This window comes from Halalkalibacter hemicellulosilyticusJCM 9152 (assembly GCF_000513115.1).
GTDB classification, from domain to species: domain Bacteria; phylum Bacillota; class Bacilli; order Bacillales; family Bacillaceae_D; genus Halalkalibacter; species Halalkalibacter hemicellulosilyticus.
Genome location: NZ_BAUU01000012.1, coordinates 1 through 57,671 on the forward strand (window position 1 = coordinate 1; position 57,671 = coordinate 57,671).

The 57,671-nt window shown below is 37.9% G+C and carries 49 protein-coding genes, 1 other RNA gene, 5 pseudogenes and 1 riboswitch (1 of these 56 running past the window's edge); of the genes and pseudogenes, 30 read left to right on the forward strand and 25 right to left on the reverse strand.

Annotated elements, in window-relative coordinates; translation table 11 throughout:
- The 8 genes from pyrF to JCM9152_RS08700 all read left to right on the forward strand — a co-directional run.
- The coding region (gene pyrF, locus JCM9152_RS08665) for an orotidine-5'-phosphate decarboxylase (protein WP_035343269.1) at positions 1-818 on the forward strand (818 nt) is incomplete at its 5' end.
- 286 nt (positions 819-1,104) lie between these two features.
- Entirely contained in the window at positions 1,105-1,680 is a 576-nt protein-coding gene (locus tag JCM9152_RS08670; protein WP_035343477.1) for a recombinase family protein, read from the forward strand.
- A gap of 186 nt (positions 1,681-1,866) precedes the next feature.
- Positions 1,867-2,238 (forward strand): hypothetical protein, encoded by a 372-nt coding sequence (locus JCM9152_RS08675; RefSeq protein ID WP_035343272.1) that lies wholly within the window; start codon positions 1,867-1,869, stop codon positions 2,236-2,238.
- A gap of 432 nt (positions 2,239-2,670) precedes the next feature.
- Positions 2,671-2,755, forward strand: a riboswitch (cyclic di-GMP riboswitch).
- A 75-nt stretch (positions 2,756-2,830) separates the two neighbouring features.
- Positions 2,831-3,550 (forward strand): EAL domain-containing protein, encoded by a 720-nt coding sequence (locus JCM9152_RS08680; RefSeq protein ID WP_052015787.1) that lies wholly within the window; start codon positions 2,831-2,833, stop codon positions 3,548-3,550.
- Positions 3,551-3,586: 36 nt separating this feature from the next.
- The gene (locus JCM9152_RS08685) at positions 3,587-3,937 is read left to right on the forward strand and encodes a response regulator (RefSeq protein WP_235715665.1); all 351 of its coding nucleotides are present in this window, start codon (positions 3,587-3,589) and stop codon (positions 3,935-3,937) included.
- Between the two features lie 306 nt (positions 3,938-4,243).
- Positions 4,244-4,717, forward strand: a complete 474-nt coding sequence (locus JCM9152_RS08690; protein WP_035343275.1) for a chemotaxis protein CheW — start codon at positions 4,244-4,246, stop codon at positions 4,715-4,717.
- A gap of 40 nt (positions 4,718-4,757) precedes the next feature.
- Positions 4,758-6,449 (forward strand): methyl-accepting chemotaxis protein, encoded by a 1,692-nt coding sequence (locus JCM9152_RS08695; protein WP_035343277.1) that lies wholly within the window; start codon positions 4,758-4,760, stop codon positions 6,447-6,449.
- A 54-nt stretch (positions 6,450-6,503) separates the two neighbouring features.
- Positions 6,504-7,070 carry a hypothetical protein gene (locus JCM9152_RS08700; RefSeq protein ID WP_035343280.1) on the forward strand — a complete coding sequence of 189 codons (567 nt, stop codon included), beginning with the start codon at positions 6,504-6,506 and terminating at the stop codon, positions 7,068-7,070.
- 568 nt (positions 7,071-7,638) lie between these two features.
- Here the strand turns inward: JCM9152_RS08700 and JCM9152_RS08705 are convergent.
- The 3 genes from JCM9152_RS08705 to JCM9152_RS08715 form a co-directional block, all read right to left on the reverse strand.
- Entirely contained in the window at positions 7,639-8,709 is a 1,071-nt protein-coding gene (locus JCM9152_RS08705) for a serine hydrolase domain-containing protein (protein ID WP_148296460.1), read from the reverse strand.
- Positions 8,710-8,756: 47 nt separating this feature from the next.
- On the reverse strand, positions 8,757-9,824 hold the full coding sequence (locus JCM9152_RS08710; protein WP_052015789.1) for an acyltransferase family protein: 1,068 nt from the start codon (positions 9,822-9,824) through the stop codon (positions 8,757-8,759).
- A gap of 104 nt (positions 9,825-9,928) precedes the next feature.
- Positions 9,929-10,492 carry a helix-turn-helix domain-containing protein gene (locus JCM9152_RS08715; RefSeq protein WP_035343283.1) on the reverse strand — a complete coding sequence of 188 codons (564 nt, stop codon included), beginning with the start codon at positions 10,490-10,492 and terminating at the stop codon, positions 9,929-9,931.
- A gap of 110 nt (positions 10,493-10,602) precedes the next feature.
- Here JCM9152_RS08715 and JCM9152_RS08720 point away from each other — a divergent pair, with 110 nt between their 5' ends.
- The gene (locus tag JCM9152_RS08720) at positions 10,603-11,337 is read left to right on the forward strand and encodes an AzlC family ABC transporter permease (protein WP_235715666.1); all 735 of its coding nucleotides are present in this window, start codon (positions 10,603-10,605) and stop codon (positions 11,335-11,337) included.
- Positions 11,334-11,639, forward strand: coding sequence for an AzlD domain-containing protein (locus JCM9152_RS08725; protein ID WP_035343285.1), 306 nt, complete (start codon positions 11,334-11,336; stop codon positions 11,637-11,639). The genes JCM9152_RS08720 and JCM9152_RS08725 overlap by 4 nt, the downstream gene beginning before the upstream one ends.
- A 145-nt stretch (positions 11,640-11,784) precedes the next feature.
- On the opposite strand, the gene JCM9152_RS08730 is transcribed toward JCM9152_RS08725, so the two are convergent.
- On the reverse strand, positions 11,785-12,366 hold the full coding sequence (locus JCM9152_RS08730) for a TetR/AcrR family transcriptional regulator (protein WP_035343287.1): 582 nt from the start codon (positions 12,364-12,366) through the stop codon (positions 11,785-11,787).
- A 146-nt stretch (positions 12,367-12,512) separates the two neighbouring features.
- Here JCM9152_RS08730 and JCM9152_RS08735 point away from each other — a divergent pair.
- The 12 genes and pseudogenes from JCM9152_RS08735 (at position 12,513) to JCM9152_RS08780 (ending at position 23,049) form a co-directional block, all read left to right on the forward strand.
- A pseudogene (locus JCM9152_RS08735) lies at positions 12,513-13,411 on the forward strand (ABC transporter ATP-binding protein).
- Entirely contained in the window at positions 13,408-13,629 is a 222-nt protein-coding gene (locus JCM9152_RS24010) for a hypothetical protein (RefSeq protein WP_369384545.1), read from the forward strand. Before JCM9152_RS08735 ends, JCM9152_RS24010 begins: the two are co-directional and overlap by 4 nt.
- Before the next feature lie 20 nt (positions 13,630-13,649).
- Positions 13,650-15,008 carry an ABC transporter permease gene (locus tag JCM9152_RS08740; protein WP_369384546.1) on the forward strand — a complete coding sequence of 453 codons (1,359 nt, stop codon included), beginning with the start codon at positions 13,650-13,652 and terminating at the stop codon, positions 15,006-15,008.
- A gap of 188 nt (positions 15,009-15,196) precedes the next feature.
- Complete coding sequence (locus JCM9152_RS08745; protein WP_035343289.1) at positions 15,197-17,470, forward strand: DEAD/DEAH box helicase; 2,274 nt, start codon at positions 15,197-15,199, stop codon at positions 17,468-17,470.
- Positions 17,470-18,699, forward strand: a complete 1,230-nt coding sequence (locus tag JCM9152_RS08750; protein ID WP_035343291.1) for a ribonuclease H-like domain-containing protein — start codon at positions 17,470-17,472, stop codon at positions 18,697-18,699. The genes JCM9152_RS08745 and JCM9152_RS08750 overlap by 1 nt, the downstream gene beginning before the upstream one ends.
- 387 nt (positions 18,700-19,086) lie before the next feature.
- The gene (locus tag JCM9152_RS08755; RefSeq protein ID WP_035343292.1) at positions 19,087-19,437 is read left to right on the forward strand and encodes a spore coat protein; all 351 of its coding nucleotides are present in this window, start codon (positions 19,087-19,089) and stop codon (positions 19,435-19,437) included.
- A 63-nt stretch (positions 19,438-19,500) separates the two neighbouring features.
- Positions 19,501-20,079, forward strand: coding sequence for an SLOG family protein (locus JCM9152_RS08760; protein ID WP_035343293.1), 579 nt, complete (start codon positions 19,501-19,503; stop codon positions 20,077-20,079).
- A gap of 146 nt (positions 20,080-20,225) precedes the next feature.
- Positions 20,226-20,525 carry a cell division regulator GpsB gene (gpsB, locus tag JCM9152_RS08765; protein ID WP_035343489.1) on the forward strand — a complete coding sequence of 100 codons (300 nt, stop codon included), beginning with the start codon at positions 20,226-20,228 and terminating at the stop codon, positions 20,523-20,525.
- A gap of 18 nt (positions 20,526-20,543) precedes the next feature.
- Complete coding sequence (locus JCM9152_RS08770) at positions 20,544-20,942, forward strand: reverse transcriptase-like protein (protein WP_035343294.1); 399 nt, start codon at positions 20,544-20,546, stop codon at positions 20,940-20,942.
- Positions 20,943-21,006: 64 nt separating this feature from the next.
- Positions 21,007-21,386, forward strand: an RNA gene (gene rnpB / locus JCM9152_RS21810) — RNase P RNA component class B.
- A 102-nt stretch (positions 21,387-21,488) separates the two neighbouring features.
- On the forward strand, positions 21,489-22,625 hold the full coding sequence (locus tag JCM9152_RS08775) for a THUMP domain-containing class I SAM-dependent RNA methyltransferase (RefSeq protein WP_035343295.1): 1,137 nt from the start codon (positions 21,489-21,491) through the stop codon (positions 22,623-22,625).
- Between the two features lie 154 nt (positions 22,626-22,779).
- Positions 22,780-23,049 (forward strand): DUF2564 family protein, encoded by a 270-nt coding sequence (locus JCM9152_RS08780; protein ID WP_035343296.1) that lies wholly within the window; start codon positions 22,780-22,782, stop codon positions 23,047-23,049.
- A 252-nt stretch (positions 23,050-23,301) separates the two neighbouring features.
- Here JCM9152_RS08780 and JCM9152_RS08785 read toward each other — a convergent pair whose 3' ends face one another.
- A complete protein-coding gene (locus JCM9152_RS08785; protein WP_035343299.1) occupies positions 23,302-24,219 on the reverse strand; it encodes an alpha/beta hydrolase in 918 nt (305 codons plus the stop codon).
- 169 nt (positions 24,220-24,388) lie between these two features.
- Between JCM9152_RS08785 and JCM9152_RS24015 the strand changes: the two are divergent.
- Positions 24,389-24,933, forward strand: a pseudogene (locus tag JCM9152_RS24015) (TetR/AcrR family transcriptional regulator).
- Positions 24,934-25,282: 349 nt separating this feature from the next.
- Here JCM9152_RS24015 and JCM9152_RS21820 read toward each other — a convergent pair.
- A complete protein-coding gene (locus JCM9152_RS21820) occupies positions 25,283-25,423 on the reverse strand; it encodes a MerR family DNA-binding transcriptional regulator (protein WP_081727958.1) in 141 nt (46 codons plus the stop codon).
- Between the two features lie 560 nt (positions 25,424-25,983).
- On the opposite strand from JCM9152_RS21820, the gene JCM9152_RS21365 reads away from it, so the two are divergent.
- Together JCM9152_RS21365 and JCM9152_RS08805 are read left to right on the forward strand one after the other, a co-directional pair.
- A complete protein-coding gene (locus tag JCM9152_RS21365) occupies positions 25,984-29,544 on the forward strand; it encodes an isopeptide-forming domain-containing fimbrial protein (RefSeq protein ID WP_052015790.1) in 3,561 nt (1,186 codons plus the stop codon).
- Positions 29,478-33,953, forward strand: a complete 4,476-nt coding sequence (locus JCM9152_RS08805) for an isopeptide-forming domain-containing fimbrial protein (protein ID WP_052015791.1) — start codon at positions 29,478-29,480, stop codon at positions 33,951-33,953. Before JCM9152_RS21365 ends, JCM9152_RS08805 begins: the two co-directional genes overlap by 67 nt.
- A 249-nt stretch (positions 33,954-34,202) precedes the next feature.
- Here JCM9152_RS08805 and JCM9152_RS08810 read toward each other — a convergent pair whose 3' ends face one another.
- Complete coding sequence (locus tag JCM9152_RS08810; protein WP_035343305.1) at positions 34,203-34,523, reverse strand: iron-sulfur cluster biosynthesis family protein; 321 nt, start codon at positions 34,521-34,523, stop codon at positions 34,203-34,205.
- A gap of 123 nt (positions 34,524-34,646) precedes the next feature.
- Here JCM9152_RS08810 and JCM9152_RS08815 point away from each other — a divergent pair, with 123 nt between their 5' ends.
- Positions 34,647-36,161, forward strand: a complete 1,515-nt coding sequence (locus tag JCM9152_RS08815; RefSeq protein ID WP_035343307.1) for a carboxypeptidase M32 — start codon at positions 34,647-34,649, stop codon at positions 36,159-36,161.
- 88 nt (positions 36,162-36,249) lie between these two features.
- Positions 36,250-36,720, forward strand: coding sequence for a small multi-drug export protein (locus JCM9152_RS08820; protein WP_235715668.1), 471 nt, complete (start codon positions 36,250-36,252; stop codon positions 36,718-36,720).
- A gap of 54 nt (positions 36,721-36,774) precedes the next feature.
- Here JCM9152_RS08820 and JCM9152_RS08825 read toward each other — a convergent pair whose 3' ends face one another.
- Positions 36,775-38,070, reverse strand: a complete 1,296-nt coding sequence (locus JCM9152_RS08825) for a DUF2254 domain-containing protein (RefSeq protein ID WP_052015792.1) — start codon at positions 38,068-38,070, stop codon at positions 36,775-36,777.
- Positions 38,071-38,164: 94 nt separating this feature from the next.
- Between JCM9152_RS08825 and JCM9152_RS08830 the strand changes: the two genes are divergently transcribed.
- The 3 genes and pseudogenes from JCM9152_RS08830 to parC all read left to right on the forward strand — a co-directional run bounded on the left by JCM9152_RS08830 (position 38,165) and on the right by parC (position 43,151).
- Entirely contained in the window at positions 38,165-38,575 is a 411-nt protein-coding gene (locus tag JCM9152_RS08830) for a CoA-binding protein (protein WP_035343312.1), read from the forward strand.
- Between the two features lie 194 nt (positions 38,576-38,769).
- Positions 38,770-40,723, forward strand: a pseudogene (gene parE / locus JCM9152_RS08835) (DNA topoisomerase IV subunit B).
- 2 nt (positions 40,724-40,725) lie between these two features.
- Positions 40,726-43,151, forward strand: a pseudogene (parC, locus tag JCM9152_RS08840) (DNA topoisomerase IV subunit A).
- 422 nt (positions 43,152-43,573) lie between these two features.
- Here the strand turns inward: parC and JCM9152_RS08845 are convergent.
- The 17 genes and pseudogenes from JCM9152_RS08845 to JCM9152_RS08915 all read right to left on the reverse strand — a co-directional run.
- Positions 43,574-43,981: a hypothetical protein gene (locus tag JCM9152_RS08845; protein WP_035343314.1), complete on the reverse strand. Its 408-nt coding sequence runs from the start codon at positions 43,979-43,981 to the stop codon at positions 43,574-43,576.
- Positions 43,982-44,426: 445 nt separating this feature from the next.
- Complete coding sequence (locus tag JCM9152_RS08850; protein WP_148296461.1) at positions 44,427-44,924, reverse strand: NAD-dependent epimerase/dehydratase family protein; 498 nt, start codon at positions 44,922-44,924, stop codon at positions 44,427-44,429.
- Positions 44,925-44,946: 22 nt separating this feature from the next.
- Positions 44,947-46,079 (reverse strand): annotated as a pseudogene (locus JCM9152_RS08855) (zinc-dependent alcohol dehydrogenase).
- A gap of 187 nt (positions 46,080-46,266) precedes the next feature.
- Entirely contained in the window at positions 46,267-46,416 is a 150-nt protein-coding gene (locus tag JCM9152_RS22315) for a lmo0937 family membrane protein (RefSeq protein ID WP_148296462.1), read from the reverse strand.
- 246 nt (positions 46,417-46,662) lie between these two features.
- Complete coding sequence (locus JCM9152_RS08860; protein WP_035343499.1) at positions 46,663-48,066, reverse strand: ABC transporter substrate-binding protein; 1,404 nt, start codon at positions 48,064-48,066, stop codon at positions 46,663-46,665.
- Between the two features lie 79 nt (positions 48,067-48,145).
- Complete coding sequence (locus tag JCM9152_RS08865) at positions 48,146-48,958, reverse strand: carbohydrate ABC transporter permease (protein WP_148296465.1); 813 nt, start codon at positions 48,956-48,958, stop codon at positions 48,146-48,148.
- A 2-nt stretch (positions 48,959-48,960) separates the two neighbouring features.
- Positions 48,961-49,824: a carbohydrate ABC transporter permease gene (locus JCM9152_RS08870; RefSeq protein ID WP_235715676.1), complete on the reverse strand. Its 864-nt coding sequence runs from the start codon at positions 49,822-49,824 to the stop codon at positions 48,961-48,963.
- Positions 49,825-49,898: 74 nt separating this feature from the next.
- Complete coding sequence (locus JCM9152_RS08875) at positions 49,899-51,017, reverse strand: ABC transporter ATP-binding protein (RefSeq protein WP_035343319.1); 1,119 nt, start codon at positions 51,015-51,017, stop codon at positions 49,899-49,901.
- A 203-nt stretch (positions 51,018-51,220) separates the two neighbouring features.
- Positions 51,221-51,787 (reverse strand): FAD-dependent oxidoreductase, encoded by a 567-nt coding sequence (locus tag JCM9152_RS08880; protein WP_035343321.1) that lies wholly within the window; start codon positions 51,785-51,787, stop codon positions 51,221-51,223.
- 94 nt (positions 51,788-51,881) lie between these two features.
- Positions 51,882-52,670, reverse strand: a complete 789-nt coding sequence (locus JCM9152_RS08885; protein WP_035343323.1) for an ABC transporter permease — start codon at positions 52,668-52,670, stop codon at positions 51,882-51,884.
- Entirely contained in the window at positions 52,667-53,557 is an 891-nt protein-coding gene (locus tag JCM9152_RS08890) for an ABC transporter ATP-binding protein (RefSeq protein WP_035343325.1), read from the reverse strand. The genes JCM9152_RS08885 and JCM9152_RS08890 overlap by 4 nt, the downstream gene beginning before the upstream one ends.
- An 11-nt stretch (positions 53,558-53,568) precedes the next feature.
- On the reverse strand, positions 53,569-53,769 hold the full coding sequence (locus JCM9152_RS08895) for a PLD nuclease N-terminal domain-containing protein (protein ID WP_035343327.1): 201 nt from the start codon (positions 53,767-53,769) through the stop codon (positions 53,569-53,571).
- Between the two features lie 41 nt (positions 53,770-53,810).
- A complete protein-coding gene (locus JCM9152_RS22320; protein WP_235715669.1) occupies positions 53,811-53,987 on the reverse strand; it encodes a hypothetical protein in 177 nt (58 codons plus the stop codon).
- A complete protein-coding gene (locus JCM9152_RS08900; protein ID WP_035343329.1) occupies positions 53,984-54,307 on the reverse strand; it encodes a YxlC family protein in 324 nt (107 codons plus the stop codon). Before JCM9152_RS08900 ends, JCM9152_RS22320 begins: the two co-directional genes overlap by 4 nt.
- The gene (gene sigY, locus JCM9152_RS08905; protein ID WP_035343331.1) at positions 54,300-54,836 is read right to left on the reverse strand and encodes an RNA polymerase sigma factor SigY; all 537 of its coding nucleotides are present in this window, start codon (positions 54,834-54,836) and stop codon (positions 54,300-54,302) included. Before sigY ends, JCM9152_RS08900 begins: the two co-directional genes overlap by 8 nt.
- A 185-nt stretch (positions 54,837-55,021) precedes the next feature.
- Positions 55,022-56,740, reverse strand: a complete 1,719-nt coding sequence (cysI, locus tag JCM9152_RS08910) for an assimilatory sulfite reductase (NADPH) hemoprotein subunit (RefSeq protein WP_035343333.1) — start codon at positions 56,738-56,740, stop codon at positions 55,022-55,024.
- Positions 56,741-56,766: 26 nt separating this feature from the next.
- On the reverse strand, positions 56,767-57,671 hold the final stretch of the coding sequence (locus JCM9152_RS08915; protein ID WP_035343335.1) for an assimilatory sulfite reductase (NADPH) flavoprotein subunit. Its footprint extends 937 nt past the window's final position; 905 of the gene's 1,842 nt are visible here — the last part of the coding sequence; its start codon lies beyond the right edge, outside the window; it ends in the stop codon at positions 56,767-56,769.

The window sequence follows — 57,671 nt, forward strand, 5'->3', positions numbered from 1 at the left end:
CACAAACAACAGAAAGAATATGTAATGCCATAATAAACTTTAACAAATTAGTAATTGATGAAGTCTGTGATCACGTAGTAGCAGTAAAGCCCCAGCTTGCTTATTACGAAGTATATGGTAGCGCAGGAATTAAAGCTTTAGAAGAAACAATACAATATGCTCGGTCAAAAAACGTAATAGTAATTAACGATGCAAAAAGAGGAGATATCGGTTCAACTTCAAAAGCATATGCACAAGCATTTTTAACCAATGGATCTTTATCAGGTGATATGGTCACTGTAAATCCTTTCTTAGGAAGTGATGGCTACAATCCTTTTATTGAAGTTGCACAAAAAAACAATAAAGGTCTATTTTTGTTACTAAAAACATCAAATCCTTCTTCATTCGAAATTCAGGATTTAAAGCTACAAAATGGTGAAATCTTGTACATGCAAATGGCTCAAGATATAAATGCTTTAGCTGCAGCAACTAAAGGTGAAAATAACTACTCATTTATTGGAACTGTCGTAGGGGCAACCTACCCATCGGACGCAAAAAAAATAAGAGAATTGTTACCACACTCAATCTTTTTAGTACCTGGGTTAGGTGTACAAGGTGGAAGAGCAGAAGATTTAGCTGTCTTCTTCGATGAAAAGGGTCTAGGAGCTGTTATCTCTTCATCCAGAGGAATTACGTATAGCTATTGTTTTAATAAAAAAGATGAAAATTGGAGAAACATTTCAAAAGAACAAATGTCTAAATCTATTGCTGATGCAACCATTACAGCAAAAAAACAGATCAATGAAGTTCGATTCAACACAAACTCCTTAAAATGTTAATCTAAACAATTACTGATAACGAAGATTATGTGAAATAGGCCTACAAATAACTGTGCTTTCTTATTCCTCAATATCAGTTAATAGAAGATTTGTTGATCTTCAACAAACGGGCGCTATTCCGAAGTAACGATAAAAGTCCAATTTCTTAATTTTAATTGAGAAATTGGGCTTTTTATATTTATTTATAGTGCAAAATAGCGCTTAAAATAGGTGCAAAATAACTCCTAAAGTGACAATCATAGTTAAGAGTGTCTCATAAGACGTGTCTCAAAAACGAGGTGAAATTTTGCAGAAAATCGGTTATATACGCGTCAGTTCGACTAGCCAAAATCCTTCAAGGCAATTTCAGCAATTGAACGAAATTGGAATGGATATTATTTATGAAGAAAAAATTTCAGGAGCCACAAAGGATCGTGAACAACTTCAAAAAATGTTAGAGTATTTACAGGAAGGTGACATTATTTATGTTACAGATTTAACTCGGATCACTCGAAGTACGCAAGATTTATTTGAATTGATTGATTTAATACGAAATAAAAAGGCAAGTTTAAAATCACTTAAGGATACATGGCTAGATTTATCAGAAGATAATCCATACAGCCAATTCTTAATTACGGTAATGGCTGGTGTTAACCAATTAGAGCGAGACCTTATTCGTATGCGTCAGCGTGAAGGAATTGAACTCGCAAAGAAAGAAGGGAAGTTTAAAGGACGGTTAAAGAAATATCATAAAAATCACGCAGGAATGAATTATGCAGTAAAGCTATATAAAGAAGGAAATATGACTGTAAATCAAATTTGTGAAATTACAAATGTATCTAGGGCTTCATTATATAGAAAGCTGTCAGAAGTGAACAATTAGTCACTCCTTATTCCATATAAGGCCCCGATTGTGGAGTATCTCTAATTACGTAGTAGACTACATACTGCGCAACAAAGAAGTTGGCGTTTTACAACTGTCAATGAAACATCCCTTTCTTCGGCCATAATATTTTTAGAGGCTGGTGCAACAACCAGAATAGGATTAATCTACCATGAGTGCTTCCCATTGGAAGCAACAGTCTGTGATGCACTGAGGTGTCAGACTATCGGTTGGGCTCTAAGGCAACATAGTGTATCGACCTTCCTTTCCCCAGCCGTAGTAGCAGTATTGACGGTTTTTAAAAAATTTCATCCTCTGTGGTGCAGTGCTGATTTTTGCACTGCATGGGTGGCTAAGGGGGGCTTTAACTCAATAAGGAATACAATTAAAGAGGCTAGATATTCAGGTTTTTATGCCTTTCCTGTATATTTGGGCTCCTTTTCCATTCTTGAACCAAACTGTAATAATTTCATCATTATTTTATTACCAATTACAACACAGATCATCACTATATTTTTTCCGGTTAATTATGAATATTCTTTTATTGATTTAAAGTAACAATCTTACTATTCCGGGGGATTATGAAAAATTACAGGTAAAGAAAAAGAACTGTCGAGTTGAATTCGATGGTTCTTTTTTTATATATTTTCAATATGTCTAGCTCCACCCTTGTTTTCTCGGTGAAATATTCCTCTGCAATGATTATTTTCAAACTCGAATTGGTACTTGAACTTTTTATCTTGAATTCTTTCTTCTTTAAGAGAGTAACCACTCTCCCGAGATTCTGACTTGTGGACTTTCTTTCAAATCAGGACCCATGGGGATTTTCCCGGGTGTTAGAATATAAAATTGTTGATTTTTAAAGGTCTAATTTTATGAGAATCTAGTTACTCAATTAAATATAGGTAAAAAGCCCTGTTTTTTTGCGAAGATTGTCGAATGTATATTCATAATTGTCGAATTATAGTATATTGGTACTAAATTAATAGTTACCGATAATGGCAAACTTATCGAAAGGTAGGGACGCAAAGCCACGGGCCTAAAGCATTAATGCTATGGTAGCCGAGCCACCGAAGAAAAACTAGTCAAAAGGCGACCTAGATTCTTCAGGTCGTCTTTTCTATTTTAATCAATAAGGTGGAGGAGATCATTGTCTATTAAAAATTCAATAAATGAAGGTAAGTTTTTTCACCACTACCAACCTATCCTATCTTTAAAATGTGGTGAGAGGTTAGGTTATGAGGTACTTCTAAGATCTGAACACTATACTAATCCTGAAATTATTTTCAAAGAAGCAATAGAAGAAAAGGTCCTTTATGAATTAGATTCTCATTCTTTATATAAAGGCATATCTACCTTTGTTGCTGAGGGATTTGTAAGAGGAGAAGGGAAATTGTTTTTGAATGTGTTGCCATCAACCATTCTAAATCCAGAGTTTCTTTCCTTTATAAGTCAGAGTGTTGAAGAAAAATTATTAGACCGTCAGGATATTGTACTAGAAATTTCAGAAACAGAAATAATTGAACAACTGGAAGAGTTTATGGAGAAAATCGTTGAATTGAAAAAGGCTGGGTTTACGATCGCGATAGATGATATAGGAAATGGATATTCCAATCTAAAAACAATCATTGAGCTTAATCCCAATTTTTTAAAGCTTGATAGATATTTCTCGAAAAATCTTTCATTATCTACACAAAAGCAAACTATTATAACATTCCTGTTAGCTTATTGTAATCAGCAAGAAAGTCAGTTGATTCTGGAAGGAATAGAAAATAAAGAAGACATGGAAATAGCAAAATCTTTAGATGTTCCAATAGCCCAAGGATACTATCTTGGAAAACCAAGTCTATTAAAGAGAGGTTCAAAATGATTAATTTGGAGTGCCATAATGAGGGGAGCTTAAGGTGTGAAAACGGTAATGATCGCAGATGATTCTTCATTTATGCGAACTAGAATAAGGCAAATTATTGAACAGGATCTTTATTGTGTAATTGCAGAGGCTAGTGACGGAGAAGAGGTAATAAGTAGTTTTAAGGTCTATGCACCAGAAATCGTTTTACTTGATTTAACCATGCCTAAAGTTGATGGGTTAACCGCTCTGAAAGAAATCATGACAATCAATAAGGATACAAAAGTTGTCATATTTTCAGCACTAGCAACAAGTTATACCATTATAGAAGCACTCAGGTTAGGAGCAAAGGATTTTATAGTAAAACCTTACTTTGACGAGCTAGTATCAGCAATAAATAAGCTCTAACTGTTGCCTTAAATTCCTTATAACACATTACTCCAGCTAAGAATCTTACTAACAGTTAAGACATTTCTGACATAGGGTATGTTTCTCACTTTTTGAATTAGTATACAAACAGACTATTTTATTTTAACTTTACGATTGTTGCAAAGGATAGTGACCCTGTTACTGAGCAATGATCCCCGAAATGAAAAAATGTGTAATTGGTGTAAAGTAGAGTCCCTGCTTCTTGCTAATAACGCGTTTAATTCAAGTATGTCTTGAATTAAAGGTATTTTTATTTTTGCAAAATTTAAAGAAAGGGGAATCATAATGGAAAAATATGTTGTAATCAATATTGCTAATCAAGAGTTTGGAATAAATATTCAGAATGTGACATCGATAGAAAAGGTAAGCAATCCCACTTCTGTACCCAATATGGAGAAATATGTTAAGGGGATTGTGAATATTCGAGGTACCATTTACCCTGTTATTGATTCGAGTCAATTATTTTTTAATACATCGACGATCCTTACAGATCAGACCCGATTTATCATGATTAACACCGAAGATGTCGTCGCATGCTTCTTAGTCGATTACGCAAAGGAAATACTAAGCTTTGATAACGATAAAATTAAACCATTTAGTCAAATATCATCTTCATCCTCGGCTTTATTTGAGGGGATTGTTACTATTCAGGAGAGGTTGGTATCAATCATTAATGTGAAAGAAATGATTCATTCACTAGATAATTTTGCGATGATTCAAACTCAGGTTGAACAATCTGCATTGAATCAGTTGAATTAACAATTTACAAATAATTTAACTATTAAAGAGGTGTATTGACATGAAAGTGAAATTAAAATTAGGTACAAAAATTAACTTAATTGTTTTAGCTATCATTCTATCTTTATCAACTATTGTTGGGGTTGTTGTATTTAACGAAATTACAAAAGGTGTTAAGGCGTTTGCTATTGAAAAAGCAAAAGGAGATTTGAGTTTGGCCTATCGATATATCGATAATAAATACCCTGGGGACTGGAAAATTGAGGATAACCTACTCTATAAGGGAACGACTGTCATGAATGAAAATTTCGAAGTGGTAGATAAAATTGGTGACGATACCGGTGATACTGTTACGATTTTTCAGGGTGATACTCGTATAGCAACAAATGTCATGAAAGATGGTAATAGGGCAATTGGTACTCAAGTTTCTCCTGAGGTAGTAGAAAAAGTTTTAAAAAGTGGAGAGGATTTTTATGGAGAAGCTTATGTGGCAGGAAATATGTACCAGACAGCTTATATGCCCATTAAAAATGCAAGTGATGAAATTATCGGGATTTTTTATGTAGGTGCTTCTGAAAAGATTATTGACTCGATCCTGTCTTCTTTCTTAATTAAATTTATTTCAGTGCTAGTCATTATGGTTGTATTATCATCTGTTATCGTATATTGGTTTACTAGGAGAATAAAAAAGAGACTATCAACCATTACTAATGCACTCCAATGTGCAGGGAGCGGAGACTTTACTACCAGAGTGAGCGATAATGCGGGTGATGAACTAAGTGACCTTTCTACAAGCTATAACCAAATGACCGAAAATATAAAAGTAATGATAAACGAAGTAATTGAGACCTCTGAACAAGTTGCGGCTTCCTCTGAGGAATTAACGGCTAGTGCGGAACAAACGAGTCAAGCAACCGAAACGATTACAGAATCCATTCAACAAGTTGCAAATGGAGCAGAGCATGCAACTGCTAGTGTGCAAGAAAGTGCAACAGCATTGGAAGAAGTATCAAAGGGTGTCCAGTCGATCGCAGAAAATGCCTCTACGATATCAGGAGTAAGTTCCCAGGCAACTCAAAAAGCTAAAGAGGGCGAAGAACTTGTCGGCCAAACAGTTCAACAAATTAATGCTATTAGCCTATCAGTTAATGAAAGTGGAGAAGTTATAAAAGTGTTAGATAATCGTTCAAAGGAAATTGGAAATATAACCAAAGCGATATCTGCCATTGCGGAGCAGACTAATTTACTGGCATTAAATGCCGCAATAGAGGCAGCTCGAGCTGGTGAACATGGGAAAGGTTTTGCAGTCGTTGCAGATGAAGTCCGTAAGCTAGCAGAACAATCCCAACAATCTTCTTCACAAATTTCAAGTTTAATTCTTGAAATTCAACAAGATATGGATCGATCTAATAGTTCAATTGAACAAGTAACGATTGATGTGAATATAGGTCTAGATATCGTGCAGCAAACGGAAGGTAGCTTTAAAGAAATTCTAGAGTTTATGGAAAGGCTGGTTGTCCAGATTAATGATATGGCAGCTACAGCAGAAGAAGTTTCCGCAAGTACTGAGGAGGTTGCAGCAACCGTAATGGGTATCACACAGATTGCTACTAATACTTCATCTCACTCTCAAAACGTTGCTGCATCTGCAGAAGAACAGCTCGCTTCAATGGAAGAGATATCTGCATCAGCAAGCTCATTATCAAATATGTCAGAAAGTCTTCAGGAGTTGATTAGAAAGTTTAAAGTTTAAGATGATTTAATTTGACACTTTTACTATTTATAATTATGTAGGAGGTTTAGATACATGAGAAGAAACTGGACAATTGAAGAAGTCACTTACTTAGAAGAGAATGTCGGAAAATTCCAAGTTTCGACAATTGCCCGGAATCTTAATAGAAGTGAACAGTCTGTCCTACTAAAAATGAAAAGATTAGGAATCGCCAATACTAAGGCGCAATTTGGTCTGATCACTGTCGGGGAATTAAGTAAACTATTGAAAATTGAACGGAATATCGTTTGTGGATGGGTCCGTAACCATGGATTAAAATGCATTCAAAAGTCAACTAGAAGTTCGAAAAAGTTTTGGTTTGTAAATCCAATGGACTTCTGGAGCTGGGCCGAACAAAATAAAAGAAAGATAGATTTTTCTAAGATCGAGCCCCACTCCATTCCCCCGGAACCTGAGTGGTTAAAGGTGGAAAGGTCAAAGACAAAAGAAGAATCAATTTATAAAAGTTGGACCACCAAGGAGATAAAGGATTTATTACATCTCATTTCCTTAGGTAAGAGCTACGAGGATGTAGCGAAGAAATTAAGTAGAACAACCACTAGTGTAGAAAGAAAATACACGCGTAGCAGGAAGTATGGCTGATTAGTATTTTTCCTGTGGAAATAGTGAGAAGTTGTAAACCCTTAAAAGGACTTTAAGGTCAGGCTGTCGAGAAACCCTTGACAGCTTATTTTCGTTTATATTCAGGGAGTGGATATCATTTACAAACTTAAAATAGACACTCAGAAAAGAAATAGGTAGTTTAAAAGAAAAGAAATTAGAATTGAGTTGTTTAGCTAACTTGGGATAATATTGAAGAAGAAGTAACAAAACAAAGTGCTGCATAGTACAAGAATACTGTTCAACAAAAAAATTATATTCAACAATCAGGCGCTTTAATTTAGAAATGAAAAAAGCCTAATTTCTTCACAGTTAATTGAGAAATTAGGCTTTTTGATATTGAAATTTCCTTAACGTTGTAAATCCGCATTTTCCTGACGCTACCCCAAATAGAGCAATCTGATCAAACCAGGCATCATTATCATAAGCACCTCCTCGTTATCAAATGAAGGAGGTGCTTATTTATGTCAAAAACCCCATATGACTGGTAGCGTCGTTTTTTCTCTATCCTTTGGCAAAAATGATTAATTTATTTACAGTACAGTTTGCTTTATTTCGTTTGTTTAGCATCTATAATCATTTTTAATAGATGCAAACGTGTATCATCATTCACTTGTCTAAACGTTCGATGGAAAAAACGATCTGAATTTACTTTATGAACAAAAACAAGATCAAGACTCGGTATGATATCAATCGATTGACCATAGCGACCAACAGCCGAGTATAGTCCAAGTGAAGCCCAATCACCTTGATCAGCTACCCACCACATATAACCATAGCCATAATAAGGTGAATTAGGCACATGTGCATGAACAGATGTACTTACATGAACCCAGTCATGAGGAATGATTTGTTGGCCATTCCATACTCCATTTTGTAAATACAACTGCCCAAACCTAGCCATATCTCTTGTTGACATTCGAAAGAGATAGGAGGGGTGTATCGAACGTGAACGCTCATACTTATACATGGCATTATCAAGTGTAAAGTCTTCCATTCCTAGAGGCAGGGCGATCGTTTCATGAAACTGTTCAATTAAATCTAGATTCGTTTGTTGATTATAGATCGTTCCCAGAACATTAAAATCCCAATTATTATAATAAAAATGTGTGCCCGGTTCATAACGTTCTCGACTTGGACGCCTCCATCTCATCCTGAGCGATTCTTCTCCTGCTTGTAAATAAACGCCTGAACGTGACGTTAACAAATCTTCAATCGTTGCTTGTTTTTCGTAATCAGTTAAAGGGATTTGATCACTAATTCCGATATTGCCCAAAGTGTCATCAAGTGAGATCTGTTCTGTTTGTTCAACCTGGATGCCATATAACGCACTAAGGAAACTTTTACGTACAGAGTGGATTTGGCTCACGTCCGTCACATCCCCCCAATGAAATAGAATTTCACCTTTATAAATCGCCATAGCCGACGTTGAGCCAATAGAATAATAGTATTCCTTCGCTCGATTTAAATGTTCGATAGACCAGCCTTTTTCCTCTGGATCTTCTATGATGTTCCACGTTGTTTCAAGAGGCGGAATATATTCAGATGATGGTAAAAAGAAAAGCAAACCGAATGTCACCCCTAATCCTAGTAATACGATCGTTGTTTTCATTGATTTCATAATAACTGAAACGCTCCCTGTCCATTCTAGCTACTATTCATATACAATTATCTTCTAGTCGCTTGATTGATCCTTCCGACAACATACGGACCAAACTTAAATTGATTACAAACATAAATGGTCCAAATGGAGAAAAATAAACTTCCAAAGAATAATAAAATAATCGTAAAAATACCAAAGTCTAGTTGAAATAAATTAATAATCACAATTAAAATCGACATGTACAGTGTATGTAAAAGATAAATGCCGAAAGAATAATCATTAATAAGCAAAAGCCACTTAGGTATTCGTGTCCACGATTGGGTCAAGAGAAGGAGAAATGCAATAATACTTAATGTATGTAGCACCATGTCAACTCGCTTCGAGCTATGAACGGTAAATGTATTACTATGGTATAAATATAGAATAATGGCACCTGTCACAAATGGTGCTATTATAACTACTAATTTGTATTTTTTTAATAGATTAAGGACTTTCTCGTAATGTACCCCGACATAATACGCAACAGCAAAATAGAAAATCCATCCAAAAAAAGGAACCCAATAAAAACGAGTCCAAATATAATCACCGGCTGGTACATCTGCAGGTGGAGTGAAATTGAAAACAGCTAAATATGTAACATTAATAATAAACGTAGTCGTTAAAATCATTCGTGATGAATAACGAGTAAAGTATTTTTTAAATAAAACAAATAACAAATAAAATTGAAAGATAATTAATACAAAATAAGCATGAAAATCACCAATTAATAAATTTAATGACGCCTTTCGAATGAATTCCATTGGAGATATAAGTGCATATGGAGTTGCATACAGAATAGCCATGCAAAAATATGGAATAAGGATAAATGTAAGTCGCTTTCTTAAAAATGATTTTGCATGGACATCACGATTTTCATATTGATACCCTAAAATAAAAGCGGTTATAAAAATAAATGTAGGTGTTCCATAATAAAGAAAGAGATTGACCGAATCTAATATTTGTTGACTTATCCTAGGTAAATTTCGTAAAAACCCGATATATTCCATACCCCACATAATAGAATGAAGCAGGACAATACTTAGACAAGCAATACTACGCAGTACTCCTATTTCTCCAACATAACGTTTTTTCATTTCTATCAACATCTTTCTCAGATAATAAAGTCTACCTAAAAAATTGTATACCCGTTAATAGAAGCGTGCAAACGAAATAACCAAATCACATAACTTTTGAAATCTTATTTTTCTTCATTAGAATAGTACAATATGTTCTGAAAGCTGACAGAACGATCCGTTTCATTACGATAAATGTGAGAGGAATGTGCGATAAAGTGAATCGCATCCTTTTCAGTTACCGTATAAGTCAGATCATTGATCTCTAAAATGAGAGTTCCTTTTGTCACAATAATGTATTCCTCAACGCCACTCTGATGAGCTTCTGACATATGTGTACTGTGTGGCTCCATTTGTATCGTATAAATTTCAAACTGTTTACCTTGTTTAAAAGGAAAGATAGGGTACACATTGTAATGGCCATTTGATTCAGTGATCGGCTCGATTTGCTCAAATGAAACAAGAGCAACATCTTCTTCCTCTTCTTCAAAAAAAGAGGAAAAAGATACTTTCAACCCATTTGCAATTTTCCACAGGACAGACACAGTTGGATTCGAAAGACCACGCTCAATTTGACCTAACATCGCTTTACTAACACCTGTCACATTGGATGCTTGCTCTAAACTAAACCCCTTTGACTTCCGTATCGATTTTAACTTTGCCGCTATTCGTACGTTAATATCATCCATTTACTACACCTTCCTATATTTAATGTTGTGATTATGTAAAAAAGAGAGTATGATGTTTATCATAACATACGAAAATATGTTATATTGTATGTTGTTGAGGAGGAGGAAAAGTGAATAATGCCATATCTATTGACCAAAAGACAGAGTCGCATTTTAAAAAAGGATTAAAAATAGGCATCCCTGTTTCGATCGGATATATACCTATTGCGATAGCGTTTGGTCTTTTAGCTAAATCTGCTCAAGTACCAGATATTGTGACGCTGATGATGTCCTTAATGATATTTGCCGGTGCAAGTCAATTTATCGGAATTAACCTTATGGCAGCTGGAGTCGCATATTGGGAAATTGTTTTTACGACCTTTTTGTTAAATGTACGTCATTTTTTAATGACAGCCTCATTATCACAACGATTACCAAAAAAGACATCAAAGAAAGTACTAGCTATTCTTTCATTTGGAGTTACGGATGAAACATTTAGTGTCGCTTCGACCCAACAAGAAAAAGAGTTGCGCCCAACATTTCTATTAGGCTTAAATAGTATTACGTTCGTTTCATGGAACATCGGGACGTGGATTGGTGTCTTTATAGCTGTTGGTTTACCGACTTCGATTCAATCAAGTATGGGTATTGCTCTTTATTCTATGTTTATCGGATTATTAGTTCCTAGTTTAAAAAAATCAAAAGAAACGATCGTTGTCGTCTCTATTGCCTTGTTCGTCAGTTCATTATTTTATTGGGTTGTACCATATGTTATACAATTGTCCAGTGGGATGCAGATCATCTGCACAACGGTCATTGCTGCATCAATAGGCGCTTTAATGTTTCCTAAGGAGGAAATGAAATGACTGGATATTTCCTATTAGTTTTATGTATGGGTCTCGTAACTTTTATACCTCGAATGTTACCAATGGTTTTTTTACATTCGATCGAATTACCTAACTTTCTACAACGCTTCTTACAGTTCGTCCCATATGCTGTGTTGGCGAGTTTAATCTTCCCAGGAATTCTATACTCCGTTGATCATGTGCCGACTGCTATTATAGGTGGACTTACATCAATCATTCTTGCTATTTTGAGAATGAATTTAATCATTATTGTATTAGGTGGGATCTTTGCTGTATTTATTAGTCATCATTTCTTTTTCTAGAGGCTGGGACAAAAGTATTTTAATAAATGAGTGAAGGACATTCACCGCTCTTAAAAGATACTTCGCTTTTTGCGGGAAACTGATACTTTTGTTATGCTCCAGCCTCTTTCTCGCAATTGGCCATTTATTTTGAATAAAGTCATGATTAATCTTGACCCATAATACCATAAAAGAAAATACGAGTGATATCTTCCGTTAGTGGGAGGATGTGCCGATAAACGTCCTCACGTTGAATGTATTCACTTAACATTTTCAAGTAAAATAATATCGCTTCGTGTGAAAGCTCTGGATTTAAATACCCTTCCTCTTTTCCTTCATTGAAAAGATGAGTAAAATACGGAACTGCTTTTTCTTCATATATTCTCTCAATATAATTACCATCATTTGAATACTCTTTCATTAAATACTCATAAAATTCATGGTGAATTTCATTCGCTACACGTTTTTTACTGAAAATCATTTTTTTTATTTTCTCTGGAAATGGCACATCACTAAAAACCGTCGTTTCAAACTCCTTTAATGCCTCATCAACGTAATAAATAAAAACTTCATTAATTAATGAATGTTTGTTTTCAAAATAATTGTAAATCGTTACTTGAGATACATTCGCTTTTTTGGCAATTTCAGCAATCGAAACTTTTTGAACACCATAAGTCATAAAAAGTTGCTGTGCGGCCTCGAGAATGTTTCGTTTTTTTTGTTCTTTTCGTTTTTGAAAACCGTCCATTTCGTTCACCTCTCATTAAGTTTAATCAATACTATGAAATAAAACAAATCATTCAGTTCAAAACCTCTTGTCAAAAACATATATTTTGTATAATATGAAATATATAAGTTTAAATATTTCATAACTATTTTGAAAGGGGTAAGACAATGTCTGTTCTAAAAGCAAGTCATTTAACGAAACAATTTGGTTCCTTTCAAGCATTAAATGGAGTAAGCTTGAACTTGAGAAAGGGGAAATATACGGATTTATCGGTCCGAATGGTGCTGGTAAATCGACGACCATTCGGATTTTACTTGGGATGATTAAAGCCTCGTCAGGAAAGGCTCAGCTGTTTGGCATGGATGCATGGAAAGACGCAGTCGACATTCATAAAAGGCTTGCTTATGTACCTGGAGATGTGAATTTATGGCCCAATTTAACAGGTGGAGAAGTCATTGATTTCTTTATGAGGTTACACGGAAATGCTCACTCGCAGAGAAGAGAGCAACTGATTGAAAGGTTTCAGCTAGATCCAACTAAAAAATGTCGCGCTTATTCAAAGGGGAATCGTCAAAAAGTGGCTCTCATAGCTGCATTTGCATCAAATGCTGACTTGTTTATCCTTGATGAACCGACTTCTGGGTTAGATCCATTAATGGAAAGAGTATTCCAAGAATGTGTATTGGAAGCCAAGAGTGATGGAAAGAGTGTATTACTTTCAAGCCATATTCTATCTGAGGTTGAAAGGTTATGTGATAAGGTTGGAATTATTCGTCATGGGCAAATGATTGAAACAGGTACTCTTCAAGAACTACGACACTTAACTCGTACCCAGCTGTATATTGAAACAAAGAAACCGCTTGAACAAATGGATCAACTCGAAGGTATATATGAATTAAAACAACAAGAAGCTGGTCTATCTTTTCAAGTAGACGCGGAGAAGCTTGATGAGGTGATGTCTTACCTTAGTCATTATGGGATTAAACGATTGGAGAGCACCGCACCGACACTCGAAGATTTATTTTTGCGTCATTATGAGTCTGACGCGGAAGGAGTCGAATCATGATGAAAGCTGCTTTTCATCACATGAGTGATTTCGTTCGATTTATTGTAAAACGAGATCGAATACGAATACCGATTTGGTTGTTGGCCATTACAGTTTTTACGGTATTAACTGCATCTAGCTTCTCAGGGTTATATCAAACGGAAGAAGAACGACAAGCAATCGCTGAAACGATGCGCAACCCTGCTATGACAGCTATGGTTGGTCCAGGTTACGGATAGATAATTATACGGAAGGTGCCATGCTCGCACATCAAATGCTTTTGTTTTCAGCAGTAATCGTAGCCATTATGAGCATTTTATTGGTTGCGCGTCACACACGCTCAGATGAAGAGGAAGGGCGAATGGAGTTGTTACGTGCATTGCCAATTGGACGCTTATCAATCACTGGCGCTACATTAACCATTTATATATTTGTTCATCTTCTGTTAGCGATCCTTATGAGTATTGGTCTTACATCTTTACAAGTAGATCATATAAATTGGACTGGATCCTTGTTGTATGGGGCTTCATTAGGAGTAATAGGAATCTTTTTTGTTGCCCTTACAAGTTTGTTTGCTCAAGTGACTGAAAGTACGCGTGGGACAATCGGATTATCCTTTTTCACTTTATTTTTCTTTTATATGGTTCGCGCCATTGGGGATGTTAGCATAGAGTGGTTATCTTGGCTTTCACCACTAAATTGGATTTTACGTACGGAAGTATACGTAAATAATTATTGGTGGCCCGTTTTACTTTTATGCATCGTTGCTCTCTTTTTAATGATCATTTCACTTTATCTTAACATCATTCGTGATCTTGGTTCTGGATTTTTACCTACTAGGAAAGGTAACGCTCATGCAAGTTCGTACATGAGAAGTCCGTTAGCCCTTTCATTTCGTTTACAAAGAACGAGTATCATCGTATGGGCAATCGGAATGTTCGTTATCGGTCTATCATATGGCTCTATTTTCGGAGACTTAGAGTCGTTTATAGCTAGCAATGAACTGTTCGCGGAAATGTTAACGGCGTCTGATATAAGTTTAACAGAACAATTTATTACGATGCTTATGACCGTTATGTCGATGATTGCAACCGTTCCTGCTTTAATGATCATATTAAAGCTACGTGGAGAAGAAAAGAGAAATATGACAGAGGGGCTATTTGCTTATCCTATTTCGAGAATAAACATGGTCGCATCGTATACGATTCTATCGATCATTTGTAGTATCGCAATGTTGTTATTAGCTTGCAGTGGGTTATGGTTAGCACAATACTTTGTCATGGAAGAACCACTTAGATTAGGAGCGCTAATGCAAGCTATTTTCGTGTATATGCCCGCCATTCTAGCCATGCTAGCTATATCCGTTTTCTTCATCGGATTTATACCGAAAATGTCTTCAATGATTTGGCTTTATTTAGGCTATTCTTTTTTCGTCGTCTATTTAGGGGATTTATTACAATTTCCAACTTGGCTTAGCTCACTCTCACCATTTGGAGTGGTGCCAAAATTACCTGTTGAAGAAATGAACTGGGCAGTGACATTATTTCTTTGTCTTATCGCCATTGTGTTAAAAACCATTGGCTTTTTCCAATATCGCTCTCGTGATTTAGAAGGATAGAATATACACAGCGAAGAAAGAACCTTTCTTCGCTGTTTTTTGACTCACTTTCAAAAATGCTACTAGAATCGTATAACGTCTGTGCTCGATACGTAATCAACACATAATACAGCACATTTCTTCCGCTCACTCTTTTCATACAAACAAACATTCGCTATAATGAATAAATGAAACGAGGTGGAGGAGAAATGTTTAAAAAAAGTTTGCAGCAACTACTTGAAGAATTTCGAACAGAAGAAAACTATAAGCAACAAATTGTTCATTGGCATGAAATCGAAGAAGTAGAAGCAAGAACCGTTCCATTTCCTACTGAACTAGATACACGACTTGTCAACGCTTTGCAAAATAGAGGGATGACTACTTTATATACTCATCAATATGAAGCTTATCAAACAACACAAGAAAAGAAGCATTTTGTAGCTGTTACACCAACCGCTTCAGGTAAAACGCTCTGTTACAATTTACCCGTTCTACAAGAAATAACGAAAAATGATGAAAGTCGAGCATTATACCTTTTCCCTACGAAAGCATTAGCTCAAGATCAAATGAGTGAAATAAATGAATTGATTTCAGAAATGCAAATCCCGATAAAAAGCTATACATACGACGGGGATACACCACCAACTATTAGGCAAGCTGTCCGAAAGGCTGGACATGTCGTCATGACAAATCCTGACATGTTACACGCTGCCATTTTGCCTCACCATACGAAGTGGGTTTCTTTTTTTGAAAAGTTAAAGTATATCGTAATTGATGAACTTCATACTTACCGTGGTGTTTTCGGGAGTCATGTTGCAAATGTGATTAGGCGATTAAAGCGGATTGCTCATTACTACGGAAGTCGTCCAATATTCATTTGCACTTCTGCTACAATTGCTAACCCAAAAGAATTAGCAGAAGGTTTGATAGGGGAAACGGTTAAACTTATTAATAATAATGGCGCCCCAAGAGGGAAGAAGCACTTTATTTTCTATAACCCTCCTCTTATAAACGAACCATTAAACATACGCAAAAGTGCAACAGTCGAAGTCAATCAACTCGCTAAGCTCTTTCTAAACGAGGATATTCAAACGATTGTATTTGCTCGTAGCCGAGTTCGAGTTGAAATCATTTTAAGTCACTTACAGGAGCTAACCAAAAAAGAGCTTGGCCATCAATCGATCAGAGGCTACCGTGGTGGTTATTTACCGAAACAAAGACGTGAAATCGAAAAAGGATTACGCGAAGGCTCAATAAAAGGGGTAGTAAGTACAAATGCCCTTGAGTTAGGAGTTGATATTGGTCAACTGCAAGTTTGTATTATGACAGGATACCCTGGTTCAATCGCAAGTTCTTGGCAACAGGCAGGTCGAGCCGGAAGACGTCAAAATGAATCAGTCATCATTATGGTTGCTAGCTCGTCACCACTTGACCAATATATGATTTCAAATCCACAATACTTTTTTGAACGAAGTCCTGAATCAGCTCGCATTAACCCTGATAATTTAATTATCCTAGTCGATCATTTGAAGTGCGCTGCTTATGAGCTACCGTTTCAACGTGGCGAGCTATTTGATGGGAAAGATATAGAAGACATCCTTGATTTTTTAGCAGAGGAGCATGTGCTTCACCACCGTGCCAATAAATGGTATTGGATGTCCGATGCCTTTCCGACACACGGAATTAGCTTACGATCTGCCTCTCAGGAAAATGTCATTATCATTGACCAAACCGAAATGGGTGCTGAGAAGGTCATCGGTGAAATGGATCGATTCAGCGCAATGACTTTATTACATGACGAAGCGATTTATTTGCATGAAGGCGTCCAATTTCAAGTTGAACAGCTCGATTGGGATGAGAAGAAGGCATTTGTTACACAAGTAGCTGTCGACTATTTTACGGACGCTCATTTAGCTGTTCAATTACGCGTACTAGAAGAGGATGAAAAAAAGGTTGGAGTGAATACCTTTACGTATTTTGGTGATGTCATGGTCAATGCAAAGGCAACGATTTTCAAAAAGATTAAACTAACAACATTTGAAACAATTGGTTCTGGAACGATCCATCTTCCTGAGGAAGAATTACACACAAATGCGATGTGGATTCAATTTTCAGAGCAATTGTTCCTGCATTATTCAGAACAACGACTAGATGCCGTTCTAACCGGCTTAGCTCAACTCATTCAACATGTGGCTCCCGTATTTGTTATGTGTGATCAGCATGATTTACACGTCATCCCACAAATTAAGGCTGATCATAATCATTGTCCGACGATTTTTGTTTATGATCGGTACCCAGGTGGAATCGGATTATCTAAAGACGTTTTCACTAACTTACATACGATCTTGAATCATATAGCCCATGCTCTACACCGTTGTACTTGTCGTACTGGCTGCCCTTCTTGTATTGGAACAACAGACGATGAGCAGGTGAAATCGATCGTGATGCATTTTATTGATTTATTGTTAAGGGAGAGTTCGTAATGATGAAGGCAAAATTAAATCGTCTTAAAGGACATATGGGCTTTAAAGATGAACAGACTCCAAAGAAACCTGTTCACGCTGAACAAACGCCAACATTGACCATTCCTTTTGAGTCTGAATGGTCTGAATTCGACGTATACCCTTATTGGTTTGACGGACATTATATCCTCATTCGCGAAAAGGTTTACCCTTTAACAAAAAGACATGGACACTATCTATTCGAGCAGCTACGAGACGTTTTATTATTATGGGAGACACAACAAGTGACACATCCTCTTTCTACAAAAGGGATTAAAGAGAATCAGCTTCTGTTTTTTGATACAGAAACGACTGGTCTTAGTGGCGGTGCAGGGAATACAATCTTTTTACTTGGCTTTTGTCAATTTGACCATGAGTCTATTCGTGTTAAACAATATTTTTTACCTGGGCCTGAGTCTGAAGTCGCTCTATATCATGCATTTTTAACAGATATCGGTGATGACAAATATCTCGTTACATACAATGGTAAAGCTTTTGATTGGCCACAAGTTAAAACGAGGCACACATTTGTTCGCAATCAGGTACCCAAGCTTCCACCATTTGGACATTTCGATCTGTTGCATGCATCTCGCAGACTTTGGAAGAATGTCTTGCCCTCATGCAAACTAAAAATAGTGGAAGAAGAGGAGCTACACTTTTATCGTCAAGCTGATACTCCTAGTTACCTCGTTCCAATGTTATATTTTGATTTTTTACAAGATCCTAATCCTGAGTACGTTCGTTCTGTTTTTTTGCATCATGAGTGGGATGTTCTTTCCTTATTAAGTTTGTATATCCACCTCTCACAAAAAATCATTCAGCCTGAAAAATGGTCTACACATAAAGAAACATTTGAAATAGCACGCTGGTTTGACTCGTTCGGTGAGGTAAATCACGCAATTCAATTGTACGAAATGCTACTAAAAACGGGTGTCAAACTAGACGATGACATTAAACATAAGTGCTACTTTTCATACGGTCTATTATTAAAAAAGCAAAAGCGCCACGAAGAAGCGCTCTCTTATTTTAAAAAATGTGACCCTTCTCAGCCAAACTATAGTGTCGCCGCGATAGAAGCTGCAAAATTATTAGAGCACCAATTCAATGATTTTGAACAAGCTCTTTATTATAGTAAGCAAGTCAACATCCAATCACCTTCAGAAGTTGTGCAAAAGAGAATCAATCGTCTAACGAAGAAAATCATGCATTGATTAAACTATTTCCAGGGTAAGCGCAAAAAATGTGATAAATCAACAAATTCTTTCAAACAACACGTGAATTTTTGGTAAGTGTTTGTAAAAGTAAAAAAGCATTTGTCATTTTTCTTCGAACCTATTAAAATGAAATCGTTATAGACGTTAAGGTAGGAGAAGGTGAGAGCACATTGCATCGCGCATTGTTAATTTTATTTTTCGTTATGATTGGATTAACCTTTTTAATTATGTCAGACATTAGAGAAGCGACGTTATCATTCTTATAAAGAATAGGATGCCCATTTGAATATTTTTAGGCTCTTTAAATAGGTAACTGACTAGGACAATCGTCAGGGTTTTCACATAGGTTAATATTGACTCAACTAATAAAGGAGGAATTAACCTATGTATTGTAAGCCTAGACCACATGTTTGCAAGCTTCCAACCACAACTCAGGTGATGCCAGCACAAGTTGCACCTACGCAGCATAATATCGTGGAAAAGACGTGCGAATATATTGTTCCTGAAGTGTATCCTACTCATACTCATAATCAGGTAAACCATGTGTATAAGCATGTTAAGAGCTTCCCACACACTTACTCGCAAAGTGACGCCATTGCACATCAGCAATTTGTTGCAGGTGCTCAAACAGGACCGGGATTCGGACCAGGAATGGGCCAAGTTGCAGGTGCCCAAACAGGGCCGATGGGCATGGGACCAGGATTTGGACCAAAGGGATGCGGCTGCAAACGTTAAGTTAACAGAAAAGCGAACTGTTTACTGCCAGTTCGCTTTTCCTTATAAAGGTGTGAATGAACAATGAAGGTTGTGGCCATTTCAGGATATAAAGCACATGAGCTAGGTATTTTTGATTCTAACCATGTTGCGATTACATACATCAAAAAAGCAATTGAAAACAGGCTTAGACCATTATGCGAGCAAGGTTTAGAATGGGTGATCATTAGTGGCCAATTAGGTGTTGAGCTTTGGAGTGCTGAAGTCGTCTTTTCATTGAAACAAGAATACAAAGACTTACGGTTAGCCGTACTAACACCTTATTTAGAACAAGAAAGCCGCTGGAAGGAAGAAACGCAACAATATTATCAATCGATCTTGGACCGAGCCGATTTCAATGATAGTATTTCTAAGAGGCCTTATGATAACCCCATACAGCTTAAACAAAAGAATGAATTTATTTTATCTAAAGCTGATGGGATAATATTGTTTTATGACGAAGAAAACCCTGGCTCTCCGAGGTTCATGTTTGAATTGGCAAAGGAAATGACTGACCATGGTGATGTGGAATTAATCCAAATAACAGCGATGGATATGAATGAGCTCATTCAAGAAGAGCAATTTCTACATTCGTATAATCATGATGAACCATTTGAAAATTGACAAGAGATCGAATTTTTGAAAAAATAAAAAGTAGTTTATGTGAGGAACAAACCAATAAGTATTTAAATGATTTTTGTGAATAATGAGACAGATCGACCATACATATATAACGAGATATGAACATTGATAAAGATGGGGTGAAGACGATGAATCAAGAGTTAAAGTTTACAACAAAGGAAATTTTGGAAAAAGATTTTAAGACAAGCATGAGAGGCTACAATGCCGATGAGGTTGATAAATTTTTGGATGCTATTATACAAGATTACGAGGTTTTCAACAGAAAAATTAAAGAGCTTGAAGAAGAAAATGTCCATTTGAAGCGTGATTTGAAAAAAGCATCCGAACGGCAAAAGCAAGCACCAGCGCAACCGGTTGGAAGTACCAACTATGATATTTTACAAAGATTGTCTAATTTAGAAAAAGCCGTCTTTGGCAATAAATTATAGGTTTTTGAATCGAGCCAAATGATTGAAGTCTACATTGACGGTGCGAGTGCCGGTAATCCCGGTCCATCTGGGGCAGGTATATATATCAATTATAAAACGGGAAAAGTTGAACACCATTCTACATTTTTAGGAGAATTAACGAACCACGAAGCTGAATTTGAAGCATTGATCATTGCCCTCCGTTTATGCCGTGAACAAAACATCAAAACGGTTTCTTTTCGGACGGACTCTAAGTTGGTTGATGATGCTATTGAAAAAAAACACGTGAAAAACCCTCTATACGTACCGTATGTGAAAGAGGCTCTTGAACTTATTGATCATCATTTTGATCTATTTTTTCTAAAATGGATACCTAGTCGACAAAACCAACAAGCAGATCGATTAGCTAGACAAGCGATCATAAAAGGAAGGAAATAATTACATATTGCTTCCTTAACACTTTCACGATATAATGAAGATTGTCGCTTAAGACAATGTATAAGCATTCAGGTAATCGCTGCATATTTATATGTAGAGGAAAGTCCATGCTCGCACGAGCTGCGATGCTCGTAGTGTTCGTGCCTAGCGAAGTCATAAGCTAGGGTAGTCTTTATAAGACTAACGGCAAGGGAAGCACCTAAGTCAGCTGATATGGTGTGATACCTTTGAAAGTGCCACAGTGACGTAGTCCAGCTGGAAACAGGTGGAGTGGAACGCGGTAAACCCCTCGAGCGAGAAACCCAAAATTGGTAGGGGCATCTTCTCAATCGGAAATGAACGAAAGAGAAGAACAAGGGAATCCTTTGTAGATAGATGATTGCCACCGGAGTACGAGGTTCATCACCGTTTGTAGTACAATGGAACAGAACATGGCTTATCGAATGCTTATAAGATGAAAGAAAACCCCTTTATGGGGCTTTTTTTATAATAATTAATTTTGGAAATAATAGGAATTGAGTCGAATGATTAATAAAGGAGTTAATTATGAATAAAGTGACACTAATTGCCACTGCAACAATGGGCTTGGAAGCTTTAGTTGCAAGAGAAGTTCGTAATTTAGGATATGAAGATGTACAAGTAGAGAATGGAAAAGTAACATTTACTGCTGATGTATCAGCGATCCCTCGGGCTAATTTATGGCTACGAACAGCTGATCGTATCAAGCTACAAGTTGGTCAATTCAAAGCATACTCGTTTGATGAGCTTTTCGAAAAAACAAAAGCATTACCATGGGCTGACCTCATACCTGTACATGGAGAATTTCCCGTTATAGGGAAGTCTGTTAAGTCAAAGCTCTTTAGTGTTTCAGATTGTCAGGCGATTGTAAAAAAAGCAGTTGTTGAATCCATGAAGACGCGCTATAAGCGAGGTTGGTTTGATGAGAACGGTCCTTTTTATCGAATAGAAGTAGCACTTCACAAAGATGTAGCAACACTATCCATTGATACATCTGGAACTGGATTACATAAACGCGGTTATCGTTATTTACATAATGAAGCTCCGTTAAAAGAAACGTTAGCGGCTGCTATGATTATGCTAACAGCATGGAAGCCAGAACTACCACTCGTCGATCCATTTTGTGGTTCAGGGACGATCCCGATTGAAGCTGCTATGATCGGTCAAAATATTGCTCCAGGATTTAATCGTGAATTTGTATCTGAAGATTGGCATTGGATCGGGAAGAAAACATGGGATGCTGCCAGACAAGAAGTAGAAGATGTCGCGAATTATGATCAACCTCTTGATATTTTAGGTAGCGATATCGATCATCGAAGTGTTGAATTATCGAAAGGCAATGCGATGGAGGCTGGCTTTTCAGATCTTATTTCATTCAAGCAAATGCAAATTAAGGACTTCACACACTCAAAGGAATATGGGGTTATGATCGGAAATCCACCATACGGTGAACGTCTAATGGAACGTCCAGAGGTCGAGCAAATGTACAAAGATATGGGGAATGTATGTAACAGGTTAGAAACGTGGTCCATTTACATGCTAACCTCGCATGAAGGCTTTGAATCATTATTTGGCAAACAAGCATCAAAAAAACGTAAGCTATACAATGGAAATTTGAAAGTTGATTATTATCAATTTTTTGGACCGAGGCCTCCAAAATCCTAAAAATATGAATGATAAAAACAGTAGCTCCTATCGGCTATTGTTTTTATTTCACCTGTAGTTAACATAATATAATTATAATTAACTACGAACGTAAAAATGTGAATGTCCTTTCTAAAAATGGGTATATTAACATTGAATGAAAGGAGGATGCTTTATGGCTTCTGATCAAGACTATAATGACATTAAGCAAGTCGAAATGGCAATATTATCAGCAGAACATATGGTAGGGCAAGCAACTAGATCGATGGATGAGGAACAGCTCCAGTCAGCAACTGAAGCCATCTCAATAGCAAAGACGCAATTGCGTAATGCGGTTGCACACCAGACAGGGGTAGATCACACATTTTTAGAAATGGCCGATGAGTTAATTAATAAGGCCGATCATCAATTAATAGAAGCAATGAAAGATCGCCAATCAGAATAAAATTCAAAAAAAGGACATGACGAAAGTGTTATATGTAAAACTCCCTCGGGATGAAAATGCTTGACTCGTTGTTCGTTTGAACGAGAAACCCACTCGTATCATAAAGCTTTCAGTAAGTGTAATAATCGTATAAAGTGTTGTGTTTTACCTAATTTATCTTTGCACCAAAGTTTCTCTTCTAGGGTAGAACCAAACAACTGGCGACTGAAGGGGCTGTCTCAAAAGTAATTGAGACAGCCCCTGTTTACATTACTAAAGATTATCTTTATAGAAAGCACCTAATTTTTCAACGGCTTTCCTCACCGGCTCTGGTCTGTCGTACAGGTCATAGTGGCTTGCCCCTTCTATCACGAACAAATCTTTTTTCTCAGTAGCTGCTAAGTTATAAAGGTCATGACCGTCCTTGTAGGAACCAAACGCTCCTTGTACGCCACCGACAATGATTTGCAAAGGTTGAGTTAGCAAACTATCTGCCAAATGAAAAGCATCAAAGTCGATTATCGAGGCCACACTGGTGAACTTCAATTTGTTTGGAGCGTTAGGGTTCTGACCTCTTGATGTTCTGTAGTAATCAACCGCTCCTACAAGATCGATGTCAGTCATACCAGCTGCTTCTCTTTCTGAATGACTATTAGGAATCCATTGTGTAACCATAGGTTCGGCTCCACACGCTTCAGCAGTGCGTTGTTTAGCAACCTCCTCTAAAACTTTGATGGGATCGCCTTCACGATATCCACGACCGATATTCGCGCCAACGACTGTACCAACCGCTTTGATGCGACGCTCTGTCATTGCAGCATTTACAGCATATCCGCCTCCTGCACAAATACCTAACACACCAATACGATTTTCGTCGACATAATCTAGTGTAGTTAGGTAATCCACCGCACACCGAATATCCTCAACACGAGCCGCCGGATATTCAGCATAACGAGGCTTACCTTCACTTTCTCCTTGATAGGATGCATCGAATACAATCGTTACGTATCCTAGCTCAGCAAGTTTCTCCGCATAAATGCCCGCCGTTTGATCTTTACAACCGCTGCCCGGATGAACACAAATAATTGCTGGATTTTGTTTTTTTCCTTCAGCATGTTCAGGAGCATTTAAAATCGCTACTACTTGTAGCCCATGTGCATGAAATTTCACTTTCTTTTTAGTAACTGTCACAGTTCAAACCACCTTTATTTTTTCTTTGAAATACACTTCTGTGTATTATTAATCTTGTGTATATTTATGTTAAGGTGAAGGAGTAGTTAATTCAATAACCACATTACGCAATATGTGTGTTAATACACATATTGTTTTCATTGTGTACAAAATAAAGGAGGACTGCTGTTTGGATAAAATAGATCGAAGAATTTTAAAGTCTCGACAAGCTATTCAATCGACTTTTTTGCAACTGTTAGTTAAGGTAGGGTTTGACGAGATTACGGTTAAAAATCTTACAGAAAAAGCCGACATTGGTCGAAAAACATTCTATTTGCATTATATTGATAAATATGATCTGTTAGATAAGATTGTGGACGACCATATAGCACAATTGCGAGAAATATGTGATCAAAAACAAAACACAGGATTATAGAAGGTTCGATATTATGGTTTTCTTATTTTGAGCAGCATAAATCATTTTTTGCCGCGTTGTTTAAAAGTAAAGGTGCTTCATCATTTCGCAAAAAGCTATTGTTTTTTACTATGGAGGAAATAAATAAAAAGCTTAATGAGGATTCGCATCCGATTATTGATAAGCATATTTTTTTGAAGTTTTTAGGTTCGGCAACAATGGGAGTATTGGAATCTTATGTATTAGAAGAAGTAGATAGTGATATTGAAGCTGTAGCAACTCAAGTTGTGCAACTATATACAAAAGTTATTAAGACATAAATTATAAAAATCCATAAAAAATAAAGGAGAAAACCTTTATCCAACGATCGCGACCTTTTATGAAATAGCGATTTGTAACTTATCTAAAAAAGAGAATGACTCAAATAAAAAGGGCTATATGTTTAGCTTGGAACATATAGCCTATTTCAATATTCTATCAGCAAAGCCTTACTGAATGTGTGACATAGCTTCCTTAATAAATTTATAATCGCCCCATCAAATCCATATTGTAAAGGGCTACCTTGGTTTTCAGTATGGGAACGTGCGGCTCCTATTCCAATTTTTAAATACCCTACTGTTTGAGTGACATGATTTGTTGAAGATTAGCAATATCTGCTTCATTGTCAATTCAGTAACCTGAACTCAACCGGCGCGAAGGAGAGAGAAGCCGAATTTGATCATAATGGTGAAGTGTGCTCACTGTAAGCCCTGTTTGTTTTGCCAGTTCTCCTACTTTCTTTTCCAGTCTTTCTTTATTAACTGTGATCATCTTCCCCTCATCAATTACTTGCTAGTAACAAAATAGAACCATTCCAATATGGAAACGATTCATTTTATAGAGAACGAATTACTCGATTGTATTCCTCTTGTGCCTCTGTCTTACCCCGTCAAAATATAGTAATTATTTCCTGCAACTCAAAAAAGTTTAATAGTTATTTTTTAGTAGTTCATTTAAAAAGTGGTTAAATTGAACTGTGAATTTATTCGAATTTTGTCAAAAAAAATCAGACGATAAGAACTATAGAAAGTTAAACATATTTATCCGATAAAGTAGATAATTAGAAAATCAATAAAAAATAGTAGATTCAATTCTTATTAAAAGGATTAACTCAAAATGGATAAAAACTGCTTATCACGAAGGTGACTTAAGTACAGTTAAATGTTCGATGAGGTCAGACTCTGTCTTAAAATTCTATTGAAAGGGGGTGGTATTTTACATGAAAGTACTTACGTTCCAATCAAAGAAAGGAGGGATAGTCATTTCGGAAAATTCACGATTAATCTTAAATTTTGGACTATGCAAAAAATAAACTGTTAGGAGGGGGAAATTTGGGAACTACATCTAAACGATTCATAAATAAGAAAATGAAATCGACTCTACAAAGCTCCTTCATTCTCTTGATGACCGTGCTCATCGTTTGTAGTGATGCTTTAGCGACCATTCCTATGATCGCAGTAGCAGAAGATACAGGTGCAGGCGTAGAAGACCTAGTTGTATCAAAAGATGTCGATGGTGAAGAAAGTAAAGAGGTGCTCATAGGACAAGACTTTTCCTATAACATTTCTGTTGAATTGCCTGAGGATGTATCAAGCTATGAATCTCTGATCATCTCTGACGCAATAGATTCACGATTAGCCATTCAAGAAACATCTACCTACATCAACGGGGAAGTGGCCGATACTTATCAAGTAACGGTAGATGAACAAAATGTTTCCCTTGAATGGACGAAAGAGCAACTTGAAGAGCTTGCGGGTAATCGAGCGACCTTACAGATCACAACGCAAGTGACCGAGGATGCTACAGTTGGAGAGGAAATTGATAATATTGCCCAAATTTTGCTTAATGGCGATACTCTTTTAGAAACAACCTCTGCTGTAGTCATACTAGTTGATCGTTCGGATGAGGAGTCTGAGAGTGAAGAAATCGTTATTGGCGTAAACAATGTTGAAGCCAATAACGTCTTAGAAATCAACGATGTAGATTCGTATGGCATTTCAAATAATGCGGATAGAACTACCCCTCAAATTCGTCAGTTTGATGGGGAAAATTTTGATTCAGATCCGAAGGCGATCTTATTTATTACAGGGATCCCTAATGGAGTGAACATGCACAATGGTTTGGCTATTCATCCGACCGAAGATATCTTCTATGCGTACGGTGGAGTCCCTGGTGATGAAATCCCTCATAGACTATATCAAATTACGCCAGATGGATCAGCCGAATATGTTGGAGATCTAGATGGTACGGCTGCTAATGCGGTCATTTCTGAAGATGGGACACGATACTACCATACCTATATAGAAAATGGGGTGCTTCTTCTTGGCTCTTATCACTTAGTGACAGGAGAGAAGGAGGCTATTCCTATCAATGGTTATGATAACGACGATGTAGGTGGAGATCTAATTATCGACGCGGATGGATATATTTGGTTTTCGAATAATACCGCTGGTTCGATTATTCAGATGGATCCACAAACAGCAGAGGTTTTACGTCAGGTTCCGATTACGAGTGGTGACGGTGTAGCCTTGCAAGGAGGGGTGAGAGGTCTTAGCTTTTTACCAAATGGTCAACTCTTATTGTCTAGTGGACCGGGGGCCCAAGGTAGCCAAAGGGCTGACTATTTTTCACTAGATCCAGAAACTTTGCAGACGACTTTTCTTGGGTCAGCCACGATAGCTGGTGATGGGAGGTTTTACCCATCCTATGATTTAGCTTCGCGCGTCTATCCTACATTCGATCCACTGCCTCCTGTGGTAGAAGCTGAGAAGTCAGTGGAATTGATTGAAAAAGGAGAAGGAAACTCCGACGGGGAAAAACCTGAAGTGGGAGACACGTTACGTTATACGATTCAAGCACGAAACACAGTAGAAAATAGCTTACTCCAAAACCTTGTCATCTCTGACACGATTCCAGAAGGGTTGGAATATGTACAAGGGACATTAAAAGTCGGTGGACAAGCTGTAACAGATGAAGCAGATGACGATCAAGGTCATTATGAAAATGGTGACGTGGTCGGTCAATTTGGCGACATAGCAGATACAGACTGGCATACGCTTGAATTTGACGTGATCGTCTTGCCGGGACAAGCCGGAAGAGACATTGACAATACAGCTTCGGTTGTAGGCAATAATATGGATGAACCGGAGGAACCGAGCGAGACCGTCGAGGTATATCCGCGGGATGGCCCTGTCATACAAGCCGAGAAATCAGTGTTTCCGGAGCATGAAGTATTTGACGGCGATGTCCTCACATACAACGTCACGGTTACAAATGTAGGGGAGCACATTGCGGCTAATACGGTCTTTGAAGACGCGATTCCTGAGGGTACCGAATATGTTCCAGGATCAATGAGGATCGTCACAGGCCCTAACGCCGGTGATCTAACCGATGAGGACGATGACGATGCGGGTCATTTTGACGGCGAAAAGATCATTATCGAGCTTGGCAATTTACAAAATACGACTGAATTACCTGATGGTATTACCGTACAATTTAGAGTCATTGCGTTAACGAGCCATATAGGCGAAACAGTCGTTAATAAAGCCGACGTTCACTATAGAAACTTACAAACAGATGAAGAACAAACAACCGAGTCAAATGAAGTGACAAATACTATTGTTGAAAGGCCGGTCATTGATGCTTGCGCAAGGCCTGTCTCGCTCATCAATGGTAGTTTTGAACAAGGGCCGGAAAGAGGAGGATACAACAACTCTTTCATGTTTTATGCAGACGAAGTGCCTGGGTGGGACACGACTGACAATAGTCAAGGACCTTACCTTATCGAAATTTGGGATTATGCGCAAAACTATCCATCTGTAGTCAGGAACTTTCCTGCGCCACCTGATGGCAATCGTTATGCAGAATTAAATGCATTTGACCATGGGTTATTGTATCAAGATGTAGAAACCACTCCAGGACAAACGATTTACTGGCGCTTTTCACATATGGGTCGCCAAGGGGTTGATACGATGCAAGTCCGTATCGGCCAAGTAACAGACAATCCATATGATACAACCGTACAAACACAAATGTCGACAGGGAATACAGCTTGGGAAACGTATACAGGTACGTATACCGTACCAGCAGGACAAACCGTGACAAGGTTAGGATTTGAGGCGGTTGCTACTGCTGGTGGTAACTTAGCAGCTGGAAACTTCTTAGACGACATTTTCCTCGGAACAGAGCCGTGCGTTGTTGTAGAAAAATCGGTTTCTCCTGAGGGAGAAGTAGTTGCCGGAGATGAATTGACCTACGAAGTAACGATTAAAAACGAAGGTGGAGACATCGCAGACGATGGGGATGCTGGCCATTTTGATGGTGACAAAGTGATCATCCAACTTGGGGACTTGCCGAATACGACGGATTTACCTGATGGAGTCACGGTACAGTTTAAAGTGACCGCATTATCGAGTCATATTGGTGAAACGATTGTAAACCAAGCCACCGTTAATTATAAAAACTTACTAACGGATGAAGATGAGACGACCGATTCCAATGAAGTCGAGACACCGGTTGAGTATAGAGACCCAGTACTCGAATCGGACAAAACAGCAAGCTTATTAGAAAAAGCGGATGGAAACACCGATGAAGACCATCCAGAAGTAGGCGATACACTTCTGTATACGATTGAGGCACGAAATACGATTGAAGACAGCCTCATTGAAAATCTAGTCATCTCCGACGTGATCCCAGAAGGGTTGGAATACGTGCCGGGAACGCTGAGAGTGAACGGAGAAGCTGTCACTGATGCGGAGGACGATGATGCCGGTCATTATGTTGATGGCGAAGTCATCGGCCAATTCGGGAATGTGACAGACACGGAATGGCGAACGCTAGAATTCCACGTCATCGTAGGGGAAGGTCAAGCAAGCAAGATATTGAAAATGTAGCGGTCGTCGATGGTGACAACATCGATGAGCCAGATAGACCGTCAGAGGAAGTTTTGATTTACCCACGCTTCCCTGCGTTGGAGTCAGAAAAAACAGCCATAAACGCAGACTTGTTAAAAGATCGATTCGAAGTAGGCGATACGGTCATCTACATGATTCGTACGCGAAATACGGTCTCTGAAAGTGTCGTTGAAAACCTAGTGATGTCGGATGTCCTACAAGAGGGGCTAACGTATGTCGAAGGCAGCTTGAACGTGAATCATGATGGGGAAAGCAGCTACGAGGATGGAACGATCACCGCCAACTTTGGTGATGTAACAGATACCGAGTGGCGTACGGTCACATTCCGTGCAACGATCGACTCTGGCTATGCGGAGCAGACGATCGAAAACATCGCTGTCGTCGATGGAAGCAACATCGACGAGCCAGATGAACCATCAACGGAATTCGAAGTGGAGCCGAAAGATCCCGTGCTTGAATCGGAGAAAGCGGCCACCCTTCTTGAGAAAGCAGATGGAAACACCGATGAAGACCATCCAGAAGTAGGCGATACGCTTCTGTATACGATACAAACGCGAAATACAATCGAAGATAGCTTAGTGAGAAACCTGATCATCCGTGATGCATTACCAGAAGGCCTTGAGTATGTGCCAGGCACATTAGAGGTTGATGGGGATGCTGTCACAGATACAGTGGATGACGATGCTGGCCATTATGATGATGGCGTCATTGTCGGGCAGTTCGGCGATGTCCGAGATACAGACTGGCATACGGTGACGTTCCAAGTGACCATAGGAGAAGGGCAAGCAAGTCAAGATATTGAAAACATCGCGACAGTCGATGGAGACAATATCGATGAGCCGGACGAACCAAGTGAAGAAGTGCTGATTTATCCGCGTGTACCGAATGTGGAATCAGAAAAGACAGCGGAGAACCTTGAGGAAGGGAAAGAGAACTTTCACGTAGGGGATACGGTTGTTTATACGATTCGAGCGCGTAATACAGTCCGTGAGAGTGTCGTTGAAAACTTTGTGATCTCAGATGCGCTTCCAGAAGGGCTTAGCTATGTCGATGGAAGTCTAGACGTGAGTCATGATGGTGAAGGTAGCAACGAAGACGGAACGATCATCGCCAACTTTGGTAATGTGACTGATACGGAATGGCGTACGATCACGTTCCATGCGGTGATTGATGCAGGTCAAGCGGAGGAGACGATTGAAAACGTGGCAACGGTCGATGGCGGTAATGTCGATCCAGAGAATCCACAACATGAAATAACAGTCGATCCGAAAGATCCGCAACTAGAATCGGAGAAAACAGCTGAATTAGTTCAAAAAGCAGCTGGTAATACAGATGCTGATCACCCAGAAGTGGGGGATACACTCCTGTATACGATTCAAACGCGTAATACAATTGAAGATAGCATAGTGAAGAATCTGATCATCCGTGATGAATTGCCAGAAGGCCTTGAGTATGTGCCGGGCACATTAGAGGTTGATGGTATAGAAGTGACAGATGAAGAGGATGGCGACGCCGGGCATTATGTGGACGGTGAAATGGTTGGGCAGTTTGGTGATGTCAGAGATACGGACTGGCATACGGTGACGTTCCAAGTGACCGTTGGTGAAGGCCAAGCAAGCCAAGATATTGAAAACATCGCAACAGTGGATGGAGACAATATCGATGAGCCAGATAGACCGTCAGAGGAAGTGATGATTTACCCACGTCATCCGGTCTTAGAGTCAGAAAAAACAGCCATAAACGCAGACTTGTTAAAGGATCGATTCGAAGTAGGCGACACGGTTATCTACATGATTCGTACGCGAAATACGGTCTCTGAAAGTGTCGTTCAAAACCTAGTAATATCGGATGTCCTACAAGAGGGTCTCACGTATGTCGAAGGCAGTTTGAACGTGAGCCATGATGGTGAAGGCAGCTACGAGGATGGGACGATTACCGCCAACTTTGGTGATGTGACAGATACCGAGTGGCGTACGGCCACATTCCGTGCAACGATCGACTCCGGCTATGCGGAGCAGACGATCGAAAACATCGCCGTCGTCGATGGAAGCAACATCGACGAGCCAGATGAGCCATCAACGAACATCGAAGTGGAGCCGAAAGATCCAGTGCTTGAATCGGAGAAAACGGCAACGAATCTAGACGAATCGAAGGATCGCTTTGAAGTAGGCGACACGGTTATCTACACGGTTCGCACACACAATACGATAGAGGATAGCTTGGTCGAGAATCTGACCATCACGGATACACTGCCAGAAGGATTAACATATGTCGATGGAAGTCTTGACGTGAGCCATGATGGTGAAGGCAGCTACGGGGATGGAACGATTACCGCCAACTTTGGTGATGTGACAGATACCGAGTGGCGTACGGCCACATTCCGTGCAACGATCGACTCTGGCTATGCGGAGCAGACGATCGAAAACATCGCCGTCGTTGATGGAAGCAACATTCCTCAGCCAGAAGAACCATCAACGGACATCGAAGTAGAGCTGAAAGATCCGGTGCTTGAATCGGAGAAAACGGCAAACTTAGTAGAAAAAGGCGAAGGAAACACCGATGAAGAGAATGCAGAAGTAGGCGATACGCTTCTGTACACGATTCAAACGCGTAATACAGTAGAAGATAGTTTAGTGAAAAACCTAATTATTCGTGATGAACTGCCAGAAGGCCTTACCTATGTGCCTGGCACATTAGAGGTTGATGGAGAAGCTGTCACAGATGCAGTGGATGACGATGCTGGCCATTATGATGCTGGCGAAATCGTCGGTCAATTCGGCGATGTCAGCGATACGGACTGGCATACCGTCACATTCCAAGTGACAGTTGGAGAAGGTCAGGCAAGTCAAGATATTGAAAACATCGCAACAGTCGATGGCGATAATATTGATGAACCTGATCACCCAAGCGAAGAGGTTTTGATCTATCCACGTGAACCAAGCCTAGATTCAGACAAAGTAGCGGAGAACCTTGAAGAAGGCAAAGAAGTGTACCATGTTGGAGACACAGTCGTCTATACGATCACGGCACGAAATACCGTACGTGAGAGTGTTGTCGAAAACTTTACGATTTCCGATCAGTTGCCAGAAGGCTTACGCTTTGTGGAAGGAAGTCTAGAAGTGAGACATGGTGGAACAGCCGAGTATGAAGGTGGAACAATTACCGCTACCTTTGGAGAAGTAACGGATACGGACTGGCGTACCGTCACATTCCAAGCAGTGATTGAATCTGGTCAAGTAGGAAGCGAGATCGAAAATGTCGCTACGGTTAGTGGTGACAATGTCGAGAATCCTGAAACTCCAGAGCATACTATCACGATTGATCCTAAGACGCCACAGCTAGAATCGGAAAAAGAAGCCGAACTAGTGGAAAAAGCGGAAGAAAATACAGATGTTGAAAATCCAGAAGTAGGCGACACATTGCTGTATACGATCCAAGCGCGTAATACAGTAGAAGATAGTTTAGTGAAAAACCTGATTATCCATGATGAACTTCCAGAAGGCCTTAACTATGTGCCTGGCACATTAATGGTCGATGGGGAAGCCGTCACCGATGAAGAGGATGGGGATGCAGGCTATTACGTAGATGGCGAAATCGTCGGACAGTTCGGCGATGTCAGCGATACGGACTGGCATACCGTTACATTCCAAGTGACAGTTGGTGAGGGACAAGCAAGTCAAGATATTGAGAACATCGCAACGGTAGATGGCGATAATATTGATGAACCTGATCACCCAAGCGAAGTGGTGCTCATCTATCCGCGTGAACCGAATTTGGAATCAGAAAAGACATCTGCGAACCTAGAGGAAGGGAAAGAGGACTTCCACACAGGGGATACGGTTGTTTATACGATTCGAGCGCGTAATACAGTCGGAGATAGCGTCGTCGAAAACCTTGTCCTTTCCGATGTCCTTCCAGACGGACTACGCTATGTCGAAGGAAGTCTTGAAGTCAGCAACGGTGGAACAGGAGACTACGCAGATGGTGTCATTACGGCAAGCTTTGGGGATGTGTCAGATACAGACTGGCGTATGGTCACGTTCCAAGCAACGATTGAAAGCGATCAATCAGGAAACACGATTGAAAACGTGGCAACCGTTGAGGCTGACAATGTGGGAACACCAGGAACTCCATCTGAGTCGATTACGGTGGAAAAAGAACCAACACCTCCACCACAGGAACCAGAGGGGCATCAGCCAGAACCAAATCCTGAAGTAAAACCACAACCAGAAAAGCCGGAAGACAAAGGTGATGAATCAAAGCAACCTGAAGAGACATTACCAAATACAGCAACGAACAACTTCAATATCTTCCTACTAGGCTTCATATTATTGTTAGCTGGAGCTGGCATAGTGTATTGGAGAAGGAAGAAAGTACGTATAGAATAAGACGAGGAAGAAGCCAAGACATAACTAGCTATAAGTAATGAAAAAGGTGAATTTGAGCGTGCTCAAATTCACCTTTTTCTATTTTGCGTGTAAATTCTTCTATTACCATAGTTATTGGGCAGTGAATTTTCTTACATTTTCTCTTTATTTTTATAAAGGTTGTGGATCTGAATGGCGGATTATTCTCATAGTGAAATGGAGCGGAAGTCACTCGACCTTTTCATTTCAGAGAAAGGGTTTGTCCTAGCCTCATTTTGTCACTTTTATTTGTTCTGGATGATCCAAATGGTCGAAACTAGAATGTTTAAATTGAACATAATCGAGATCCTCATTATAATTAATTTCCATCCCATCGAAATACCAATAATCATCTTCAGTAACAAAAAAAGTAATATTTTCTTTTATCACCTTAAAACATTTAGAAGGTGGTTCTTCTTTTATCACACCTACCGAAAAACCTCCAGATCCAACTCCACCTACACGTACAAATAGACGTAAGGAATCACCAGCTTGAAGGGGGATTTCTTTTTTATATAAATAAGCAGCTTCTTGAGATATGTTTAAATGCAATGGTTTCTTCCTCCTAACTTGTCTCCACCTTATCATACAATACGTAACAATTCTACATTGATAAGAGGGATTTCATTTCTTACATCGAAAGTAATGATATGATAAAAAAAAAGAGGTGATCATATGTCAAACATTCAAGCATTAGAAAAAGAATTTAGGGAGTACGTTAAGAAAATAGAAGATTTTAATGAAGCTCTTTCTGTACTTGCTTGGGACTCGAGAATCGGAGCTCCCAAAAAAGGAGTGCAGCAACGTTCAGAAATAATAGGAACATTATCAACTGAAGTGTTTCAATTATCAACATCTAATCAAATGTCTAATTTTATTGAGAAGCTAACAGAAAAGGATGTTTACAAACAGCTCTCAATTATTACTCAAAAGACAGTAGATGAATGCAAAAAGAAGTATGAGCGAAACGTAAAGATACCAAAGGAAGAGTATAAGCAATACGTTATGTTACAGGCTGAATCAGAATCAATTTGGGAAGAAGCGAAGGATCAAGCTGACTTTGACATGTTCCGACCTTACCTTGAGAAGCTTCTAGAATTTAAAAAGAAGTTTATTCATTATTGGGGATACAACGAGCATCCTTACAATACATTACTAGATGATTATGAACCAGGAATCTTCGTCGATACGATTGACCACGTTTTTTCTGAGTTGCGTGACGGCCTTATTCCTCTAGTAAAAGGAGTGTCGGAATCTCCTCATCAGCCTCAGACGGATTTTATTTATCAACCATTTTCAAAAGAACAACAAAAGCATTTAAATATAGATATTTTGAATGAGATGGGTTATGACTTCTCCAAAGGACGGTTAGATGAAACTGTACATCCTTTTGCAATTGGAATAAACCCTAACGATGTTCGAATTACGACGAAATATAAAGAAGACGATTTTAAGCTTGCTTTATTTGGTACGATTCATGAGGGTGGCCATGCGTTATATGAACAAAACATTTCAGAAGAGTTAATCGGGACGCCTTTATGTGATGGAACCTCAATGGGAATACATGAGTCTCAATCATTATTTTGGGAGAAATTTATTGGTAAGCATTATTCTTTTTGGGAGCGAAATTATCAAGTATTAAAGAAGCATTCGAATGGACAGTTCGACGATGTTTCATTGGAGCAATTTTATTTTGCCATTAATGAAGCAAAGCCATCTCTTATTCGAATCGAAAGTGATGAATTAACCTATTGCTTACATATTATTCTTCGCTATGAATTAGAGAAATCGTTAATTGAAGGCAGTTTAGATGTGAAGGACTTGCCTGAAGCTTGGAATGAGAAAATGAAAGAATATTTAGGTGTAGTTCCCAATCATAATGGAGAGGGCGTGCTCCAAGATGTCCATTGGTCCTTTGGTGCATTCGGTTACTTCCCATCCTATGCACTTGGCTACATTTATGCTGCACAAATCAAAGAAGCCATTGTTCGTGACCTTCCTCAATTTGATCAATATATTAGCCAAGGAGATTATACATTGATTCACGAATGGTTGAAAAAGCATATTCATCAACATGGAGCCATGAAGAAACCAGCTGAAATCATTAAAGATATCACTGGTAACGGCATTAACGCAAAGCCGCTTTTATCGTACTTAAATGAAAAATACCGTCGCTTATACCAATTTTAAGCTTAAAAGTACACACGAGCTTTTAGATTGTCTTATTTTTACTTTGTATGTTATATTCATTTCCATGAATATAAGGAAGTGAATGAGCATGTTAGAATTTCTATGGATGTATACACTCATATTTCTATTATCAGCTATCCCATTATTAGAAGCGGTTATAGTCATACCATTTGCCATCTTTGCAGGTATGCCTGCTGTACAAGTGACGATTGTCGCTTTAATTGGAAATTTAGTAACCGTCTATTTCATTATTATCTTTATTGAGCAAATAAAAAAATGGCGAAAAAATAAAAAACCTTCAAAGAAATCAACGGAAAACCGCCGCTCGCAAAGAGCCGAACGTATTTGGAAAAAGTACGGACTACCTGGGCTGGCTATTATTGGTCCCTTAATCGTCGGAAGTCATATTACAGCTTTAATGAGCTTAACCTTCGGTGGTACAAAAAGAGGGGTCACTTATTGGTTAACGTTTAGCTTAATCGGCTGGTGTGTTTTAGCAGCTATTCTTGCCCATTTAGGCTTTGATTTATTTAATACACGAGACCGCGAGTTATTCTAAAGGATAGAAAGTGACTATCTTAGTGAAGTTATATAAAGATAGTCACTTTTTTACTTAGAGTGGTTTAAAATGATTAAATTGATTCGTTTGAATCGCAAGCTTTTTTAATTTTGAATTGATAAATGAACGGTCTAAATCGAGTAACGTTTCTGAATGGATCGCTCGTTGAATATACTGTGAAAAATCCCAAATCAACTGCTTAATCTCTTGATTGTTTTGTGATGCAATCAATGCTAGTGAGTCGATCATCGCAGCCACAACAGAAATATCCTCAATACCATAATGTTTAATTTGATAATAGCAACGATATAAGTAATCGGAGAAACTCCTTTGCTTATTAATGACCCTTAAGCTTTTGTAATCGTCATTGTAATACGATCGGTGCAAATTTTTACTTGCTAGCGTTGATAATATTCGCGCTAAAGCTTTAATCCCATTAATAGCGGTATTTGGATCATTAATACCTGGTGAGAGTGCTCTCAATGTAATCTCGACAAGCTTTGTTAATCCAAAATCGATATCCTGAATAGTCGCTCTTTCATCCGCAAGGTGAAATAATTTTCTATATTGCTTAGGATCCATCTTATCTCGATCTCCCCAATAAGAAAGTAAAGACATTCCCTTTTCAATGTAATCACCTAAACTAACTTCTACCTTCACAATACTATCATCAGCTCTTGCTTGAGCGATTAATCCCTCTATTTCAATGACAAGTAAATAACCAGAATGATTAGCTTGAATGTACAACGGATCGGTTAATTTAATTTCTTCACTTTCCCAATCTTTCCATGGTTCATCCCGATTCGTTAGTTGTTCATCCTCATAATATTGATGAACAGCATGAATGGTTTTGGCTGTAATATGATGCATTAAATTACTTACTTGAATCCACTTACCGACATGGTGTATAAAGAAAACAAAGAAACCAACACAAATCATGGCGTAAAGTACAGCAAATATCGGAGAAATAAAATAATCGCCTTGATCGTTTTGAAGCAATAGTAATAAAATTAAGGAGTATAAAAAGCCGCCGATAAATATACCTAAAATACGCTGCGTGTAGACATCCGTTAAGAAGTCTTGCATCGTTCTCGGTGAAAATTGAGATAAATATGTTGTAAGTACAACCATAATTGTCGAAAATGAAATCGTTGTCATCGTTAACAAAGAAGAAGCTATTGTACTTAGGAGCGATTGTGCTAAGCTTTTATTAATGAGAAAAAGAGGAACGTGAAGAAATTGATCTAAAAATGCAGTCATAATAGCTAACATGACTGAAACCGTTCCATATAAAGCAGGAATAAACCAGAAATGATTTCTTAAGAAAAGGATTGGTTTGATCGCCTTCATGTTTCATTTCCTCCATGATTTGAGACATCGTATTGTTTAGTATTTGGAAAGAACGGTTAAATAATGATGAAAATATGTTTCTAGGAGTGATAAAATGAAAAACCCAACCGATATACAAATTAAAGGACTACTTGAAGAGAGTAAAAGGATTGCTGTTGTCGGATTATCAAATAACCCTGCACGAACCTCCTATCAAGTAGCAAAATTCATGCAAAATGCAGGATTTGAGCTTATCCCTGTTAACCCGACAATCGAAGAAGCACTGGGGGTAAAAGCGGTCGCCTCATTAAAAGATATACGTGGTACAATCGATATTGTAAATGTATTTAGAAGAGAGGAATACTTACCAGAAATAGCCAAAGAAGTTATTCATATCAAAGCAAAATCATTTTGGGCGCAATTAGGTATTGAGAATGAAGAAGCATATTCATTATTAAAAGAACAAGAAATACTCACAATTATGAATCGCTGTATTAAAGTCGAATATGCCAGACTTCAACATTGATCATTTATTCACTTCAAACAATATTAAGATTTCATGAAATATTTATGCAGGAATTTAAAAAGTGTTTGCGAATAATGAAATAACCGCTACAATAGATAAGGCAACCTAGTGGTGTTTATAGAAACATTTGTTCGTGTGTGCTACAATGTTTTTGTAGCACGGTGAAAGGAGTACACAATTTGGTAAGGAATCAGATGGAATATAATGATGAATCAATTCAAGTATTAGAAGGATTAGAAGCTGTTCGTAAAAGACCAGGTATGTATATTGGTAGTACGGACGCTAGAGGGCTTCATCATCTCGTTTATGAAATTGTTGATAATTCAGTAGATGAGGCCTTAGCGGGGTTTGGCGATTCAATCGAAGTAACCATCCACCGTGATCAGAGTGTCTCTATTTCTGATCACGGTCGAGGCATGCCTACTGGGATACATAAATCAGGGAAGCCTACACCAGAGGTCATCTTGACAGTCCTTCATGCAGGAGGCAAATTTGGCCAAGGTGGTTATGCAACTAGTGGAGGACTTCACGGTGTAGGTGCTTCTGTCGTTAATGCTTTGTCTGAATGGTTAGTAGTTGAAATTAAACGTGACGGTCATATTTATAAGCAGCGTTTTGAGAATGGGGGGAAACCTGTTACTAGTTTAGAGAAGGTTGGAAACACTAGAAAAACAGGAACAACTATTCATTTCAAGCCAGACTCGTCTATTTTCAGCACGACTACTTATAACAGTGAAACGTTAACAGAACGTTTACGAGAAGCGGCTTTTTTATTAAAGGGGTTACGGATTAAATTAACCGATTTACGCGGGGAAGGATCGGAGCAAGAGTTCCATTTTGAGAACGGAATTGAAGCCTTTGTTGAATATTTAAATGAAGATAAAGAAACGTTAAGTCCAGTTGTCTTTTTTTCTGGCGACCAAAATGATATTGGTGTTGAATTTGCTTTTCAATTCAATGATGGCTATACAGAAAATGTCCTATCTTTTGTTAACAATGTACGTACAAAGGATGGAGGGACACATGAGCTAGGGGCTAAAGCGGCAATGACTCGTGCCGTAAATGAGTATGCTCGTAAAGTAAAGCTGCTTAAGGAGAAGGACAAGAATCTTGACGGCTCTGATATTCGTGAAGGCTTTACAGCGATTGTTTCCGTTCGAGTACCTGAACAGATGCTTCAGTTTGAAGGACAAACAAAAGGAAAATTAGGAACTCCTGAAGCTCGTTCTGCTGTTGATGGAATCGTATCCGAAAAGCTATCGTATTTCTTTGAAGAAAACCCTGATGTTAGCACAATGTTAATTAGAAAAGCGATTAAAGCAGCGCAAGCACGTGATGCGGCTCGTAAAGCTCGTGAAGATGCTCGATAATGGAAAAAAAAGCAAAAGGAAAGATGTCTTACTTAGTGGTAAATTAACTCCAGCACAATCAAAAAACCCAAAGCGAAATGAACTGTACTTAGTTGAGGGAGATTCTGCGGGAGGTTCAGCTAAGCAAGGTCGGGATCGGAAATTTCAGGCTGTCTTGCCACTACGAGGAAAAGTGATTAACACTGAAAAAGCTAAGCTTGAAGATATCATGAAAAATGAAGAAATTAGAACGATTATTCATACCATTGGAGCTGGAGTCGGTTCTGATTTTGATCTCACGGATGTTAATTATGACAAAGTCGTTATCATGACAGATGCCGATACAGACGGAGCTCATATTCAAGTGCTGCTTTTAACGTTCTTTTATCGTTATATGCGACCACTTATAGATTCTGGCAAGGTGTATATTGCCCTACCTCCACTATATAAAGTTAGTAAAGGTAGTGGAAGAAAAGAAGTGGTGGAATACGCTTGGGATGAGCGTGAATTAGATGCAAAAATAAAAAGTGTTGGTCGAGGTTATATGTTACAGCGTTATAAAGGTCTTGGAGAAATGAACGCAACCCAGCTATGGGAGACAACGATGGATCCGACAACTAGAACATTAATACGTGTGAAATTAGAAGATGCAGCTCGCGCTGAAAAACGTGTGACTACGTTAATGGGTGATAAAGTGGAGCCACGCCGTAAGTGGATTGAATCCCATGTCGCATTCGGACTTGAAGAAGAGTCAAATATACTAGAAAACGAAAATTTAGCTATTATTGAGGAGGAGTAAGCTTGGCACAAACAGAGCGTTACTTAGATCTTCCTTTAGAAGAAGTTATCGGCGATCGTTTTGGCCGATATAGTAAATATATTATTCAGGAACGTGCATTACCTGATGCCCGTGACGGATTGAAGCCTGTACAACGTCGGATATTATATGCGATGCATAAGGAAGGGAACACAGCGGATAAGCCTTTCCGAAAGTCGGCGAAAACAGTCGGAAATGTAATCGGTAATTACCATCCTCATGGAGATTCATCTGTGTATGATGCTATGGTACGGATGAGTCAAGAGTGGAAAGTACGGAATATTTTAATTGATATGCACGGAAACAACGGTTCAGTTGACGGTGATCCAGCAGCTGCTATGCGTTATACAGAAGCAAGATTATCGAAAATCGCTTCCCAATTATTACGTGATATTGATCGAAATACAGTTGATTACATTCCAAATTTTGATGACTCTGAGGAAGAACCCGTTGTTCTTCCTGCAATGTTTCCAAATTTACTTGTCAATGGATCAACAGGAATTTCAGCAGGATACGCAACGGATATTCCACCTCATCACTTAGGTGAAATCATTGATGGGGTTATCATGCAGATGGAAAATCCGAACGTAACTTTAGATGATTTACTAACGATTATTAAAGGACCTGATTTTCCTACAGGTGGGATCGTGCAAGGATTAGATGGGATAAGACAAGCTTATCGAACAGGTAAAGGGAAAGTAGTCGTTCGGGCTAAAACAGAAGTCGAACAGTTAAAAGGCGGCAAGGAACAAATTACGATTACAGAAATCCCTTATGAAGTAAACAAAGCGAATCTAGTGAAAAAAATGGATGAGCTACGTTTGATAAAAAAGTCGACGGAATTGCCGAGGTTCGTGACGATACGGATCGAACAGGTATGAGAATCGTAGTTGAATTAAAAAAAGAAGCAGATGCAAATGCTATTTTAAACTATTTGTTTAAAAATACTGATTTACAAATTACATATAACTTCAACATGGTGGCCATTTCAAGAAAAGCCCCTAAACTCATGGGGCTTCAAGAACTGATTCAGGCTTATATTGATCACCAAAAAGAAGTCATTCGTCGACGTTCACAATATGACCTTGAAAAAGCGAAAGACCGTCAACACATCGTTCAAGGTCTTATGAAAGCTATCTCGATATTAGATGATGTGATCGCAACGATTCGTTCATCTAACGATAAAAAAGACGCAAAAAATAATTTAATCGCTCAATACGAATTTACCGAATTACAAGCTGAAGCTATTGTGAATTTACAGCTATATCGATTAACAAATACCGACATTACCACGCTTGAAGAAGAAGCTGCCGATCTCGAAAGACGCATTCACGAGTTAGTAGCGGTCTTAGCAAGTGAGAAAAAGCTTATTCAAGTGATCAAAAAAGATTTAAATAAAATCAAGAAAGACTTTGCTGATGCTAGGAGAACAGAAATAAAAGCAGAAATAGAAGAAATAAAAATTAACATGGATGTATTAATCGCTTCCGAAGATGTAATGGTAAGTGTTACCCATGAAGGATATGTAAAAAGAGCTAGTTTACGTTCCTATACAGCTTCAAATGGCGAATTACCTGGAATGAAAGAAGGAGACCTTTTACTCGGTTATTACGAAATGAACACAACCGATACACTCGTTCTGTTTACTAAGTTAGGTAATTATCTATACATCCCTGTACACGAATTACCAGATATCCGCTGGAAGGATATGGGGCAGCACGTAGCTAATATTGTTTCTATTGATCGTGAGGATGAAATTATTGCAGCTATGCCTATTAAAGAATTCTCAGAGCAACAATCCTTATTATTCGTCACAAAAAATGGAATGGCAAAACGTTCACAATTATCATTGTATCAAGCACAACGCTATTCTAAGCCGTTAATGGCCATTAAATTAAAAGATCATGACGAAGTGGTTTCCGTATTCAAAACAAACGGTGAGCAAGAGCTATTTATTGCGACAGCTCAAGGTTACGGATTATGGTTTAGTGAATCAGAAGTAAATGCTGTCGGTCAACGAGCGGCTGGCGTGAAGGGAATTAATCTAAAAGAAGACGATTATGTCGTCGATGCAAACATGTTCTCATTAGAAGAGAATGTAGAATTCTTAATTGTGACACATCGTGGGGCAGCAAAAAAAGTATCCATTAGTGAATTTGATAAATCTACAAGAGCTAAAAGAGGATTAATGATCTTAAGAGAATTAAAATCTAATCCACATAGAGTGATTGCATGTAAGAAAATTAGTAATCAAAATAACGAGATTTATCAATTATTGACAGACAAAGGTCATATAGAAAGTCTGGAATCGAAGAGTATTCGTAAAAGTGACCGATATAGTAACGGTTCATTTATTGTCGATACGAATCACGTAGGTTTAGTTACAAAGGTGTTAAAACAACTCATGTAGAAAGAATGATTTCATTATCTAAGCCATGTCATTTAATGGCTTAGATAATGAACATGAATAAAATTCAAATTTCATCTCAAAACTCAAGAAAACTTCATAAAATGAGATATTTTTTATTTTTTTCGTTACTTCCGATAATATATATTATGTAAACTAGATAATGATTTTGTTTTTAGTTAGTCTGCTGTTTCGTTGTTTGTTGTTGTACAGCGCAACAAAAAATCATTTGTTAATGATAGCTATTGTTCAACTATCGCCACCGCTGAATAGTCTTTATACAAAATAAGGTTATCCCATACCATACTTATAGAGGATAACCTTCATCATTATTCAATTACTCATACTTTAAGTTATATTGCGACAACTATTCTGGTCTATTAATCTCCTATGACCAAAGCTTTCACAGGTATTTCAATAGAAAATTATTCTGTATGAATAATAAACTGTTTTGTCCCCTTATCAACCATAAATTCCTCTTCATATATCATTTCTGCTGTTCCCTCACGTAATTTATCCTTATCTATATCAGCATTAGGATCTATTTCAAAAACCTTTACGATATACAAAAGGTCATTTTCAATAACTACTTCTACTTTTTGCCTATCTGTAAGATATAAGAACTTATTAGCCTCAAACTCTTCTTGGTCGTCCCTCCAAATTGCGTGTTCCCCAATATATTGACGTTCTTCCAGTGGTCTAATTTCTAAAATGTACTCTTGCACAATATTATCTCGCACTGAAAACTCAACTTCCGAAATATATTCATCATGCCTATTATCAGAATAACAAGATATCAATAGCAAAAATAGTAACATACTACTATATTTCATTATTTCACATCCTTTTATTGTCTTTTCTGGATTTTATGATATCATAAAATGGAAAATAAAAACAGAAAAAAAGAGAGTTCGCCATGTTAAAACTTAAACTTCTTATTACCACAATAAAAACATCAAACACAATCTATAAATTCCATTCGTTTGCTTGGAGAAGTTACTCCTATTCCTATTAATGAGAAAATGAATGATGAGTTTAATAACTTAATGCCCAATATTGATCATAGTTTAATAGAGACTATAAACCTCATGAACGATAATAAGGTGCGAATCAATAACACTACTGTTGAACATATAACAGCATAGCTCTCACATCTGTTTATTAACATAAAGTTCTAATTTAATTTCAATGGCTCTTTTCATGAAGAAAGACGCTTTCCTTATTTCAGAAAAGCGCCCTAAGCATCCATACTGGAAATCGAGGTAAGCAATTTCTAAATCACTCATTTATTGTTTTGTAATAGCCGTGCGCAATATCTTCTAATACCGGTTTCCCTTTTGGCTCCCATCCAAGCATTATCCTAGCTTTTTCAGCATTTACCCTACTATTGGAACCAAAAGCATAATGTGCTCCCTCTGCTCCCCATTCACTGATAGCATCGTCAATTGACATACTTTTTGTTTGATTTCCTAGCTCAAAAGTTTCATTTATTGTTTCAGCAAGCTCTTTAAAAGATACCTCTCCATTTTCAGCAAAATAAAATGATCCAGAAGGTGCATAATACAAAGCCAATACATACAGTTCTACAAGGTCATCAATATGAACAGTGGACCATACATTCTCGCCTTTTCCAATATGATGGGCTGTCCCTTTCTTTAGTGCAAAATGAATCATTCCAGGTACTTGGATACTTTCTCTTTTTATTCCTCTACCTTCCCCATAAATTAGTGCAGGACAGATGACAATTGTACGTATATTCTTATTCGCAGCTGTAATGTACCTTCTCCAGTTTGTATGACTATGGTTTCAAAATCACTTTCACACAATTGTCTTCCTTTTTATTAAAAATGTGATAACCATGCGCTGCCTGTTCTAAAGGCAGCGTATGAGTAATAATTTTTTTAGGATTAATGTCACCTTTAACGATTTTGTCATAAAGAAGTGGCATAAAATGACGTGCCGGTGCTTGCCCCATTTTGAGCGTGATATTCCGAGAGAAAAAAGGTCCTAGTGGGAACATATTGTATAGACCGCCATATACACCCGTTAATTGCACCGTTCCCCCTTTTCTAACTGCCTTTGTTGCTATTTGAATAGGTCCTAAAGTACCGCCTTGCAATTTCAATTTTTGTTCGGCCCACTCAAGTGGTGATTTTTTCCCATCCATTCCAACGCAATCAATAACGACATCTGCTCCCCCTTTCGTCGTGTCCTTCAATACTTCCCCCATATCTTCGTACTGAGTAAAATCAAACACTTCCGTTTTGTTGATTTTTTTTGAATGCTCAAGTCGATTTTGTATGTAATCGACGGCAATAACTCTAGAGGCTCCTCTGTCCCACGCAAACTGTTGTGTCATCAGTCCTACTGGTCCAGAACCTAATACAACAACGGTATCACCTTCCTTAACGCCAGCATTTTCAATACTCCAATATGCTGTAGGAAGAACATCAGACAAAAATAATAATGATTCATCGTCTAATTCACAATTCTCAGGAATAAGAAACGGCGTATAATTCCCAAACGGAACATGCAGATACTCCGCTTGACCACCTGGATAATTGCCGAATTTTTCAGAATACCCAAAATACCCGCCCGAATCATAATGAGGTTAGCATGATCACACTGACTTTCCAAGTCACGATCACAGAAATAACATGATCCACATGCAACAGTGAACGGAATGACAACACGATCTCCCTTTTTCACACTTGTCACATTAGAGCCCACTTCCTCAACAATCCCCATCGGTTCATGTCCAATTGTATAACCAATCGGTAGTGGGAAATTTCCTTGGTATAGATGCAGATCAGATCCACATATAGCCGTAGATGTTACTTTAATGATGATATCATCGTTCTTTTTAATAGTAGGATCTTTCACTTTTTTAACAGTAACTTCATATTTACCTTGATACGTAACTGCTTTCATTTTTAACTCACCTCCATTAATCGTAGTATTTGTCATTACCTATCAAAACATAACTAAGGTCACGTAATACTTTCTACATGAGCTTTTTTTGAAACATCAATTTCTTATAAATGAATAAGAAAAAAAGTAATAGAACCTAATGTAAGATAACATAAGGTCCTATTACTAGGCTTTACCGATTAACAAATTAAACTGGTGATTTCCCTCTAATAATTCGAATGAGCAATGTCACAACTGCTATCACAAGCAAAATATGAATAAACCCATTAAGAATGGTTCCAGACACCATTCCAAGTATCCACAATATAAGCAATACAAGAAAAATGGTCCAGAGCATACTGTTTCCTCCTTTAGTTTATTGATTTAACTTTCTATTCCCTTGTTCTAAAAAAGAAAACATCGAATAGGTCAAAGCGGCTTTTTATTTACGCTATACATTGTTTTACTACGATACTGACTTCTCTTCATATTTCATAAATAAACAAGAGTATCTCAAGTTGTTGTTACTTGAGATACTCTTGTTTCAAACATTATTTGAGCAGCTTATATTCGGGCTTGTATAAAACTTGATGTTTAATTTTCTTTATTCTCCTCGTGCTCTATTCGCTTGTTCAATCGCTGCATTGATTTGATCTACTACTGATTGGTATGTGTCATCAACTGCTCCACCGTTATAAACCGTTTCTAACGCCGTTTCTGTAATCCGACGAGCTTCAGGTATCATATCCATAATAGCACCCTGAGTAGCATAATTAGACGTTGTCGCTTGGAGTTGATCTACAGTTACCTTTAATTGTGGCATAGTTTCATATGCTTCTAGAACAACCTCTTCGTCATAAGCTGCTGGGTTAATCGCAAAATAACCTGTTCCTACATGCCACTGTGCTTGTACTTCTGGCGTTTGTAAAAATTTCATAAAGTCCCACGCGGCCATTTGCTCAGCTTCTGGTTTTCCATCGACCATCCAAAGGCTTGCCCCACCAATAACAACGCCATTTCTTTCTGTATTTTCAGGGTAAGGTAAAAATGCGACGCCTACTTCAAATGGAGCATTTTCTACGACATTTTTTACACTTGCTGACGACTGTAAAAACATCGCAACATCACCTGACATAAACCCAGAAACCATATTATCACTATTTGTTCCATAGTTAGCGAAGGTATCGTCTTCTATCATACGTTCCACCCAAGCAAAGACCGATTTCCCCTCTGCTTCAGTGAAGCCAACCTCTGTCGGTGTACCGTTTCGTCCATTATCATTGTTCATAAGCAAGGCACCTTGATTTGCTAGCAACTGCTCATATAACCAACCATAAGCTTGTAAAGCAAAGCCTTTCATATCTGGATTGGATTCGACAATTTGACGTGAAGCTTCTTCTATTTCTTCATATGTTTCAGGTGGTGCATCAGGGTCAAGTCCAGCTGCTTCAAAGGCATCCTTGTTATAATACATAACAGGTGTTGAAGAGTTAAATGGCATCGAATAAAATTGATCGTCTATTTTATAGTAATTGATAATATTGTCTTCAAGGCTACTCATATCATAACCATCGGCATCAATTAAATCTTGAATCGGTGTAATATGTCCACTATGTACCATCGACATGGTCCCAATCTCAAATACCTGAATCATCGTAGGAGCACTGTCTGTTCCTGCAACACTATGAAATTTGGTTAGTGCTTCATCATAAGAACCCTGGTATTCTGCTTCAACAATCACGTCATCTTGAGCTGCATTATACATATTAACTAATTCATCAAGAGCCTCTTGTAATGCCCCTCCCATCGCATGCCAAAACGTTACCGTAACAGGCCCATCCGTATTTTGCGCCTCATCGTCAGCTGCTTGATCTTGATCTGCATTTTCTACCTCATTCGTAGAATCATCTGAATCATTTCCTTCTTCACCAGTCACTTCACTGTTGTTACACGCGACTATCACTAGCATGAAAGTAAGCAATACGATAAAAACAAATCCTTTTTTCATCATGAACTTTCCACTCCTCATCATTATTTCTTTTTCAATTTATCATTAATGAATAACACATTCGTTATCCAAGAATGCCTTATTTAAGTGCCCCTTCTGCTAACCCTCTTTGTAATTTCTTTTGACCTAGGAACAATAAGAGTAATGTTGGTAATACAACAATGATCGCCCCAGCCATAATAATGCCCCATTCATTTAATTGCTCTTGCGATTGTAGCTGTTTTAAACCAATTTGTACGGTACGGACAGAATCATTTGTCGTTGCTAGTAATGGCCATAAGTACATATTCCAAGAAGATAAGAAGCTATAAACGGATAACGTTAACAAGCTTGTACGCGCAACAGGCAGAACGATTTTAATAAAAAATGTAAAATCACCCATACCGACAATTTCACTAGCTTCTTTTAATTCAATTGGAATTTGCTTAAAGTTTTGTCGTAATAGAAACGTTCCAAAGGCCATCGCAAAAAATGGTAGAGTTAGACCAATATAAGAGTCTATAAAGCCTAGGTCACGAATCGTATGGAAATTGGGAATAATAGAAGCTTCAAATGGAACCATCATTGTCGCAATAAATATAAAAAATAGCACATCTCTTCCCTTAAAATGGAGAAACGTAAACGCATATGCTGCTAAGCTAGCCAAAGTAAGCTGACCGATCATAATCAAAATGGATACAACAAAGCTATTTATTAAATAATTCATAAGTGGAAAACGTTGAAACACGTGAATATAATTATCAAAAGTAATCGATGTAGGAATGATTTTTCCTGTCATAATATCCTGTCCTGACATAAAGCTCATACTAAAAGCCATTAAAGCAGGTGCAAAAATGAGAAAGGCTGAAATAGTTAGTAAAATGTAAAGGATGATTTTTTGCGATGTCGGCATTCTCATTGATAATGAACCTTCCTTTCACCTAATTTAAATTGAACAAATGTCAGAACGAGAATAATCACAAATAAAATGAACGCTTGTGCGCTTGCTGTGCCATATTGATAATTCATAAATGCATTTTGGTAAATGGAATACACAATTAAATTCGTTTCATTTTGCGGCCCACCTCGAGTTAATAAATCAATTTGGCCGAATGTTTGAAAGGCGTTAATCAGTGTAACCGTTACAACGAAAAATAATGTCGGTGATAGCATTGGTAGCGTAATGCGTCGCAGCTTATAAAAATAGCTTGCACCATCAATGTTGGCACTTTCATATAAATACGAATCAATTGATTGTAAGCCACCTAATAGAATTAAAAACGTAAAGCCAACATTCATCCAAATCGTTGATATGGAAACGGAAATGAGTGCCCATTGGGGATCTGTTAACCAACCAATAGCACTAATACCAACTACACTTATCATTTGATTAAGCCAACCAATGGTAGGATGAAAGAGAAACAACCAAAAAACAGATGCTGCTGCAACTGATATTCCCATGGTTGACGAAAAAACCGTTCGGAAAATCCCAATTCCTTTTAGTTTTTCGTTCGCAATAATCGCTAAAAATAACCCTAAAAGCACCGTACCCGGAACGATATATAAAACAAATAAAAAAGTAGACATTAAACTCTTCTGAAATATAGGGGAAGTGAAAATAGCTATAAAATTATCAAGACCAACAAATACAGTCGGATTTCCACTATTATCTGTTAAAAAAAAGCTTAAATAGATCGTTCTCCCTAGTGGATAAAATAAAAACAACCCAAACAAAACAATAGATGGCAGTAGAAATAGCATACCTTTAAAAAACTGCATCCACTTTCCTTTTCGTTTTGCATTTGCAATGGCTGTATCATCAATGATTGATTGTTGATTTACGATCACTTCATTCATATTGCAACAACCTCTTTTGTTTCACCAACCGTAGCTGCTTTAACGAGCTGACCTGTTTCTTTATCAAAAAAGCATAATGAATCGATTGATAACTGAATTGGGATCTTATCTCCCATTTGAATTCGCCATTGTCCAAGCCATTTGGCAGTCCATACCTCTTGTCCAATTTCAAAAGAGAGTAATGTTTCATTCCCTAATTGTTCAACATTTATAACGTCAATTAAATGAGTAATTTGTTCCTGATTGCCATGAGTAATATGCTCAGCACGAATTCCGACCATGTATTCTCTATCCCTCGATAAGCTAGTTATATTTATTGAGTTAGCAGGAATTTTCAGTTCACCTTCAACTAGCAAATTGCTACCACTTTCATCGAATAACGCTCTACCCATGTTCATCTTAGGAGAACCAATAAATGAGGCAACAAATGTATTGGCAGGTTCATTGTATAACGTGATCGGCTCACCTAACTGTTGAATATGACCATCATTCAACACCATAATTCGATCTCCCATTGTCATCGCTTCTACTTGATCATGAGTGACATATATCATCGTTAACCCTAGTTTCTTTTGTAAACGACGAATTTCCATTCTCATATGAGATCGTAACTTTGCATCTAGATTAGACAAAGGTTCATCCATTAAACAAAGAGGCGCTTCGCTCACTACGGACCGAGCCAATGCTACCCGTTGTCGTTGACCACCTGACAATTCTTTCGGTTTTCTTTTTAAGAGTTCCGTTAATCCCATCATTTCAGCCGTTTCAAGTAGGCGACGCTTCTGTTCTTGCTTATGTACTTTTTTTGCATGAAGCCCGAACAATATGTTTTGTTCGACCGTTAAATGGGGATATAATGCATAATTTTGAAATACCATCGATAAATGACGATCTTTAGGAGGTAAATGATTGACGACTTTATCATTGATTAAGAGTTTCCCATCCGTAATCTCTTCCAAACCCGCTATCATTCGCAGTAACGTACTTTTCCCAGAACCAGAAGGACCAACTAAGACAAAAAACTCGCCCTTTTTGATCATTAAGTGAATTTCTTTTAAAACATGAGACTGTTTGTCATACGATTTTGAAACATTTATTAACTCAACTTGATTCATGTAATCGCCTCCTCATCTGTATTAAATCATAGAAAATATGACGAAATTAATGATTTAACAGATTTTATACAAAAAATATACAATGCATTAATTAATTTACAATTCCTATCATCTATGTAGTCATCATGTATGGCTTGTTTCACCTATGCTGTGGAATAAAAAAAGAGTAGAATCCTTAGTGGATTCTACTCGAAATCAATCTATTATGCTTTTAATACATCATGGTCAACATAACGCTCACCATTTAATTCACTAATAACATTAATCGCTACCTTCGCACCATCACCTGCCGTAATAATCGTGTGTACACTTTGGTCTGCAACAGTTCCAGCAGCCCATATACGTTCTTTCTTCGTTTTACCTGAGGCATCAACATCGACAACTTGTTTAATACGAGGCTCCGAGCCCTCTTTTGTGGCAATTCCACTCTTTTCAGCTAGTTGTGCAATAGCTCCAGTTGCTAGAATCACATGCTTTGTTAAGTATGTACCATTTGCCGTTTCCAGCACATATTCATCAGCTTGCTCAGAAATTGATAATACTTCCTCTTCCTTCAAGTCAGCCCCAAATTTTGTCGCTTGTTCCTTTCCTAATTCTAAAAGTTTAGGGCCTTCAATACCATCTACGCCATAATGATTCTCTACCCATGCTCTCGCTGTCATACTTTTACCATGATCTAACAATAATGTTTTCTTTCCGGCCTTCGCTGCAAACAGAGCCGCGCTTGCACCAGCTGGACCTGCACCAATAATCGCAATTTCATAAGACATCCAATCACTCCTTCTTAAAAGTTAACCCTATTTTACCTAATGTTGGAGAAATAATAAAAGGTTATGCTTATGAATACGATTTTTTTAATTTCTTTTAAAAATCAGCTTGGTGATAGCTTTCTAATCGATTAAATGTTACGATAGCAACCATCAACAGGATCGCAATCAAAATAACACTACTAAGACTAACGAACCATAAGTTGGACGAAGATGTTTCATTGATAAGTAACATCGCTTCATTGCTTATATTTCCAGGGCTCCATTCCATATATTTCGGAAGCAATGTACTTAAAATACCCATTGTTCCTAACAGAATGACACTAACACCGGCAATGCCTCCAGCTTGTTTTAATACAGTACTTACAAATGTCGTAGTAGCAATGACGATAAGTACCCATACACTATATATCATGAAGCTAGAGATCATTGCTTGAAACGTGATCGTTGAAAATAATAAATTCGTATAATACCAGCTCAGAGCATAGCCGAAAAAGAGTGAAACAATTAGTAGAAACGACTGTGCAGCAAACTTACTCATAATATACTGAATCGAATAAACGGGTCTAGCCATAATTAATGTTAACACACCACTTCTTCGTTCATGAGCGATCATACCCATCGACGCTAAAATAAATAGAAGAGTTCCTATCGTGCCATATTGCGACAATACACCACTTAATACTTCTTCACCTGTAGGTGTTGGAAGTTCGATGACTGTACCTTCTGGTAGATTTCCTGCCATTTCAAGAATTTGTGGCATAAAATAAGTCGTAATCGGTTGTGAAATTCCTAGGATAATCAATGTAATGGGTAGCCATATCCATTTTCCGTTTTTCATGCTTTCAACCATTTCTTTTTTAAACAATATCCAAAATGTTCTCATTGTTCCATCACCTTCAAATATGCGTCTTCTAACGATTCCTTCACCAATTCATAGTGCGTAACAACCGCACCATTTTTCAAAAGAGCGGATAGTATATGACTCCCTTCTGTTTGGTGTTGAATATGAATAAAAGCCGTTGTGTCATCTACGATCCGATAATCGTTGCTGGTGCTTAATTGCTCCAGATGTTGCGCTACATTGCTTTCTACTGCAAGTTTAAGGTCCATTGAATGCTCTTCCTGCAAATCATTTAATTTACCTTGCCACTTCAGCTGTCCTTCTTTTAATATGAAAATATCATCACAAACCTGTTCAGCATCATGAAGAATATGTGTAGAAAAAAGAATCGTCATTTTCCCTTTTAATGATTGAATTAACTCTAAAACATCACGGCGTCCTTGTGGGTCTAATGCCGAAACAGGTTCATCTAAAATTAATAATTTAGGCTCATGAATGATAGCTTGAGCTAATCCAAGCCTCTGTCTCATCCCTCCTGAAAACCCTGCAATTTTCTTCTTTTTAGCAGATGTCAATCCAACAAATTCTAACACTTCTTCGATCTTATCTTGAAGTTCATTTTTGCGTATATTCGCTAATTGTCCTGACAACTGTAAAAACTCACTCGCATTCATCCAATTAAAGAAGGAAGGATGCTGAGGTAAGAATCCAATTTCTGAACGCATGTCTCGTTTAGATAAATGAGAAAAGTTTATCTTACCAGACGTCGGTGTTAATAATCCTGCAAGCATTTGCAATGTCGTCGTTTTACCAGCTCCATTCGGTCCGAGCACCGCCACACAAGAACCTTTATCAATGGAAAAGGTTAATGGGTGAACAGCCGTATGCTCTTTATATCTCTTTGAGAGCTGCTTTACTTCAATAATCATCTACTCACTCCTTAATTGTTATTTCGCCCAATAATAAAATATAATATCGCTCCAATAGGATTCATTAATAGAATGAGCAAAGCCCACATCCATTTAGGACCATTGGTACTTTCTTGACGTATTAAACTAATCATTGCGATTAAAAATAAAATTCCTTGTAATACGAAAATTGGCACTAATAACATTAATAAATCCGAATCGATCGTATTCATCTTATACCCTCCTCTTATTTTGCTTTCGGTCTTGCGGCCATCTAACAAACAGAAAATAAAATAACGTCGGCATAGGAAATTGAAGCAACCCCAAATACCCCAAAACCATTTGTAGCTCCCTCTTTTTGAGCATCTCTAAAAAGAAAGATACTTTGAACAAGTAACGTAACAGCTAACAACATGATGATTCTCATATCCCATTGAGTGCCCTCAATCATGCCGTCACCTTCTTTTTCTTTTTTCTTAAGTTTAGTAAGAAAAGAATAAGTGGTGCTCCCACTAATGTCACACATTGTATGATGATAAAGGCATGAAAGGACTGGTGAATAACGGCGATTGTAGCGATCATGATGAATACGGAAGAAACAAGAAATAAATAAAACTCTTTCTTCATTGCACGTTGTTTTTCTTTTTGAGCTTGCTGTATCTGTTGTTCTAAATAGGCCGAATCGATCCATTCATCTCCAATTTGATCGAGCTTCTTCCAATCCGCCTTTAATGACTGTACCAAGTGACGATCTTTATCTTGTTCACTCATTTCTATTCATCTCCTTTCGCACATTTTTAATGCCATAATGGACTCTAGACTTAACAGTACCAGCTTTTACATTTAACATTTCTCCAATTTCTTCATACGTATAGCCATAATAATAATGCAACAATATTGGCATTTTAATCGATGTTTCTAGTTGATTGAACTCGGCAAAGAAATCACTCCATTCCATTTGTAGTTGATCACTTTTCCACTTTAATTGCCTCGACAGGATCACCTTCATTTGTTTCATTAAATTGATATCACGCTTTTTCTTTCTTATTTTGTCAACATATAAACGTGAGGCAATTGAAATAAGCCAAGTCGAAAACTTACTATCGCCACGAAATGTATGTAAACGAAGATACGCTTTTAACATTGTATCTTGACTTATATCAGCACTTATTTGCTCATCTAATGTCAATTTAAGTAAATAATTAAATAAATACGAATAATAGCGTTTATATAACATTGAAAAGGCCTCTTCTTCTCCTTGCATTGCACGTTCAATGAGTATCCAATCATCTTCCTCCATACAAAGCCTCCTTATTATGTGGACAATATTGTGACGTTTGCGAATACATAATCGTTCAAAAAATCTAAAAAAAATTTTAATTTTTTTTTACGTTGTCTATAAGCGTTGTCATTACTACCTTTCATATAAAAAAGGTGTTTGATAAGGTTATATGTAACCTTATCAAACACCTTCACAAAATGCATCTATTCATGGAAATTCGTGCCGTCTGTTGTTGCCTTAATCACACCCGTACGAATAACGAAATCACCAAAATGTTCTCCATCTTCTCTCTCTTTCGCATATCGTGGAAGCAATTGCTTCAATTCAGACAGAATGTCTTCTTCACCAATATTTTCACGATACAGCTTACTTAAGCGACTCCCATCATGGGCCGCACCTAAATACATATTGTATTTACCCGGTGCTTTTCCGATGAAACCAATTTCAGCGAGTGTTGGTCGAGCACAGCTGTTAGGACAGCCAGTCATTCGAATCGTAATTTCCTTATCACGTAAACCAGCTTCATCTACAATCGCATCCATTTTATCAATAAGTGTTGGTAAATAGCGCTCTGCTTCAGCCATCGCAAGTCCACAGGTTGGTAACGATACACAGGCAAGTGAACTACGACGTAATGCTGAATAAGGAGAACCATCCGTTAAATGATATTTTTCAATAATCTCATTTATTTGCTTTTTCTTCTGACTCGTGACATTCGCAATGACTAGATTTTGATTGGCCGTTAATCTAAAATCACCTGAATGGATCTTAGCAATCTCTCTTAACGCTGTCATAAGCTTATAATCGTCAGTATCAACTATACGACCACCTTGGACAAATAAGGTATAGTGCCATCTACGTTGAACACCTTTTTCCCAACCATAACGATCACCATTATGATCAAAGTGGAAGTCGCGCGCGTCCTCAAGCTTCCAACCGAGACGACTTTCTAGCTCTTCGACGACATTCTCTAACCCTAAACGATCAACCGTGTACTTAAACCGAGCATTTTTACGAACAGAACGGTTACCATAATCGCGTTGTATCGTAATAATTTTCTCAGCGACATCTACCATTTGCTCTGGCTTACAAAAGCCAATCACCTTTCCAAGCTGAGGGTAAGTCGCTGTGTCACCATGCGTCATCCCCATACCGCCACCAATAGCTACATTAAATCCAACAAGCTTGTCGTTTTCAATAATGGCAATATAACCAATATCTTGAGAGAAAACATCTATATCATTAGATGGTGGAACGGCGATACCAATTTTAAATTTTCGAGGCAAGTATAATGGACCGTACATTGGTTCAACTTCTTCGACCTCAGGGGTACTCGCTACTTTCTCCTCATCTAACCAAAGCTCATGATAGGCTTTTGTACGTGGCAATAGGTCATCACTTAGTTTTTTAGACCATTCAAAAACCTCAGCATGAACAGCAGATTGATATGGGTTTGGATTACACATCACATTACGGTTTACATCCCCACAGGCTGCAATCGTATCAAGCATCGAAGCATGAATCTCTTGAATCGTTTTCTTCATATTCCACTTTAAAATGCCATGCATTTGAAAAGCTTGACGAGTCGTTAGCTTCAACGTTCCATTACCATATTTTTGAGCTAATTCATCCATTACGAGCCATTGTTCAGGTGTCGATACGCCACCTGGTGTACGAACTCTAAGCATAAATTGATAAGCTGGTTCTAATTTTTGTTTTTGCCTTTCATTACGTAAATCACGATTATCTTGAAGATAACTTCCATGAAATTTCATAAGACGATTATCATCATCAGGAATACCTGAACTAATTTGATCTAGCATTGATTCCTCTAATGATCCACGTAAATAATTACTTTCTTCTTTTATTCGTTCAACATCACTAGGTGAACCTTCAGGTGCTGTTAACTTTTGATTAGCCATGTTGCATTACTCCTTCCACTCTTAAATCAATAAACATCTCGTTGATAACGTTTTTGTTGCTGCATTTCTGAAAGGTATTGTTCTGCTTGTTCACGGTTCATCTGTCCTTCTTGTTCAATAATAGTAATCAACGTTTCGTGAACATCATGTGCCATATGCTTCTCATCACCACAAATGTAAATAACAGCACCTTCTTGAATCCATGTATACAATTCCTTACTTTGTTCACGCATACGATGCTGAACATACACTTTTTCATCAGAGTCACGAGAAAAAGCAACATCCATCTTCGTTAAAACTCCATCCTTTAACCATTGTTGCCACTCCGTTTGATATAAGAAATCTGTCATAAAGTGTTGATCACCGAAGAAGAGCCAAGATTTCCCTTCAGCTTCCGTTTCTTCACGCTCCTGCATAAAAGCTCTAAACGGTGCAATTCCTGTTCCTGGACCAACCATAATAATCGGTGTATCTGGATGCTCAGGAAGTTTGAAGTTAGGATTCTTTTGAATATAGATCGGAATAGTATCACCTGATTCTAGACGTTCAGCACAAAGAGTAGAGCAAACACCTTTGCGCTTTCGACCATGAGACTCATAACGCACAGTTCCAATCGTTAAATGTACTTCTTCTTCATTTGCCGCATAACTACTCGCAATTGAATACAATCGACCAGGCATCTTGCGAAGAATCGCAATAAATTCTTGAGCTGATACACCCCAAGGTCCAAAATCACGAACAAGATCTAATAAATCACGTCCATTTATATACTCTTTTAATTCCGCTTCTTTTCCAGCCGAGAGTAGCTCACGTAAGGCATCATGATTCGACAGCTTTAACGCCTGCTCTAATAATGGCTTAGTCAAGACAGTAATTTCAAAATGCTTCGTAAGAGCTTCTTCTAATGACAGAACATCTCCTTGTTTGTTAA

What these genes read in the sequence shown, in the direction of transcription:
- JCM9152_RS08690 (WP_035343275.1), top strand. Translation starts at nt 4,244, where the DNA reads ATGGAAAAATATGTTGTAATCAATATTGCTAATCAAGAGTTTGGAATA.
- JCM9152_RS08695 (WP_035343277.1), top strand. Translation starts at nt 4,758, where the DNA reads ATGAAAGTGAAATTAAAATTAGGTACAAAAATTAACTTAATTGTTTTA.
- JCM9152_RS08700 (WP_035343280.1), top strand. Translation starts at nt 6,504, where the DNA reads ATGAGAAGAAACTGGACAATTGAAGAAGTCACTTACTTAGAAGAGAAT.
- JCM9152_RS08705 (WP_148296460.1), bottom strand. Translation starts at nt 8,709, where the DNA reads ATGAAATCAATGAAAACAACGATCGTATTACTAGGATTAGGGGTGACA.
- JCM9152_RS08710 (WP_052015789.1), bottom strand. Translation starts at nt 9,824, where the DNA reads ATGAAAAAACGTTATGTTGGAGAAATAGGAGTACTGCGTAGTATTGCT.
- JCM9152_RS08715 (WP_035343283.1), bottom strand. Translation starts at nt 10,492, where the DNA reads ATGGATGATATTAACGTACGAATAGCGGCAAAGTTAAAATCGATACGG.
- JCM9152_RS08725 (WP_035343285.1), top strand. Translation starts at nt 11,334, where the DNA reads ATGACTGGATATTTCCTATTAGTTTTATGTATGGGTCTCGTAACTTTT.
- JCM9152_RS08730 (WP_035343287.1), bottom strand. Translation starts at nt 12,366, where the DNA reads ATGGACGGTTTTCAAAAACGAAAAGAACAAAAAAAACGAAACATTCTC.
- JCM9152_RS24010 (WP_369384545.1), top strand. Translation starts at nt 13,408, where the DNA reads ATGATGAAAGCTGCTTTTCATCACATGAGTGATTTCGTTCGATTTATT.
- JCM9152_RS08740 (WP_369384546.1), top strand. Translation starts at nt 13,650, where the DNA reads ATGCTCGCACATCAAATGCTTTTGTTTTCAGCAGTAATCGTAGCCATT.
- JCM9152_RS08745 (WP_035343289.1), top strand. Translation starts at nt 15,197, where the DNA reads ATGTTTAAAAAAAGTTTGCAGCAACTACTTGAAGAATTTCGAACAGAA.
- JCM9152_RS08750 (WP_035343291.1), top strand. Translation starts at nt 17,470, where the DNA reads ATGATGAAGGCAAAATTAAATCGTCTTAAAGGACATATGGGCTTTAAA.
- JCM9152_RS08755 (WP_035343292.1), top strand. Translation starts at nt 19,087, where the DNA reads ATGTATTGTAAGCCTAGACCACATGTTTGCAAGCTTCCAACCACAACT.
- JCM9152_RS08760 (WP_035343293.1), top strand. Translation starts at nt 19,501, where the DNA reads ATGAAGGTTGTGGCCATTTCAGGATATAAAGCACATGAGCTAGGTATT.
- gpsB (WP_035343489.1), top strand. Translation starts at nt 20,226, where the DNA reads ATGAATCAAGAGTTAAAGTTTACAACAAAGGAAATTTTGGAAAAAGAT.
- JCM9152_RS08770 (WP_035343294.1), top strand. Translation starts at nt 20,544, where the DNA reads ATGATTGAAGTCTACATTGACGGTGCGAGTGCCGGTAATCCCGGTCCA.
- JCM9152_RS08775 (WP_035343295.1), top strand. Translation starts at nt 21,489, where the DNA reads ATGAATAAAGTGACACTAATTGCCACTGCAACAATGGGCTTGGAAGCT.
- JCM9152_RS08780 (WP_035343296.1), top strand. Translation starts at nt 22,780, where the DNA reads ATGGCTTCTGATCAAGACTATAATGACATTAAGCAAGTCGAAATGGCA.
- JCM9152_RS21820 (WP_081727958.1), bottom strand. Translation starts at nt 25,423, where the DNA reads ATGATCACAGTTAATAAAGAAAGACTGGAAAAGAAAGTAGGAGAACTG.
- JCM9152_RS08805 (WP_052015791.1), top strand. Translation starts at nt 29,478, where the DNA reads ATGGCGAACGCTAGAATTCCACGTCATCGTAGGGGAAGGTCAAGCAAG.
- JCM9152_RS08815 (WP_035343307.1), top strand. Translation starts at nt 34,647, where the DNA reads ATGTCAAACATTCAAGCATTAGAAAAAGAATTTAGGGAGTACGTTAAG.
- JCM9152_RS08820 (WP_235715668.1), top strand. Translation starts at nt 36,250, where the DNA reads ATGTTAGAATTTCTATGGATGTATACACTCATATTTCTATTATCAGCT.
- JCM9152_RS08825 (WP_052015792.1), bottom strand. Translation starts at nt 38,070, where the DNA reads ATGAAGGCGATCAAACCAATCCTTTTCTTAAGAAATCATTTCTGGTTT.
- JCM9152_RS08830 (WP_035343312.1), top strand. Translation starts at nt 38,165, where the DNA reads ATGAAAAACCCAACCGATATACAAATTAAAGGACTACTTGAAGAGAGT.
- JCM9152_RS08845 (WP_035343314.1), bottom strand. Translation starts at nt 43,981, where the DNA reads ATGAAATATAGTAGTATGTTACTATTTTTGCTATTGATATCTTGTTAT.
- JCM9152_RS22315 (WP_148296462.1), bottom strand. Translation starts at nt 46,416, where the DNA reads ATGCTCTGGACCATTTTTCTTGTATTGCTTATATTGTGGATACTTGGA.
- JCM9152_RS08860 (WP_035343499.1), bottom strand. Translation starts at nt 48,066, where the DNA reads ATGAAAAAAGGATTTGTTTTTATCGTATTGCTTACTTTCATGCTAGTG.
- JCM9152_RS08865 (WP_148296465.1), bottom strand. Translation starts at nt 48,958, where the DNA reads ATGCCGACATCGCAAAAAATCATCCTTTACATTTTACTAACTATTTCA.
- JCM9152_RS08870 (WP_235715676.1), bottom strand. Translation starts at nt 49,824, where the DNA reads ATGCAGTTTTTTAAAGGTATGCTATTTCTACTGCCATCTATTGTTTTG.
- JCM9152_RS08875 (WP_035343319.1), bottom strand. Translation starts at nt 51,017, where the DNA reads ATGAATCAAGTTGAGTTAATAAATGTTTCAAAATCGTATGACAAACAG.
- JCM9152_RS08880 (WP_035343321.1), bottom strand. Translation starts at nt 51,787, where the DNA reads ATGTCTTATGAAATTGCGATTATTGGTGCAGGTCCAGCTGGTGCAAGC.
- JCM9152_RS08885 (WP_035343323.1), bottom strand. Translation starts at nt 52,670, where the DNA reads ATGAGAACATTTTGGATATTGTTTAAAAAAGAAATGGTTGAAAGCATG.
- JCM9152_RS08890 (WP_035343325.1), bottom strand. Translation starts at nt 53,557, where the DNA reads ATGATTATTGAAGTAAAGCAGCTCTCAAAGAGATATAAAGAGCATACG.
- JCM9152_RS08895 (WP_035343327.1), bottom strand. Translation starts at nt 53,769, where the DNA reads ATGAATACGATCGATTCGGATTTATTAATGTTATTAGTGCCAATTTTC.
- JCM9152_RS22320 (WP_235715669.1), bottom strand. Translation starts at nt 53,987, where the DNA reads ATGATTGAGGGCACTCAATGGGATATGAGAATCATCATGTTGTTAGCT.
- JCM9152_RS08900 (WP_035343329.1), bottom strand. Translation starts at nt 54,307, where the DNA reads ATGAGTGAACAAGATAAAGATCGTCACTTGGTACAGTCATTAAAGGCG.
- sigY (WP_035343331.1), bottom strand. Translation starts at nt 54,836, where the DNA reads ATGGAGGAAGATGATTGGATACTCATTGAACGTGCAATGCAAGGAGAA.
- cysI (WP_035343333.1), bottom strand. Translation starts at nt 56,740, where the DNA reads ATGGCTAATCAAAAGTTAACAGCACCTGAAGGTTCACCTAGTGATGTT.